Origin of the sequence: Bacillus sp. YKCMOAS1 (assembly GCF_030268125.1) — a bacterium.
GTDB classification, from domain to species: Bacteria; Bacillota; Bacilli; order Bacillales; family Bacillaceae; genus Bacillus; species Bacillus safensis.
Genome location: NZ_BSEI01000006.1, coordinates 1 through 57,477, shown reverse-complemented (window position 1 = coordinate 57,477; position 57,477 = coordinate 1). Strand labels below are relative to the sequence as shown.

59 protein-coding genes, 1 pseudogene and 3 CRISPR repeat arrays (1 of these 63 only partly in view) are annotated in these 57,477 nt (G+C 41.5%); of the genes and pseudogenes, 44 read left to right on the top strand and 16 right to left on the bottom strand.

Features of this window, described 5'->3' with window-relative positions:
• The 6 genes from QSJ46_RS16855 to QSJ46_RS16830 all read left to right on the top strand — a co-directional run.
• Window positions 1–405: the 3' portion of a DUF6884 domain-containing protein gene (locus QSJ46_RS16855; RefSeq protein WP_041087307.1), read on the top strand. 60 nt of this gene lie to the left of the window's left edge; the window shows 405 of its 465 coding nt (coding positions 61–465); its start codon lies beyond the left edge, outside the window; it ends in the stop codon at window positions 403–405.
• A gap of 152 nt (window positions 406–557) precedes the next feature.
• A complete protein-coding gene (locus tag QSJ46_RS16850; protein WP_041087393.1) occupies window positions 558–1,187 on the top strand; it encodes a rhamnogalacturonan acetylesterase in 630 nt (209 codons plus the stop codon).
• A gap of 152 nt (window positions 1,188–1,339) precedes the next feature.
• The gene (locus tag QSJ46_RS16845) at window positions 1,340–2,380 is read left to right on the top strand and encodes an NAD(P)/FAD-dependent oxidoreductase (protein WP_024425818.1); all 1,041 of its coding nucleotides are present in this window, start codon (window positions 1,340–1,342) and stop codon (window positions 2,378–2,380) included.
• Window positions 2,381–2,449: 69 nt separating this feature from the next.
• The gene (locus tag QSJ46_RS16840; RefSeq protein ID WP_269773022.1) at window positions 2,450–4,054 is read left to right on the top strand and encodes an AraC family transcriptional regulator; all 1,605 of its coding nucleotides are present in this window, start codon (window positions 2,450–2,452) and stop codon (window positions 4,052–4,054) included.
• Between the two features lie 110 nt (window positions 4,055–4,164).
• The gene (locus QSJ46_RS16835; protein ID WP_048240082.1) at window positions 4,165–5,091 is read left to right on the top strand and encodes an ABC transporter substrate-binding protein; all 927 of its coding nucleotides are present in this window, start codon (window positions 4,165–4,167) and stop codon (window positions 5,089–5,091) included.
• A gap of 12 nt (window positions 5,092–5,103) precedes the next feature.
• Window positions 5,104–6,819 carry an ABC transporter ATP-binding protein gene (locus QSJ46_RS16830; RefSeq protein ID WP_285605054.1) on the top strand — a complete coding sequence of 572 codons (1,716 nt, stop codon included), beginning with the start codon at window positions 5,104–5,106 and terminating at the stop codon, window positions 6,817–6,819.
• 62 nt (window positions 6,820–6,881) lie between these two features.
• Here QSJ46_RS16830 and QSJ46_RS16825 read toward each other — a convergent pair whose 3' ends face one another.
• Window positions 6,882–7,208: a YnfA family protein gene (locus QSJ46_RS16825; RefSeq protein ID WP_024425817.1), complete on the bottom strand. Its 327-nt coding sequence runs from the start codon at window positions 7,206–7,208 to the stop codon at window positions 6,882–6,884.
• A gap of 357 nt (window positions 7,209–7,565) precedes the next feature.
• On the opposite strand from QSJ46_RS16825, the gene QSJ46_RS16820 reads away from it, so the two are divergent.
• From QSJ46_RS16820 to QSJ46_RS16795, 6 genes are all read left to right on the top strand, one after another.
• The gene (locus tag QSJ46_RS16820) at window positions 7,566–8,132 is read left to right on the top strand and encodes an RNA polymerase sigma factor (RefSeq protein WP_039177235.1); all 567 of its coding nucleotides are present in this window, start codon (window positions 7,566–7,568) and stop codon (window positions 8,130–8,132) included.
• Window positions 8,129–8,875, top strand: coding sequence for an anti-sigma factor (locus tag QSJ46_RS16815; RefSeq protein ID WP_285605053.1), 747 nt, complete (start codon window positions 8,129–8,131; stop codon window positions 8,873–8,875). The genes QSJ46_RS16820 and QSJ46_RS16815 overlap by 4 nt, the downstream gene beginning before the upstream one ends.
• A gap of 99 nt (window positions 8,876–8,974) precedes the next feature.
• A complete protein-coding gene (locus tag QSJ46_RS16810) occupies window positions 8,975–9,478 on the top strand; it encodes a hypothetical protein (RefSeq protein WP_285605052.1) in 504 nt (167 codons plus the stop codon).
• 90 nt (window positions 9,479–9,568) lie between these two features.
• Window positions 9,569–10,594: a zinc-binding alcohol dehydrogenase family protein gene (locus tag QSJ46_RS16805; protein ID WP_269773026.1), complete on the top strand. Its 1,026-nt coding sequence runs from the start codon at window positions 9,569–9,571 to the stop codon at window positions 10,592–10,594.
• Window positions 10,591–11,118: a YfiT family bacillithiol transferase gene (locus tag QSJ46_RS16800; protein WP_285605051.1), complete on the top strand. Its 528-nt coding sequence runs from the start codon at window positions 10,591–10,593 to the stop codon at window positions 11,116–11,118. Before QSJ46_RS16805 ends, QSJ46_RS16800 begins: the two co-directional genes overlap by 4 nt.
• A 12-nt stretch (window positions 11,119–11,130) precedes the next feature.
• Window positions 11,131–11,418, top strand: a complete 288-nt coding sequence (locus tag QSJ46_RS16795; protein ID WP_047202056.1) for a hypothetical protein — start codon at window positions 11,131–11,133, stop codon at window positions 11,416–11,418.
• A gap of 24 nt (window positions 11,419–11,442) precedes the next feature.
• Here QSJ46_RS16795 and QSJ46_RS16790 read toward each other — a convergent pair whose 3' ends face one another.
• Window positions 11,443–11,922, bottom strand: coding sequence for a MarR family transcriptional regulator (locus tag QSJ46_RS16790; RefSeq protein WP_047202057.1), 480 nt, complete (start codon window positions 11,920–11,922; stop codon window positions 11,443–11,445).
• A gap of 169 nt (window positions 11,923–12,091) precedes the next feature.
• Between QSJ46_RS16790 and mprF the strand changes: the two genes are divergently transcribed.
• The 3 genes from mprF (at window position 12,092) to QSJ46_RS16775 (ending at window position 16,104) form a co-directional block, all read left to right on the top strand.
• Entirely contained in the window at window positions 12,092–14,662 is a 2,571-nt protein-coding gene (gene mprF, locus QSJ46_RS16785; protein WP_285605050.1) for a bifunctional lysylphosphatidylglycerol flippase/synthetase MprF, read from the top strand.
• A 92-nt stretch (window positions 14,663–14,754) separates the two neighbouring features.
• The gene (locus QSJ46_RS16780) at window positions 14,755–15,303 is read left to right on the top strand and encodes a thioredoxin family protein (RefSeq protein WP_024425227.1); all 549 of its coding nucleotides are present in this window, start codon (window positions 14,755–14,757) and stop codon (window positions 15,301–15,303) included.
• 333 nt (window positions 15,304–15,636) lie between these two features.
• Window positions 15,637–16,104: a thiol-disulfide oxidoreductase DCC family protein gene (locus QSJ46_RS16775; protein WP_285605049.1), complete on the top strand. Its 468-nt coding sequence runs from the start codon at window positions 15,637–15,639 to the stop codon at window positions 16,102–16,104.
• 37 nt (window positions 16,105–16,141) lie between these two features.
• Here the strand turns inward: QSJ46_RS16775 and QSJ46_RS16770 are convergent, their stop codons facing one another.
• Window positions 16,142–17,398, bottom strand: a complete 1,257-nt coding sequence (locus QSJ46_RS16770) for a transcriptional regulator (RefSeq protein ID WP_285605048.1) — start codon at window positions 17,396–17,398, stop codon at window positions 16,142–16,144.
• A gap of 274 nt (window positions 17,399–17,672) precedes the next feature.
• Between QSJ46_RS16770 and QSJ46_RS16765 the strand changes: the two genes are divergently transcribed.
• Window positions 17,673–18,260, top strand: a complete 588-nt coding sequence (locus tag QSJ46_RS16765) for a nitroreductase family protein (RefSeq protein WP_285605047.1) — start codon at window positions 17,673–17,675, stop codon at window positions 18,258–18,260.
• Window positions 18,261–18,298: 38 nt separating this feature from the next.
• Here the strand turns inward: QSJ46_RS16765 and QSJ46_RS16760 are convergent, their stop codons facing one another.
• From QSJ46_RS16760 to QSJ46_RS16750, 3 genes are all read right to left on the bottom strand, one after another.
• Complete coding sequence (locus QSJ46_RS16760) at window positions 18,299–18,454, bottom strand: YfhD family protein (RefSeq protein WP_048240070.1); 156 nt, start codon at window positions 18,452–18,454, stop codon at window positions 18,299–18,301.
• 61 nt (window positions 18,455–18,515) lie between these two features.
• Window positions 18,516–18,626 carry a YfhE family protein gene (locus QSJ46_RS16755; protein WP_017358836.1) on the bottom strand — a complete coding sequence of 37 codons (111 nt, stop codon included), beginning with the start codon at window positions 18,624–18,626 and terminating at the stop codon, window positions 18,516–18,518.
• A 52-nt stretch (window positions 18,627–18,678) separates the two neighbouring features.
• The gene (locus tag QSJ46_RS16750) at window positions 18,679–19,575 is read right to left on the bottom strand and encodes a TIGR01777 family oxidoreductase (protein ID WP_285605046.1); all 897 of its coding nucleotides are present in this window, start codon (window positions 19,573–19,575) and stop codon (window positions 18,679–18,681) included.
• A 94-nt stretch (window positions 19,576–19,669) separates the two neighbouring features.
• Here QSJ46_RS16750 and recX point away from each other — a divergent pair, with 94 nt between their 5' ends.
• A complete protein-coding gene (gene recX / locus QSJ46_RS16745) occupies window positions 19,670–20,461 on the top strand; it encodes a recombination regulator RecX (RefSeq protein WP_024425808.1) in 792 nt (263 codons plus the stop codon).
• Window positions 20,462–20,464: 3 nt separating this feature from the next.
• Window positions 20,465–20,779, top strand: coding sequence for a YfhH family protein (locus tag QSJ46_RS16740; protein ID WP_047202061.1), 315 nt, complete (start codon window positions 20,465–20,467; stop codon window positions 20,777–20,779).
• Between the two features lie 23 nt (window positions 20,780–20,802).
• Here QSJ46_RS16740 and QSJ46_RS16735 read toward each other — a convergent pair whose 3' ends face one another.
• Together QSJ46_RS16735 and QSJ46_RS16730 are read right to left on the bottom strand one after the other, a co-directional pair.
• Window positions 20,803–20,976 carry a YpzG family protein gene (locus QSJ46_RS16735; protein ID WP_008360604.1) on the bottom strand — a complete coding sequence of 58 codons (174 nt, stop codon included), beginning with the start codon at window positions 20,974–20,976 and terminating at the stop codon, window positions 20,803–20,805.
• Window positions 20,977–21,001: 25 nt separating this feature from the next.
• Entirely contained in the window at window positions 21,002–21,151 is a 150-nt protein-coding gene (locus QSJ46_RS16730; protein ID WP_003217849.1) for a small, acid-soluble spore protein K, read from the bottom strand.
• A 116-nt stretch (window positions 21,152–21,267) separates the two neighbouring features.
• Between QSJ46_RS16730 and QSJ46_RS16725 the strand changes: the two genes are divergently transcribed.
• From QSJ46_RS16725 to QSJ46_RS16715, 3 genes are all read left to right on the top strand, one after another.
• The gene (locus tag QSJ46_RS16725) at window positions 21,268–21,540 is read left to right on the top strand and encodes a YfhJ family protein (protein ID WP_024425219.1); all 273 of its coding nucleotides are present in this window, start codon (window positions 21,268–21,270) and stop codon (window positions 21,538–21,540) included.
• Window positions 21,541–21,839: 299 nt separating this feature from the next.
• Window positions 21,840–22,823: a glycosyltransferase family 2 protein gene (locus QSJ46_RS16720; RefSeq protein WP_024425218.1), complete on the top strand. Its 984-nt coding sequence runs from the start codon at window positions 21,840–21,842 to the stop codon at window positions 22,821–22,823.
• A gap of 87 nt (window positions 22,824–22,910) precedes the next feature.
• Window positions 22,911–25,505 (top strand): YfhO family protein, encoded by a 2,595-nt coding sequence (locus tag QSJ46_RS16715; RefSeq protein ID WP_285605045.1) that lies wholly within the window; start codon window positions 22,911–22,913, stop codon window positions 25,503–25,505.
• A gap of 62 nt (window positions 25,506–25,567) precedes the next feature.
• Here QSJ46_RS16715 and QSJ46_RS16710 read toward each other — a convergent pair whose 3' ends face one another.
• The 3 genes from QSJ46_RS16710 to QSJ46_RS16700 form a co-directional block, all read right to left on the bottom strand.
• Window positions 25,568–25,987 (bottom strand): regulatory YrvL family protein, encoded by a 420-nt coding sequence (locus QSJ46_RS16710; protein ID WP_106025898.1) that lies wholly within the window; start codon window positions 25,985–25,987, stop codon window positions 25,568–25,570.
• 69 nt (window positions 25,988–26,056) lie between these two features.
• Entirely contained in the window at window positions 26,057–27,220 is a 1,164-nt protein-coding gene (locus QSJ46_RS16705) for an oxalate decarboxylase family bicupin (protein ID WP_285605044.1), read from the bottom strand.
• A 95-nt stretch (window positions 27,221–27,315) separates the two neighbouring features.
• Window positions 27,316–27,480 carry a YvrJ family protein gene (locus QSJ46_RS16700; RefSeq protein ID WP_073204399.1) on the bottom strand — a complete coding sequence of 55 codons (165 nt, stop codon included), beginning with the start codon at window positions 27,478–27,480 and terminating at the stop codon, window positions 27,316–27,318.
• Window positions 27,481–27,646: 166 nt separating this feature from the next.
• Here QSJ46_RS16700 and QSJ46_RS16695 point away from each other — a divergent pair, with 166 nt between their 5' ends.
• The 9 genes from QSJ46_RS16695 to cmr6 all read left to right on the top strand — a co-directional run bounded on the left by QSJ46_RS16695 (window position 27,647) and on the right by cmr6 (window position 38,239).
• A complete protein-coding gene (locus QSJ46_RS16695; RefSeq protein WP_039177282.1) occupies window positions 27,647–28,249 on the top strand; it encodes a sigma-70 family RNA polymerase sigma factor in 603 nt (200 codons plus the stop codon).
• Window positions 28,197–28,418 carry a sigma-O factor regulator RsoA gene (gene rsoA / locus QSJ46_RS16690; protein ID WP_029707333.1) on the top strand — a complete coding sequence of 74 codons (222 nt, stop codon included), beginning with the start codon at window positions 28,197–28,199 and terminating at the stop codon, window positions 28,416–28,418. Before QSJ46_RS16695 ends, rsoA begins: the two co-directional genes overlap by 53 nt.
• A gap of 181 nt (window positions 28,419–28,599) precedes the next feature.
• A CRISPR array of direct repeats spans window positions 28,600–29,953; the repeat unit is 32 nt; unit sequence GTCGCACTCTACATGAGTGCGTGGATTGAAAT.
• Between the two features lie 349 nt (window positions 29,954–30,302).
• Window positions 30,303–30,801: a CRISPR direct-repeat array (repeat unit 32 nt; unit sequence GTCGCACTCTACATGAGTGCGTGGATTGAAAT).
• Window positions 30,802–31,073: 272 nt separating this feature from the next.
• Window positions 31,074–31,889 (top strand): DUF6602 domain-containing protein, encoded by an 816-nt coding sequence (locus QSJ46_RS16685; protein ID WP_285605043.1) that lies wholly within the window; start codon window positions 31,074–31,076, stop codon window positions 31,887–31,889.
• Window positions 31,890–31,904: 15 nt separating this feature from the next.
• On the top strand, window positions 31,905–33,212 hold the full coding sequence (gene cmr1 / locus QSJ46_RS16680; RefSeq protein ID WP_285605042.1) for a type III-B CRISPR module RAMP protein Cmr1: 1,308 nt from the start codon (window positions 31,905–31,907) through the stop codon (window positions 33,210–33,212).
• Window positions 33,182–34,993 (top strand): type III-B CRISPR-associated protein Cas10/Cmr2, encoded by a 1,812-nt coding sequence (cas10, locus tag QSJ46_RS16675; RefSeq protein ID WP_285605041.1) that lies wholly within the window; start codon window positions 33,182–33,184, stop codon window positions 34,991–34,993. Before cmr1 ends, cas10 begins: the two co-directional genes overlap by 31 nt.
• The gene (gene cmr3, locus QSJ46_RS16670; protein ID WP_285605040.1) at window positions 34,986–36,218 is read left to right on the top strand and encodes a type III-B CRISPR module-associated protein Cmr3; all 1,233 of its coding nucleotides are present in this window, start codon (window positions 34,986–34,988) and stop codon (window positions 36,216–36,218) included. The genes cas10 and cmr3 overlap by 8 nt, the downstream gene beginning before the upstream one ends.
• Window positions 36,219–36,231: 13 nt before the next feature.
• A complete protein-coding gene (gene cmr4, locus QSJ46_RS16665; protein ID WP_285605039.1) occupies window positions 36,232–37,101 on the top strand; it encodes a type III-B CRISPR module RAMP protein Cmr4 in 870 nt (289 codons plus the stop codon).
• On the top strand, window positions 37,098–37,466 hold the full coding sequence (cmr5, locus tag QSJ46_RS16660; RefSeq protein ID WP_047204185.1) for a type III-B CRISPR module-associated protein Cmr5: 369 nt from the start codon (window positions 37,098–37,100) through the stop codon (window positions 37,464–37,466). Before cmr4 ends, cmr5 begins: the two co-directional genes overlap by 4 nt.
• On the top strand, window positions 37,463–38,239 hold the full coding sequence (gene cmr6 / locus QSJ46_RS16655; protein ID WP_247544710.1) for a type III-B CRISPR module RAMP protein Cmr6: 777 nt from the start codon (window positions 37,463–37,465) through the stop codon (window positions 38,237–38,239). The genes cmr5 and cmr6 overlap by 4 nt, the downstream gene beginning before the upstream one ends.
• 697 nt (window positions 38,240–38,936) lie before the next feature.
• Window positions 38,937–39,696: a CRISPR direct-repeat array (repeat unit 32 nt; unit sequence GTCGCACTCTACATGAGTGCGTGGATTGAAAT).
• A gap of 136 nt (window positions 39,697–39,832) precedes the next feature.
• Here cmr6 and QSJ46_RS16650 read toward each other — a convergent pair.
• Window positions 39,833–40,813 (bottom strand): metal-dependent hydrolase, encoded by a 981-nt coding sequence (locus tag QSJ46_RS16650; RefSeq protein ID WP_285605038.1) that lies wholly within the window; start codon window positions 40,811–40,813, stop codon window positions 39,833–39,835.
• Window positions 40,814–41,004: 191 nt separating this feature from the next.
• Here QSJ46_RS16650 and mutY point away from each other — a divergent pair, with 191 nt between their 5' ends.
• On the top strand, window positions 41,005–42,105 hold the full coding sequence (gene mutY / locus QSJ46_RS16645) for an A/G-specific adenine glycosylase (protein WP_106025906.1): 1,101 nt from the start codon (window positions 41,005–41,007) through the stop codon (window positions 42,103–42,105).
• On the opposite strand, the gene QSJ46_RS16640 is transcribed toward mutY, so the two are convergent.
• A complete protein-coding gene (locus QSJ46_RS16640) occupies window positions 42,092–42,316 on the bottom strand; it encodes a hypothetical protein (protein ID WP_003217808.1) in 225 nt (74 codons plus the stop codon). The genes mutY and QSJ46_RS16640 overlap by 14 nt on opposite strands.
• Before the next feature lie 81 nt (window positions 42,317–42,397).
• Between QSJ46_RS16640 and fabL the strand changes: the two genes are divergently transcribed.
• The 10 genes and pseudogenes from fabL (at window position 42,398) to QSJ46_RS16590 (ending at window position 51,945) form a co-directional block, all read left to right on the top strand.
• Window positions 42,398–43,150 (top strand): enoyl-[acyl-carrier-protein] reductase FabL, encoded by a 753-nt coding sequence (fabL, locus tag QSJ46_RS16635; protein WP_024425211.1) that lies wholly within the window; start codon window positions 42,398–42,400, stop codon window positions 43,148–43,150.
• A 75-nt stretch (window positions 43,151–43,225) separates the two neighbouring features.
• A pseudogene (locus QSJ46_RS16630) lies at window positions 43,226–43,375 on the top strand (gamma-type small acid-soluble spore protein); the annotation flags it as partial.
• Window positions 43,376–43,549: 174 nt separating this feature from the next.
• Entirely contained in the window at window positions 43,550–43,810 is a 261-nt protein-coding gene (locus QSJ46_RS16625) for a YgaB family protein (protein WP_039177303.1), read from the top strand.
• Window positions 43,811–43,957: 147 nt separating this feature from the next.
• Window positions 43,958–44,488: a nucleoside tri-diphosphate phosphatase gene (gene ntdP, locus QSJ46_RS16620; protein ID WP_024425209.1), complete on the top strand. Its 531-nt coding sequence runs from the start codon at window positions 43,958–43,960 to the stop codon at window positions 44,486–44,488.
• Between the two features lie 95 nt (window positions 44,489–44,583).
• Window positions 44,584–46,326: an ABC transporter ATP-binding protein gene (locus tag QSJ46_RS16615; RefSeq protein ID WP_099663068.1), complete on the top strand. Its 1,743-nt coding sequence runs from the start codon at window positions 44,584–44,586 to the stop codon at window positions 46,324–46,326.
• A 112-nt stretch (window positions 46,327–46,438) separates the two neighbouring features.
• On the top strand, window positions 46,439–47,461 hold the full coding sequence (locus QSJ46_RS16610) for an ABC transporter ATP-binding protein (RefSeq protein ID WP_106025907.1): 1,023 nt from the start codon (window positions 46,439–46,441) through the stop codon (window positions 47,459–47,461).
• Window positions 47,430–48,407, top strand: a complete 978-nt coding sequence (locus QSJ46_RS16605) for an ABC transporter ATP-binding protein (protein ID WP_081258403.1) — start codon at window positions 47,430–47,432, stop codon at window positions 48,405–48,407. The genes QSJ46_RS16610 and QSJ46_RS16605 overlap by 32 nt, the downstream gene beginning before the upstream one ends.
• The gene (locus tag QSJ46_RS16600; protein ID WP_285605037.1) at window positions 48,382–49,968 is read left to right on the top strand and encodes an ABC transporter substrate-binding protein; all 1,587 of its coding nucleotides are present in this window, start codon (window positions 48,382–48,384) and stop codon (window positions 49,966–49,968) included. Before QSJ46_RS16605 ends, QSJ46_RS16600 begins: the two co-directional genes overlap by 26 nt.
• A gap of 61 nt (window positions 49,969–50,029) precedes the next feature.
• Window positions 50,030–51,031 (top strand): ABC transporter permease, encoded by a 1,002-nt coding sequence (locus QSJ46_RS16595; protein WP_041087395.1) that lies wholly within the window; start codon window positions 50,030–50,032, stop codon window positions 51,029–51,031.
• 17 nt (window positions 51,032–51,048) lie between these two features.
• A complete protein-coding gene (locus tag QSJ46_RS16590; RefSeq protein ID WP_048240058.1) occupies window positions 51,049–51,945 on the top strand; it encodes an ABC transporter permease in 897 nt (298 codons plus the stop codon).
• A gap of 44 nt (window positions 51,946–51,989) precedes the next feature.
• Here QSJ46_RS16590 and QSJ46_RS16585 read toward each other — a convergent pair whose 3' ends face one another.
• Together QSJ46_RS16585 and QSJ46_RS16580 are read right to left on the bottom strand one after the other, a co-directional pair.
• On the bottom strand, window positions 51,990–53,063 hold the full coding sequence (locus QSJ46_RS16585) for an FUSC family protein (RefSeq protein ID WP_024425203.1): 1,074 nt from the start codon (window positions 53,061–53,063) through the stop codon (window positions 51,990–51,992).
• 247 nt (window positions 53,064–53,310) lie between these two features.
• Window positions 53,311–54,606: a glutamate-1-semialdehyde 2,1-aminomutase gene (locus QSJ46_RS16580; protein ID WP_285605036.1), complete on the bottom strand. Its 1,296-nt coding sequence runs from the start codon at window positions 54,604–54,606 to the stop codon at window positions 53,311–53,313.
• A 129-nt stretch (window positions 54,607–54,735) separates the two neighbouring features.
• On the opposite strand from QSJ46_RS16580, the gene bcp reads away from it, so the two are divergent.
• Together bcp and perR are read left to right on the top strand one after the other, a co-directional pair.
• Window positions 54,736–55,203 (top strand): thioredoxin-dependent thiol peroxidase, encoded by a 468-nt coding sequence (gene bcp / locus QSJ46_RS16575; protein WP_285605035.1) that lies wholly within the window; start codon window positions 54,736–54,738, stop codon window positions 55,201–55,203.
• Window positions 55,204–55,360: 157 nt separating this feature from the next.
• Window positions 55,361–55,798, top strand: a complete 438-nt coding sequence (perR, locus tag QSJ46_RS16570) for a peroxide-responsive transcriptional repressor PerR (protein ID WP_003217782.1) — start codon at window positions 55,361–55,363, stop codon at window positions 55,796–55,798.
• A 36-nt stretch (window positions 55,799–55,834) separates the two neighbouring features.
• On the opposite strand, the gene QSJ46_RS16565 is transcribed toward perR, so the two are convergent.
• A complete protein-coding gene (locus QSJ46_RS16565; RefSeq protein ID WP_047203845.1) occupies window positions 55,835–56,182 on the bottom strand; it encodes a YgzB family protein in 348 nt (115 codons plus the stop codon).
• Between the two features lie 188 nt (window positions 56,183–56,370).
• On the opposite strand from QSJ46_RS16565, the gene QSJ46_RS16560 reads away from it, so the two are divergent.
• Complete coding sequence (locus tag QSJ46_RS16560) at window positions 56,371–57,249, top strand: nucleotidyltransferase-like protein (RefSeq protein WP_047203844.1); 879 nt, start codon at window positions 56,371–56,373, stop codon at window positions 57,247–57,249.
• Window positions 57,250–57,477: the final 228 nt, after the last annotated feature.

The window sequence follows — 57,477 nt, the reverse complement described above, 5'->3', positions numbered from 1 at the left end:
GCAGGAAGCCAGCCAGCGAACCTTGTTTATTTAAGTCCCCTGCATCAGCGTACGAAAAGCTATGCTCAAACGTTCTTTTCAGACTGGATGATCTTATCAGCGAAGCACGGATTCTTAAAGGCAGATGATATCATACATGAAAATTATGATGTGGCTTTTGGTATACCGCATGCTAAGCAGATCACACGAGAAGAACTGAGCCAGCAATTTCATCAAAAAAACCTTTTCGCATATGATGAACTGGTGGTACTAGGTGGGAAGAAATATCGAAAAGTGATCGACCCTTTATTACATCCTCATCAAAAAGCGAATTACCCGCTGGCTCCATATAAAGGAATTGGCTATATGCTTCAGGCGTTACATCAAGCAGTGGAATCAAAAATAGAACTTCCGCCGCATATTTAACACATTCACATCTACTGGTAAGCAGGGTTTTGATCATTAAAAAGAGAATAATTGAAATAGCGATGCTGATTGTTTCATATCTTTTCAGCAGCCACTAGGATACCCGTATCGCTCGGGTGAAGTGGCTCAATGAAAAAGGGAGGCGTATGAACATGACAACCATCTATTTAGCTGGTGATTCGACCGTTTCATCTTATCCAGATCGTCCTGTTCAAGGAGGATGGGGAGAGTTTTTACACCGCTATACAGCGCACGGCGTTCACGTCGAGAATCGTGCCATTGGTGGAAGAAGCTCAAAAACATTCATTGAAGAAGGACGCCTTGATGACATATTGGCTGACATTCAGCCAGGAGACTGGCTTTTCACACAAATGGGGCACAATGATGCTTCTAAGGAGAAGCCCGAGCGCCATACAGATCCTTTCACGACGTATAAAAGCTACCTGTCTCAATATATTCATGGAGCAAGAGCAAAAGGGGCAACACCACTTTTACTCACCCCAGTCGGCCGTTTTCATGAAAAAGACGGAGAATATATCAATGATTTTCCTGATTACTGTGCCGCTATGAAAGAATTAGCCGATGAAGAAGAAGTTCTTCTCGTCGATTTAAATACTGCAAGTCTTCAGTTTTATCAAATTTCCGGCATAGAGAAAACGACCTCTTACTTTATGCTGTCAACAGGAATTGAGGATCGCACGCACTTTACAAAAGAAGGCGCAGATGCGATTGCAAGACTTGTTTCTCTTGAATTAAAAGACCTTGGTTTAACCATCGTGTGATGAATGACAGGACGAGTGAGCGCTCGTCCTGTTCTTTTTTGCAGAAAGCTATTGATTCCCTTCACTAGAGTAGACTACAATAGATACATATGATAATGAGAATCAATATCACTGATAAATAGATCATTCGATGGAAAACTGGAGGGACTCAAATGACAGATCAGCTTGAATTGTTTGACGTCACCATTATTGGCGGCGGGCCAGCAGGCATGTACACCGCTTTTTATAGTGGGATGCGGGACTTAAAGACGAAGGTACTTGAGTACAACGAAAGCCTTGGCGGGAAAATCCTTCTGTATCCTGAAAAGGTCATTTGGGATGTCGGCGGTTTGCCGCCAACAAGAGGAGAACAGCTGATACAGCAGCTGGAAACTCAGGCGAAAACATTTGAACCAGAGATTGCACTGAATCAAAAAATCACGTCATTCGAGCGAGATGAACATAATCATATCCTGCTGACGGCTGAAAATGGTGATCGTCATTTGACAAAGACCCTCATATTAGCGATGGGTCACGGCATTCCAGTTCAGCGGAAACTTGAAATTGAGCATGCAGACCGCTATGAAGTGACAAACCTTTATTACACTGTCCAGGAGCTCAAGACATTTGCAGGGAAGCGGGTTGTGATTTCTGGAGGCGGCGACTCAGCGGTTGACTGGGCCAATGCTCTTGCTCCAATTGCTGAAAGTGTCACCGTTGTGCATCGCCGTGACATGTTTGGCGGACATGAGAAAAACGTCGCCAATATGAAGGCAACTTGCAAACGAATTTTAACCCCGCATGAACTAACAGAGCTGCATGGTCAAGGTGACAAAATTGATGCCGTCACCATTCAAAACATAGAGACAGGTGAAAAAGAACGAATCGAAACAGATGCTGTGATCGTTAATCACGGGATGAAAGGCGATTTAAGCGTGCTATCAGAATGGGGTCTCAAGCAAGGTGAATGGGGACTGATCGAGGTTAATGAAAAAATGGAAACCAATTTACCGGGCGTCTATGCGGTAGGCGACTTGTGTACACATAAAAGCAAGGTCCGCTTAATTGCTGGTACGTTTGTTGATGGAGTCAATGCGCTGAATAGCGCAAAGCTTTACATCGAACCAGAAGCCGAAAAAGTGGCATACGTTTCCTCTCATAATGAACGCTTTAAGGAGAAAAACAAAGAATTACAAACAGCTGGAGCTCGCTGATGAATATCCAGTCAAACATTGAAGTGCTAAAATTTTAGCACTTTTTTTATATGGAAGGAGAAAGAGAAAATGACAACCCGTACTCATACCATTCTGCGCATGAAAGAAAGTAAAGAGCGATCTCTTTCTGTCAAACAAACAGTCTCCTGGCATACATCTTTCCCTATGTTCTTGACATGCGACGGATCTGTGAGAATTGAAATGGAAGGATTGCAATATCAGCTAAACGCAAAAGACAGTATGTTGATCCGCTCAGGTATCAACGTAATGCTCCAATCTTTATCCAACGAACAGGTGGCGATTTATACGATCACATTTGATCAGTTTATCCTGACAAATGATGCGCAAAATGAATTGGTTTTTAAGATGAGTTATGATGATCTGCCGGATAATGGAGCAATGGTCAAAGGCTCTGCCGTGCTGTTTTCTTACATCAAACAAATGAAGGTGAGTCAGTGCATCCGAGAACAGGAGAAAAGGCTGGAGGACATCATGCACATTTTTCACCGTCAATCCAAGCCATACGCTGAGAAGGTGCATTATTCAATTGAAATGATTTTGCAGTATATGGCGCAGCATTATGAAAAAAAGCTTACGAGAAAAGACTTAGCCCATAAGATGGGTTTTCATGAGAGTTATTTTTCGACCTTTTTCAAACAAAGTATGGGACTGAGTGTGAGTGACTATATTGCACAAATTCGAATAGATGAAGCAAAAAAACGGCTTCTGCAAACAGATGATCAAATTCAAATGATTGCGCGGCAAGTGGGCTATACAGACAGTTTATATTTCAGCAGGAAATTCAGGCAGAAAACAGGAAGGTCCCCTAGTCAGTTCCGAAACAATCGAAGACCAGAGCGAATTGCTGCTTTTCAATTTGTCGGGTTATTGGGCGCCCTAGGCATTCGCCCTGTCTGTATTGACCAAGATACCTTTCTCCATTCAGATATACTCAAAGATCAGCTGGCCGGTACGCTGGTCATAGATGAACATACGCCTGATGACGTATTCAAATCACTTCAACTAGATTTAATCATTATTCCTAACTATTTTTATTCGAAGCCTGCGTTGATCAAACGGTTGGAGCGAATTGCCCCTGTCCTTGTTCTGCCATATGCCGGTGGTCATGTTGTAAAAGAGGTCTTATCTACAGGGCGCCTGTTAGGAAGAGAGAAAGAGGCAGTTGATTGGGTGAAACGCTTCGAACATCTGAGTCAAAAGGCAAGAAATGATCTATCTTCCTTTAGGGAAAAAGGAGAGACAGTCGCGATTTATGAAATGAGAGGACATGACAAAGTGTACATGTGGTCCTATGATGCTAGAGGTGCCTTCTACCTTTACGAAACGCTTGACTTAAAGCCTCCGAAGACGATTCTAGAAGAAGTTCTTCTCCCCAATCAACATACAGTCATTTCTTTAGAAAGGTTAAGAGAATACGAGGCGGATCACATGTTTTTTATTGTAGGTGTTGAACATGGGTGGTATGAACAAATGGATCAGCGGATGGAGGAAAGCGATGTTCTTCGTCAATTGTCCGCTGTGAAAAATGGAACCTTCTACCCATTAAAGCTAGAGGATTTTCGATTTGATGAAGGGGAGCGGGCTCTTCATTTGATTGACCGTTTTGTCTCCCGATTGACTGTGGCAGCCAATCCAACAATTGTCCATATGTAAGTTGCGAGAATCCTCCATAGACCACTTCGTATGAGGTTGGTAGAATACATGAGACTAGTAATTGATAACTATTCTCATTTGTATCTAGGAAATGAAGGAGGAATACTCATATGAAAAAGACATATTGGATATGTGCTGTCATCTTCATGCTGGTATTGTCAGCCTGTGGAAAAAAAGAAGAAGCCAAAACGGCAGAAACAGAGCAGCAAACGAAAACCATTGAGACTGTTAAAGGAAAAATCGACATTCCAGCAAACCCAAAACGCGTTCTCATAGATGGATATTTAGGCAGTGCAATTGCATTGGATGTTCACCCTGTAGGTGCAACGACTCAAGATTTAAAGAATGTACATTTAAAGGACAAGATCAAAGGAATCGAGGATATCAGTGACGAGCGTTCAGCTGAAAAAGCACTCAGCTTAAAGCCTGATCTAATTATCACCGCAGTACAGGATGAAAAAGTCTATGATGTGTATAAAAAAATAGCGCCAACACTCGTATATCCTTACAATTCATTCAAAGACGCACATGAAGAAATCACAACCTTGGCGAAGGTGTTAAACAAAGAAGAGGAAGGCAAGGCGTTTCTCGCCTCCTTTGACCAACGAATCGAAGCAGCTCGAAAAAAAGTAAAATCTGTATTAAAAGAGAATGAAACAGTTTCCATCATGGGCGCATTTAAAAATGATGTGTTTGTGTATGGGAACGGAATTTACCGAGGTGGACAAGCACTATATCAACAATTGAAAGTAAATCCGCCAAAAGAGGTCAAAGATACAATTTTAAACAGTAAAACAGGCTATGAGGTACTTTCCTATGAAACCCTTCCGAAATATGCAGGAGATTATATATTCATTGATGAATCCAATGGCGGGACATTTGATAAAAATAATTCCATCTGGAAGAGTTTAAAAGCTGTCAAAAAGGAACAGACCTATCAACTAGATGCAGAATTCTTTTGGCCTTATGATCCCATTGCAGTCATGAATCAAGCTGAAAAGTTTGCTGATTTATTGACAGATTTATCTCATCATTAGGAGGTCTGTCAATTGTTCAAACGTTTTTTTTCATACTACAAACCCTATATGGGGCTGTTTATATTAGATTTTTCCTGTGCGGTACTAGCGGCGTTACTCGAACTTTCCTTTCCGCTAGCCATCAGTAAAGTGATGGACGATTTACTGCCAAATGGTAATTGGGAAGCCATTTGGTTCTGGGGCAGTTTGCTGCTCATTTTATATGTCATCAGTTCCACCATGCATTACGTTGTGACTTATTTTGGCCATAAGCTGGGGATCAATATTGAGACCGATATGAGGAATCAACTATTCTCTCATGTACAGAGAATGTCCTTCCGTTTCTTTGACCAAAAGAAAACAGGCAAGCTCGTTTCCCGTATGACCAATGATTTAATGGATATTGGAGAGATGGCACATCACGGTCCAGAGGATTTATTTATCGCCATCATGACATTAACGGGCGCGTTTGGCCTCATGCTATCGATTAACTGGCAGCTTGCGGTTCTCACATTTATTGTTGTTCCATTCCTGATCGGATTATCTGTCTACTTTACGAAAAAAATGTCTGCTGCTTTTGATAAAATGTTTTCAAGCATTGGACAATTTCATTCACGTGTGGAAAACAATATTAGCGGCATTCGTGTGGTGAAAGCATTCGGGAATGAGTCACATGAAATGGATCGGTTTATCGAGCATAACGAGCAGTTTAGAAAAACAAAACTGACCACATATCAAATGATGGCACTGCATACAGCAGTGAGTCATTTACTCATTAAAAGTGTCACCGTATTTGGGCTCGTGTGCGGTGCATGGTTTGTGCTGCAAAAAAATATGACATATGGTGAATTTGTTTCATTCGTCCTATTAACAGGTATTTTCTTAGGACCCATTCAACAAATCAATGCAGTCATTGAAATGTATCCAAAAGGTGCAGCTGGCTTTAAACGATTCGCATCACTGATCGATCAAACACCAGATGAAAAGGATGATGAGGATGCAATCGAAGTCCATCAGTTAAAAGGGAATATCACTTTTGAGCATGTATCATTTCAATATGAACCAAACAAACCTGTGCTGCATGACATCAATCTTGAGGTCAAACAAGGAGAGAAAATTGCCATCGTCGGTCCATCTGGTGCCGGGAAATCGACCCTTTGCAATCTGCTTCCCCGTTTTTATGAATGGCAGGAGGGGAGCATTACAATTGATGGCATAGCAACGCGAAAGATGACACTTGCATCGCTGCGCGCACAAATTGGTGTCGTGCAGCAGGAGATTTATTTATTCCATGGGACGATACGTGAAAACATCCTATACGGCAAACTGAATGCATCTGAAGAAGAAATTTGGCAGGCAGTAGAGAAGGCTCAGTTGACGGACTTAGTCAATAGTTTGCCAAAAGGACTTGATACGATGATCGGTGAGCGCGGGATGATGTTATCTGGAGGACAAAAACAGCGTATCTCCATAGCACGTATTTTCTTGAAAAATCCGCCTATTTTCATTTTAGATGAGGCGACCTCTTCGCTTGATACTGAGACAGAGTCTTTTATCCAAGCATCATTAGAAGAGCTGGCTGAAGGACGAACGACCTTTATCATTGCCCATCGTTTAGCGACAATTCAGTATGCCGACCGCATTATTGTTCTCACAAAAGAAGGCGTAAAAGAGCAAGGAAAACATGAAGAGTTACTCAAAATAGATGGTCTGTACCGTCGTTTATACGAAACACAATTTAGAATGTAAGGTTCGAAAAGAAGACAAAGGGCTAAAATAAACATCATTTTAGCCCTTTTTGATGTTAGAAATTAACTGCGCGGCGCAAATAACATCACACTGACTCCAGCCAAACAGATCAAAGCACCCATCCAGTCATATAGATCAGGTGTTTTTCGATCGACCCACCAGCCCCAGAATACAGCAAGAATGACAAAAACACCGCCATAGGCAGCATAAACCCGTCCGAAAGTCGGGAACTGCTGAAAGGTCGGAATGACGCCATATGCGACTAGGATAAGGCTGCCGGCGATCCCGAAGCTGACAGGCTTTGCTTCACGGAGCCAAAGCCACACCAAATAGCCGCCACCAATTTCTGCTAAACCTGCTAATAAAAAAAGAACTATCGTCACCATCATATATGGACACTCCAATTTCTCCAATTTACACCCTATTATGACATGCGGAAAGAATGCGTTCTACCTCAATTGAATGGAGAGGGAGACGAGATTTTTGCTAAAATCAGCTGATTAGAGAGTGGTCACACATGGATTCTTGACTTTTGTATCATGAGTGATCCAAATGGTCTGTTATGTCGTAAAGTAATTACATTCTCATGAGGAGCACACTTCCTTTTTCAGCGCTCTTTTTTTCTCCTTGAAAAAAGAGTAAAGTACAAGGTAGGCTTATTTCAGTAAATCGAGTGATAAGCAATACGTGAAGGATTTCATGATGGATGCGCATGCTCTTTCTCATGAAAAAGGAAGGAGATGACCATGGACACACTGAAAGATTTTGAGCTGTATCACAAGATCAAATATGATCGTCACAAGCCCTCGCTTGAAGTGCTGTACGATCGCTATGAACGTGTATTATATTCGTTTATTTATAAAATGACTGGGAACCGTGAGCTCGCGGAGGAAGTGCTTCAAGAGGTCTTTATCAAGCTCTGGCGTGGCATAGGAGAATATCATACGGATAAAGGGAAATTCTCTTCGTGGTTATTCATGATGTCACGCAACACGGCCATCGATCTCTTAAGAAAGCACCGGAATGAAACAGCTTTGGAAGATGAGCATATTGAATATTTAGCCGATCATCAAGAAGATGTATCAAAAGAAGTGGAATGGAAAGAGGAAAAACAGATCATACGTGAAGCAGTATCTACATTGTCAAAAGAACAGCAAACCATCATAGAAGATGTCTATTTTAAAGGGATGACACAAAAGAGCATCGCGGAAAAGCTGGGCATCCCTATTGGTACGGTAAAGGGAAGGGTTCGATTGTCTTTGAAGCATTTGCGATCGAAACTGTCTCGCGGAGGAAAGGAGGAAGAGGCATGACTCAGTGTAAACATCAAGTGATTGATTATTTCAACGGGCATTTACAAGGAGAAGAAAAAACGCAATTTGAAGAGCACATCAAGCACTGCCCAGCTTGCAAAGAAGAGCTTGAAGAATTGACAGCGCTCATGTCTGACATTCCACTTCTAGCCGAAGACCAAACACCTCCGGCAGGGATGAAAGACCGTATTTTATCCCAGGTGTTTGAAGAAGAGACAGTCGAAGAAAACAATAGCGATAGAATAGAGCTCAAGGCTTCACCTGAACCAAACGAAATCAAACCGCTGCAAAAGAAACGAAACCAGTGGCTCTTACCGCTCGTTGCCGCACTGCTTCTAATTTCAGCAGCTGGAAATGTGTATTTCTTATCGAATGGAAAACAGCAGGCGGAAGAACCTGTCAGGGTTGTTGCCACAAAATCACTGGCTTCTGCCACATCACCAAAAACGACAGGTGCTTTTTCAGTGATAGAGCATAACGGCAAAAAAGAACTTGTTGTGAGTGCAGACGGCTTAAAGGGTCAACTTGATTCATCTGCTGTTTATCAAGTGTGGCTCATTAAAGGAGATCAGCCGGTGCCAGCCGGTGCTTTTAAAACAGATTACAAAGGGGAAGGAACCGTCACCTATGCGTTATCTGAAAAAGAAGCAAACGAATCATGGGATACCGTGGCTGTTACCCTGGAACCAAAAAAGGATAACAAGCTTCCGCAAGGTCCAGTCGTACTAAGCGCTGCTTTTTAAGTTTGATTCATCAAGGATGCCTTTTTAGGGGTATCCTTTTTTTATAGGTTTGGGAAACTTTTCGGCAAATGAAACGTAGTACATATGGAGGTGAAACAGATGAAAACATCTATAGAAAAAGTCCTATTTCTTTTATCAGTCAGACACGCATTGATTGCCTGTTATTTTTTAGTCTTTCCGTTCGTTGCACAAGTCCTTTATACCCCATCACCTTTATTGATCGTCCTCATCGCTCTTTTTATGATTCATAACCTAACAGAAAGTATTATTTGGTTCTACAAATCGAGAAGGATCAGAAAGCACCAGTCTGGTGATTTAACAAAACGCGGGCATGTCTTTAGCCAGCTCGTGCAAAGAGTTGAACAGCTCCTCATCGTCGGTTTTGTGATTCTTTTGATCAATGAATGGATACAGGGAAGAGTAGATCTAACTACTCTCTCATTCACTCTATTTCTATTGATCATCATTTTCCTTCAGCACATTCAGTTTTACTACGTTCAGCTATTTTTTAAATCCAACAGCTGGTTCACTTATGTTCCTTCTTTGCAAAAGGCACGTCTTTCATACATGGCGAGAGAGCGAAAGGCCCTGAAGAGGTCATAAATGTGCCATCACTCGTTTGACCCAGCCATAAACATCAGAAAATTATGATAAAATGTGGAAAGAAAGAATGGAGAAAGGGAGTGCGAGCGAGTGAAAGCAGTTGGACTATTGGAGTATTTACCGATTGAACATGAGCAAAGCCTGATGGATCAAGAGGTTGAAAAGCCTAAAGCGTCTGGCAGGGATGTACTGGTGAAGATAGAGGCTGTGTCCGTAAATCCAGTTGATACAAAGGTGAGATCACCGAAGGATCAGAAGGAAGAAAAACTGAAAATTCTTGGCTATGATGCAAGCGGTACGGTTGTTGAAGTGGGCGAAGCGTGTACATTATTTCAGCCAGGCGATCACGTTTACTATGCGGGAGATATTACGCGTCAAGGCTCGAATAGTGAATACCAGCTTGTGGATGAGCGTATTGTGGCGAAAAAGCCAGCTAATCTATCCTTTGCAGAAGCAGCCGCGATGCCCCTTACAACAATTACGGCTTATGAGGCTTTATTTGACCGGATGCATATGAAGCGGAATGCAGAAGGCTCAACCTTGCTGATCATTGGTGGTGCAGGCGGGGTTGGTTCAATTGCCATTCAACTAGCCAAATTAGCGAAGGCAACTGTGATCGCAACCGCATCAAGACCAGAAACAAAAGAGTGGTGTCTGTCATTAGGTGCCGATCATATCATTGATCATCATCAGCCGCTTCTCGCGCAGCTCAAGGAAAAAGGAATCGGTGAAGTGGATTTTATTTTATGCTTAAATGATACAGATGGACATTTCAAAGGCATGGCAGAAGCCATCAAACCGCAAGGCACGATCTGTACCATTGTCGAGAACAAGCACAACCTAGACGTTCAATTACTCAAAAATAAAAGTGCGGCATTTGTATGGGAATTCATGTTCACACGTCCTATGTATGAAACAGCGGACATGATCAAACAGCATGAGCTTTTGACAGAGGCGAGTGAGTTATTTGAGCAGGGGAAAATAACGCATACCTTAACAAAAGTTCTCAGTCCGATCAATGCTGCTAACTTGAAGCAGGCACATCAAACACTTGAACAAGGAAAGATGATTGGAAAATTTGTGCTTGAAGGATTTGAGAGAGGAGAGAACGTATGACATCATTACAATATCCGATTGGCTTATATGAACCGGTAGAAACAAAAACGAAAGCACAGCTTGAAGCATGGATTGATGAGCTGGCTGCAATCCCTGAAGAGTATGAAGCGGTGACCGTACGGTTGACAGATGCACAGCTTGATACTCCTTATCGGCCGGGAGGATGGACTGTTCGTCAGCTCATTCACCACGTAGCAGACAGCCATCTAAATGCATACTTACGATTCAAACTTGCTCTCACAGAAGATACACCGGACATACGTCCATATGATCAGGAGGGATTTGCCTCACTTCCTGACAGCAAGGCGCCCATCAGTTTATCCCTGCCTTTGATCAGCAGTCTGCATCGCAGGTGGGTCACTTTACTGCGGGGAATGTCAGAGGAAGACTTCAGCGCGTCTTATTATCACCCTGCCGATCAACAAACAGTGTCCTTATATGATGCAACGGGAATGTACGTCTGGCATTCAAAGCATCACCTTGCCCATATCACGGAATTAATCAAAAGAAATCAGTGGAAGTAAAGGAGTAAACGCATGTCTGGAAGAAGAATTGTCGGCGCCATGTTTATCTGTATGGCGGCATTGTTTTATATAGCGAAATATGTTCTTTTTGAGATTCATTTTTTTAGAACGAGCTTTGATGATGAGGTCAGTAAATTTCAGCTTCTTGAAGAAGTGCTTCCTGGCGGTACGTGGATCAGTATCCTTTTTCTCATCATCGGCTTAGCCTATCTTTTATGGGATGACAGGGAAGTGATTCGTAAAATTCTTTTCACCCCAGATCGACAAGTAGAAGAAACAAAAAAGACGGACCCCAAGTGACCGTCTTTTTTCTTTTTTACTTTTTTAGCCGCGTTCAGGACGCAGTGCTTTTTCTAAGATAGCAAGGCCTTCATTGACTTTTTCTTTTTCCTCGTCATTGAGCCGTTGCAGGGAATGTTTGATTTTTTCGTGTCCTTTTTGATAAATACTTCTGAAAATATTTTTCGCTTCCTCTGTCAGCTCTACGACAATGATTCTCCGGTCACGCTCAGAGTGCTTTCGCACGACAAAGTTAGACTGTTCTAACCGGTCAAGCAGACCTGTCATATTGGACAAAGAAGCGCCCATTTTTTCAGCGATTTCGGATACTTTGAGAGAGCCATGGTTATTGAGAAGCATGAGTACCTTCATTTGAGGCATACTCATATCAAGCTTCATCCATTCAGAAACATCTCCAAGACCTGCAGCTGTGAGCACTTTCATATAAAGAACCCATGTCTTTTTTTCCTCTGGAGATAGAATCTCTTCTTTTAATACGGTGGTGTCATGAATATTATATTCCACGCTTGTTCACTTCCTTTAAGCGGCTCTTTTTCTTTATATTACTGATTTTCACTTCTAATTGAAAGGTTCGTCAAGCTTTTGAATGTTAAACTGCATGAATCAAGTGGTATTTGTTGTATAATAATGTTCAGTTGAAATAATTGAAGCAACCTAGAAAGTTGGGAAAAACATGTGGAACAAAAAAACGGGTATGACGATCTTAAAAATGCTTTTTCCGATCGTGATTATCCTTGTCTTGATCTTTGTCGCGAAGCAGGAGCTAAGCGGACTTTCCATTAAAAAGACGTTTTATATTATTGACAGCTTGAACCGAATGGACTTGTTTATTCTTGTCTTTCTTGGACTTGTTGCGGTCTTATCGATGTCCTTATATGATTTTATTTTACGAAAAAGCCTAAATATGCCGATCAGCGGCTGGAAAACGATTCGCATTTCCTGGATTGCAAACTCCTTTAACAGTGTTCTTGGATTTGGCGGTCTATCAGGAGCAGGGCTTAGAACGCTTCTCTATAAGGAGTACATAACAGATACGAAAAAACTGCTGAAAGGCATTGCCCTATTGACTTCCTCTGTCCTTTTGGGCTTATCTATTTTCAGTGATCTGATCTTGGTCAGGGTGCTTCCTGTTGAAAGTATTATCAGCCAGGAGCCGTGGCTATGGGCATTTGTCATTATCTTTGCCTGTATTGTACCGATATATATCGTCATGGCATCCATTCGAAAAAGCTCGATTGAGAGCGGTGAAAATGGGCTAAAGCATCCAATTTACGCTTATATCGGTGCATCGTTTTTAGAATGGCTGGCAGCTGGACTTGTCATGTACATGGCTGTTGTCTCTATGGGGATGAATGTCGATGTCCGAATTGTCTTAGGTGTATTTGCGATTGCATCAATTGGCGGTTTAATCAGTATGGTTCCGGGCGGATTTGGTTCGTTTGACCTCATCTTTTTACTGAGCATGCAGTACATTGGTTTTGATAAAGAGATGGTGCTGACGGCGCTCGTCTTGTACCGCTTCGTGTACTCAATCTTCCCGTTTATCCTAGGGCTTTGTCTAGCTGCTTACGATTTAACGGGCACGACGCTTAGACGTCTTGAAGGCAATCCGAAAATGGCACCTGCCATTGAAACAACGAACGTCTTAATTATTTTGCACCGTGCTTTATTAATTCGGTTATTGTACGGGTCTTTATCGATCTTAACCTTTGGAAGCGGCTTGCTCATCATGGCGTCTGTTGTGCTTCCAGTCGATCGATTAGGTGTGATTACCAGCATCCCGCGCTTTCTGTTATCAGGATTTAATGGTCTTTCTTTAATGTTCGGAATCATTCTCATGATTTTGTCCATTGAAGTGTATAAAAGAACGAAAAGATCGTACGTGCTGACAATGATCTCCTTAGCAGGCGGTTTTGTGTTTACTTTGTTAAAGGGGTTTAACCTCAGTCTGATCTTTATTTTGCCAGTCATCATGGCTGTGTTTTTCTCTCTTCGAAATCAATTTGTGAAGCAGCAGGCACCTTATTCTTTGAACCAGTTTGTGGCGGCTGCTGCTGGATATTTACTCGTGCTCTTTAACTATAATGTCATTGGCAACTTTATTTGGACAAAAATCGGGCATTTCTTGAGTAAGGATTACTTGGTGCATAATGAACGGCATATCACGATGACAAGCATGATTGCTCTCATCGGTGTCCCGCTTTTCTTCTTCATTAGTAAATTGATCTTTAATAAGAAAGCATTTCCGATTGGAGAAAAAGCAGATGAGGAAAAATTAAAAACGTTTTTAGAAGAAAAAGGCGGAAATGCCCTCAGTCATCTTGGCTTTTTAGGCGACAAAAAACTATTTTTCTCAAGTGATGGAGAAGCGATGCTTCAGTTTGGACGAATTGGCCGCTGCGTCATTGTGCTCGGAGATCCATCTGGACGTGAGGCGTCTTATCCGCTTGTACTTGAAGAATTTTTACAGGAGACAGAAAAAGCCGGCTACCGCGTTGCTTTTTATCAAGTAGAACGAGAAGGAATGGCTCTCTATCATGACTTAGGCTTTCACTTCTTTAAGCTTGGGGAAGAAGCCATGGTCGATTTAGAAACGTTTTCTCTGTCAGGTAAGAAAAAATCAAACTTACGAGCTGTGGCGAATAAGTTTGAGCGAGAAGGCTACACCTTTGAAATGCTGGAACCTCCCTTTTCAGATGAGTTGATCTCAACCTTAAAACAGATATCTGACAGCTGGCTTGGAAAGAAAAAAGAAAAAGGATTTTCGCTCGGTTATTTTCAAGAAGACTATCTTCAAAAGGCACCGATTGCGATTCTAAAGGATGAACAAGGGCAGATCATTTCCTTTGTATCATTGATGCCGATGTATCAAGAAGGGGAGATTTCCATCGATTTAATGCGTCATATGCATGATGCACCAAACGGGATGATGGATGCGCTGTTTATCCACCTGTTTCAATGGGCGAAAGAAAAAGGCTACAAATCGTTTAACATGGGAATGGCACCTTTATCGAATGTAGGGACGTTCCATCAGTCCTTTCTCACGGAGCGTTTGGCAAGTGTCATTTTCAACAATGTCAGATATATGTACAGTTTCAGCGGCTTACGGTCGTTTAAACAGAAATATAAGCCTGAATGGCGCGGGAAATATTTAGCGTATAAAAAGAATACGTCACTGCCTGTCACAATGGTGCTTGTCACCAAGCTGATCGGGATGGACCCCAATCGAAAGCGGCGTCCATAAACCAAAAGACCTTTACCTTTCACTAGGTGAAGGTTTTTTTAGACAAAAGAATAGCAAAAGTGGTAAAGTTGAAGGGTAAGGGGGATGTTCATATGACATTAAATGAATGGTTTACAAAGGGATTAGCTGAACGTACATATGTACACAATATGGAGAAAAACCGGGAAAATCTGCTCACGGTGTACAACCAGTACGCAATTCATCAAAAAGAAAAAGAGCTGCTGCAAAAGCTGCAAAAGAAAAAACTCAGAGCGCTTGTCATCACTGCGGATTGGTGCGGAGATGCGATGGTCAATGTACCGATTTTCATGCGTATTGCAAATGAAGCACTCATTGATGCGCGCTATTTCATTCGGGATGAGCATCTAGACCTGATGGATCAGTATTTAACGAACGGGACCGCAAGATCGATTCCGATTATCGTCATCATTGATCAGGACGGGAATGAAGTGGGGAAATGGGGACCTCGCTCAGCAGAAGCACAGCGCTTTGTGGACGAGAAAAAACCGGACAAAGATGCACCTGATTATGAAGAAGCTTTTCAAGTATTTGCGAAAGAAGCCGCACATCACTATACGACAGACCGTTACTTATGGAAAGATATTGAGAAAGAAATTGTAGAAGTTTTGGCAAAAATATAAACCAAAAGACTACTTCGCCGCAATGGGAAGTAGTCTTTTTTTATCTTGTTTTTGCGTTTTACCTACAAAACCACCGCATAAAGGTGTAGAAAACCGCAGAATTCTATCAAAAACCGCAGAAAACCGCAAAGCACCACGATTTTCCCAACCACTTTTAGTTGAAAAACCTCATATATGCCATGAAATCAATGATTTTGCCCTTATCCAAAGGCTCATATAACGCACAAGGGTTGGCTTTTTCCCAATACAAGAGGCCCAGCAACTATAGTAATCTAGTTGTAATCTCCTTTGAACGAACTAAAAAAATGACAGAAAAGGACAGGCGATCAATTTATGAAAAAAATCATTTATCTCGATCAAGAAAAAAAGAAGCTCGCTGAATCGAAAAAAAGAGAACAGCGTTCCATCAAATCACTGAGACTGCTTGTGTTTTATGATGGACAAAGTCCTTCATGTGCAAAAATGATTGATTTGTTAAAATCACTCGATTGGAAAAATCGGATTCACTTTGAATCCTTTAGACATTCGCAGCTGCTCAGGCTGAATAAAATCAGTGAAGAGAAGGCGGAAAAACGAATCGTGTCTATTTCCCTAGCCAAAAATCAAAAGAATTCAGGGATCTATACTTGGCTGCGTATGGCTTGCCATATCCCTGCATTATGGGGAACGGTCCCATTCATCGTGCTCAGCATCTGGCTTGGCTTTGGACAGCATGCGTACGATTTCTTAGCAAAAAGACGGTATATTCATTCTGTCAAACGGGTGAACCATCATGATACAGATCAACAAGAGACCATTTAATAAATAGAAAAAAGCATGACCTTCGATCGGCAGAAGGTCATGCTTTTTTGTAGTAGGGAAGATATACCGCTAAATGATCAAGAAGCTTCTTTGTATAGGACTGATACGCCTGCTGATCAAGCTCAGCACCTGCATAGGTAAGCAAGGTTCTAAGCGCAAACAAATATTCACTGTGCAGCTCATTGTGTTCAAAGTAAGGAAGGGCTGCTTCGACCAAATATGTTTTTAAATCAAGAGGATTTTCCTCAATCATCAATTTATAGATTTTGATCATATATAAACAGTTTGGCTGAATACGAGGCTGTTTTAACAGCTCGTGTATGTAGGGAAGTGCTTTTTTGCGGTCATATTCAGCATATAGTGTCGCAATTTCATATAGCGTTTCACAGTAACGGTCTTCTATCTGTTCTTGATTAAAGTAATTGAGTGAATCTAGTAAATAAGGCACAGCTGAAGAAAAATCACCTTCACGTTTTAAGAGCACCCCGTAATAAAAATACGCGGACATTTTAATATAGGCATCAGGGTGAAGGGACGTGTGCAAAATCACTTCCTTTATATATTTCTTCGCAGTTTGATAGGCTTTTAGTTCAAGTGAGATCACGCCGTGAATGAGTGTACAGTGAATAATCCGCTTGAAATTGTTTTTTTGTCTATATAAATCCATCGCTTGATGTGTCGCTTCAAGCGCATCGCCCAGCTGTCCCATGTTTCCAAGTGCTTTTGCATAGTGATAATACAAATCACTTTGTTCAACTGAAGCGTAGGAAAAACAGCTTTCAAGCTTTTTCAGCCCATCCTCAAGCTGACCAATTTTAATTTGATGAATGCCGTCTAGATATTCAAAAATTTCTTTTTCTGTTTCAATAAAGGTTTTTTCGAATTTTTTGAGCACGCGGTGTGTTTTTAAGGCAAGCGGCTGTTTATCCGTTAATAAATAAAATTGAAATAAGGACAAATGATACTGAATGCCTAAATCCAGTGAAAAGAACTGCTCCTCGTGCTGAATGATCATTTCTGCATTTTGTTCAGCCTGATCGAGAGCATAGAAGTACATATTCATTTGAAACTCATCCAAAAGTGACAGCAGATGACGTGCCTTTTGTGACAGCTTTTCTTGGCTGATGCCAAGCCGTTCAAGCAGCAGATTGATCGTGTCTTGATTGGCCTCCTTTGAGCCATTTTCAATTTTACTTAAATGAGAGACAGAACAAATTCCGTCTGCCAATTCAGATTGGGTCATATTTTGTTTATAACGGTAGAGTTTAATGATTTGTCCAATATTGATTTTCATTCCATCCAGAAGCCTCCCTTCCAATCATGGTTGAAAGCCTTTTGACAAAAAAACTGAATCAGACAAAATGGGAATACTTGAAAAACATTTCATCATCTTGGCTTTTTTATCAAAATTTGTTTAAAACGTAATATGATTGTAACATTACTTGAAAAAGTCAAACAACTATTTAGCAGCGGGGAGGAGAGATACTTGATTTGCAACTGCACGCGATGATGTTTATAATGTGAATGAGAATCAATTTCAATTAAGGTTGATTGAAAGGATGACATATATGCCAGAAACGAAACAACAAACAGAAGCGTTAACGGTTCGAGACGCTGTCAGATATAGACGATCGATTCGCAAATTCAAAGACACACCGGTGACGATTGAACAGCTCCAGCCACTATTAGAGGATGCAGTCTATGCACCAAACCATAAAATCACGGAGCCGTGGCGCTTTTTATATGCGGTGACGGATGAAGCCAAAGCCACTTTTGTAGAGCGCTTCATTGCTTTCTTTCAGCGCAACAACCCAGATGCAAAAGAAGAAAAGATCAATCAATACAGAGATTACTTTTCTAAGGTCCCAGCGCTTTTACTTGTCGTAATAAAAGAAGACGAGAACCCTGTGGTGAGAAATGATGATTTTGCCGCCGTGAGCGCGCTCATTCAAAATCTCCAGCTGCTTGCATGGGATCAAGGAATCGGTATGGTATGGAAGAGCGGACGTATTTTATACGATAAAGGCTTTCAACAAGACATGGGATTAAAGGAAAACGAACGGTTCGCTGCGATCCTTCATATAGGTTATCCAGAAGAGGTGCCAGAGGAAAAATCACGCCAGAAAGCATCAAGTCTTCTTACTGAAATCAAATAAAAGAAAAGCAGACCGCTGAATAAGGTCTGCTTTTTTACTTATTGTTTTTTGGCGCGCTGATCGGCTGCTTTCATACGTGCCATTGCTTTTAAATCATTCGGATCTGCAAGTTCTTTGGAAAATTCAACATATTCGCCATCCGTCTCTTGTGCTGCGAGCTCTTGGTTGGATTTTTTGTGTTGGTCTTTTTTCAAAGTCTTTCCCTCCTTTACAAGATCACTTTAGTTATGTGCTTGTTGGAGGGGAATATCCGTCTTATTTGTTTCTTTTTTCTGCTGCTCTTTCCGCTTTTTTGAATTCCTGCTGATACAGGACTTCCTGGGTTTTCTTCAGCTTCGAAGTTGGCTGGTGTTCTTTTTTCTTCATCAAAATCGCCCCCTCATATCATTTCTAATAGGATGGGTGTTTTTGACAACATTTATTCCTTAGAATGCAAAATCGCTTCTTTTAGTTCAGGGTGCAAAAAGTCATAAGAAGAGAGCAGTGCCTTTTTCGGAAGAGCACGCTGGCCTTCTAAAACAAGTAATGACATTTCGCCAAGTACCGTTTTCATCGCAAAAGATGGGACCTTCAGCCAATGAGGACGGTGAAGGACAGAGGCGATGGTTTGTCCGAGCTGCTTCATTTGAACAGGATTCGGAGACGTGACATTAAGTGGTCCTGAAATGTCGTCGTTTTGAATGGCATAATGAATGAGGTGTGCCACATCCTCGACATGTACCCATGAAACCCATTGTGTGCCAGAGCCCATGGTCCCGCCGGCAAACAGCTTATATGGCAGTGCCATCAGTGGCAGTGTCCCTTTTTCTCCTAACACGACGCCAAAGCGTGTGTAGACCGTACGAATGCCGAGTGCTTCAATCTTTTGCCCCTCAGCCTCCCAAAGTTTTGATGTATGACTTAAGAAATCAGTATCCGCAGGAGGTGATTCCTCTGTAAAATCTCCTGTTGGAGATGTGCCATAAATTCCGACAGCACTTGCTTGAATCAGCACAGAAGGTTTTGATTCCTGCGCTTCTATAATGCGTCTTACCTCTTGTGTTGATTTGAGACGGCTGGAGAGGATGCCTTCTTTTGCCTTGTCTGTCCAGCGTGTGAAAATGGATTTTCCAGCAAGGTTAATCCATACATCGATGGCAGGCAATTCATGCTCAGGCGCAGAACCTTCGGTCAGCCACTGCACATAATGTAAATGATTTTGTTCGGATTCCTTTGGATTTCTTGTTAAAATATATAGATGATGTCCCTCAGCAGCGAGCACTTTTGTAACATGCTGGCCGATAAAACCGGTTCCTCCGGTAATGGCGATATTCAATTGACATCTCTCCTCTCATATACATACCTATATCTTTCACGATTTTGAATCAGAAGAAACATCCTGACTGTTTTGGAAAAGGAGTGATCACAGGATGCCCTATATTACAAAAATTTCTGCTCAGAAAAACAATACAGAGCGGGTCAACATCTTTCTTGATGAAAAGTACGCCTTTAGTGTTGATTTAGATGTGCTCGTCCAGCACGATTTGAAAAAAGGCAAAGAGCTGGACGAAGCAGATATCATTGAGATTCAATTCGGTGATTCGGTGAAAAAAGGATTTCAGCAGGCCGTTGATTATTTATCCTACCGTATGAGATCAGTGAAAGAAGTCACCGATTATTTAACGAAAAAAGAAATCCCGGCACCTGCTATTAGTGAAATTATACACAAATTAAAGCATTATAAGTATGTAAATGATCTTGAATTTGCAGAAGCCTATGTCAGCACCCACCGCAAAACGAACAGCAAAGGACCGTCCGTCCTAAAAAAAGAATTGAAGCTCAAAGGTATAGACGATGACACGATTGAGCAGGCGCTATCGCAATACCCTGATGACTTACAGCTCGAGGAAGCTGTAAAGCAGGTTCTCAAGCTTGTCAAAAAAGAAAAAAATCGTTCTGCAAAAGAGATCGAGCAGCGCATCAAGCTGCAGCTGCAGCGAAAGGGATTTTCGTTTGAGATCATTGATAAAGCCCTTCAAGAAGCCTATGATGGACAAGAAGAGGAAAAGGAAGAAGAAGCCCTCCTTTATATGCTGGAGAAGGCAAAACGCAAGGTAGGGTATGACGGATCATTTGAAAAGAAGATGAAAGTGAAGCAATTTTTATTCAGAAAAGGCTTTGATCTCGATACAATTGATCACGTTTTAGACAAAGGGGAATGACAGATGGAAAAACGCTATAGTGAGATGACAGAATACGAATTGAAGCAGGAAATTGCCGCCCTTTCTGAAAAAGCACGAAAGGCTGAGCAGCTTGGCATTGTAAATGAATACGCAGTTTTAGAACGGAAAATCGATATGGCGAAAGCCTATTTATTAGATCCAGCCTTGATTCAAACGAAAACAACTTATCAAATCAAAGACACAGAAGAAGAGTTTTATGTGGAATATTTAAATGGCGTGTTTGCATGGGGATACAGAGTATCGGCCCCAAATAAGGAAGATGCTCTGCCGATTTCAATGCTGACGCAAAAGGACTGATCCAAAGAGATCAGTCCTTTTCTTTACTTCGAACGTTGTTTACGGACGTTGTTCTGAAGTACGATGTCGTGCTGCGTTTGCTGCGTTTCTCCGTTGACCTGAGAGGCAGAATGCTTTGCATTTGCCCATGGTTGAGGGTAAGCGGTTGTCCTTAATTGAACAAAGTCTGCCATATACGATTTCCCATTTGAACTCATATCTCAAGCACTCCCTTTGGAAAAATTAGCGTTTCCCTGATGCCCTCATACGTTCCTGTGGACGTGTATTCGTTTCACCATTCGGCCGTTTAGACGCATAAGCATCTGTAGCGCCTGGTTCGCCTTCAAACTTGTGATTTACCTGATTTGGAAAGCCTTTTGCTTTATTACGCATATCGATTCCCTCCAAACAATACAAATCATTTGCGTCTTTTGAAGACGTAAGGGTAGTATATGAAAAAAGAAGTTTTTTTAAAAAGGCACTTTCTGCTAGATGAAGGAGGAACAGGCATGGAACAATACTTTGAACGACTAACAGAACAACTCATGGAAAAAAACAATATGCTGACATATGACGAAGCACGTACATGGGTAGAGCTGCTTTGGAGTGATTTTGAAACGACTTATGCAAAGGCTGGCCGCAAGTATAAAGGACAGGAAACAACAGAACGAATTGTCCAAGAGTGGATCGAGAGCTATGGCGCGCAGCTTCATTTATTTCAAAATAAACAATCAAAGGCAAACGAGCATCTGCAACAAAACAATCGAGGGCTGCTTCACTAAAAGGTTGCCCTTTCACTTCCATTCATCTTTTTCAATAAATAGGAAAATATACAAATGAACAAATAACTTTATGAAACAATACCCAGTCTGTGATCGAAATTACAGGCTTTTTACAATGATTAAACTTAAAATTACATTAAATTCATCCTGTTGAAAATCAATGGAAATAAAACTCTGATATAATGAAACGATTAGAGATACATGTAATTTATGGATAATAAAAAAGGGTTTCGTTTTCTGACAAAAAAGGAATAATGAACATATCAGACTATGTGAAAAAAGTGAAGAGAAGGTGCGATATGGAACGGGAACTGCTCTCTGTGATAATTCCTTCTTACAATGAAGGTGAAAACATCAGACGAATCTTTGAGGCACTCGAGGAAGAGTTTCGCGATTTTCATTATGACTTTGAAATCATATTTGTAAATGATGGAAGCAAAGACAACACGCTTCAATACATGAGAGAGCTCTCTCGCAAAAGTGCAAAAGTTAAATATATATCCTTTTCACGTAACTTTGGAAAGGAAGCCGCTATTTTGGCAGGTCTTGAACATGCAAAAGGAGCAGCTGCGATTATTATGGACGCCGATCTGCAGCACCCGACGTATTTAATTCAGGACTTTGTCAGAGGGTATGAAGAAGGCTATCATCAAGTCATTGCCAAACGGAATCGGAAAGGTGACAGCAAGCTGCGCTCTTACCTGTCATCCATGTACTATAAGGTGATGAACAAGGTAGTAGAAGTGGACTTGCGTGATGGCGTCGGGGATTTCCGTTTAATTTCACGCCAAGCCATCGATGCACTGCTTCAGCTGAAAGAGGGAAATCGTTTTTCGAAAGGGCTTTTTTGCTGGATTGGGTTTGAAGAAAAGGTCATCTATTATGAAAATGTAGAAAGACAGCATGGTGATACAAAATGGTCACTGAAGAAATTATTTAACTATGGCATAGATGGCGTCATTTCTTTTAACAACCGCCCGCTGCGAATTTGTTTTTATACTGGCATACTGATCTTATTTCTCTCATTGATTTACATCGTGGCCACCTTTATTCAAATCGTCAGAACGGGCATTATGGTGCCGGGTTATTTTACTTTAATATCAGCTGTGCTGTTCCTCGGAGGTGTCCAGCTTTTGAGTCTAGGCGTGATTGGAGAATATATTGGCCGTATCTATTATGAAACGAAAAAGAGGCCGCATTATTTAATCCAGGAATCAAATGTGATGGAACAAGAGACAAGCTCAAAGGAACAAGACCGAGTGTTAACACAGTTATTTAAATAACGTGGAGTCAAATAACCGGCAAGCACGAATCGCTTGCTGGGTTGTTTTGTTTCAAAGAACAGCGGATCTTTTGTGGAAAGGATTTAGATGATGAAACGTAGATGGATAATCATAGGAATGTGCCTCATTCTCGCTTTATTAGGACACTCCTTTTTCTTATATGAATATACGCAAGGCCGGTATATGACAGGAGATGGAGACGGCATCTCACAAATGCTCCCATTTAAAAAGCTGCTTTACGATGAATACGTCAAAGGAAACTTCTTTTATTCCTATCAATTCGGTCTAGGCGGCGGTACATATACGCAATTAGGTTATTATTTCACAACGTCGACTGTTTTTATGGTCACAGTTGCTGTCGTCTGGTTGATGAATGCGCTTCATCTTATTCAATCAACGGACATTCATTTCTGGGCAAATGCCGTCATTTGGCTGAGTGTGATGAAGTTGACGCTTATTCTTTTCATCGCTTACCGTGTGCTTCTTTCAATGGTTCAGCATAGGCTGAGCGCATTAACAGGAGCCACAATCTACGGACTGTCTATTGTGTATTTTCGGCATCAAACATTTTGGGAGTTTTTCACCGACAGCATGATGTGGCTCCCGCTGCTTGTGCTTGGGGTTGAACGGATTTTCAAAACAGGTAAGCCGGCTTGGTTTATTGCGGCGTGCAGCCTGATGCTCATCAACAATTTTTACTTTGCTTATATTCATTTTATCTTTTTAGCGATCTATCTTGTCTTCAGATATATCATCAAGCTTCGAAGTGAGGAGAATGGGTGGAAGGTGTTCTGGACGCTGGCGGTCTCTACGCTGTTATCCTTTGGAATCAGTGCTGCCTTTTTTGTTCCGTCTGTCTATGGCTTTCTTAATAATATAAGACCGCCATATGATCAATCTATACCTTGGTTTGATCTGCATGATCATCTGCTGTTTACAAGCAGGGTGTATTTATTACCTGTGATCTTTCTCATTTGTATGTTCCTCGTTCCGCTTTACCGGAACAGGTGGTTTTTCATGTTTACATCAATCAGCCTTCTGCTCATTGTTTTTCACTACAGTCCAAAGATGGCGAGCGTGTTTAATGGTTTTTCAGCACCGCAGTACAGGTTTGAATACATTCTTGCCTTTACAGTTGGAGCGGCCGTAGCCATCATCATCAAGCATTTCTCACAAATCGAGTGGAAGTGGAAAAAGCGTGCGGTCTTAGGCGCTTGGATCGTGTTTCTTCTCGCAGTGATCTTATCAGAACGAGCAAAGGGAAATATGGATGTTGTTGTATTTACAGCCATAGGACTGCTTGTGATCAGCGTGTTTTTCCTTGTGATTCATGCGGAAAAACGCCAGCACCTTCGTCTCTTTTCAGCTGTGCTCATCGTTGTCAGCTTACTGACAGCAGGCGTGTATCAGCAGGGCTACTTATCTGAAAGAAGCAATATTAAGAGCGTATCAGATACGTATCTGAATAGTGAGGCATATGCTGGACATGAGCAAATGAAGCTCATCCAGCAAATTAAAAGCCGCTCCTCAAAAGATCCGCTTGCCCGGATTGATTGGATGAATGGCGTGCGCAACAATACCCCGTTATTTGAAGGCTTTCAAGGCATGAGCGCGTATTCAAGTATATTGAATCAGCATTTGCTCAATTTCTACTGGAATGACCTGCAAATCGATATGGGACGTGAAAGTGTCAGCCGTTATGCAACAATGGGGGACAGGGTGAATTTATACAGCCTGACCTACGGAAAGTATTATATGAGAGACAATACGATGCCTTACTCACCGCCAGCTTATTTTAAGCCAATATTGGAAAGCGAGCATTATAAAGTGTATGAAAATACACGGCCGCTGCCATTTGCAAGAACAACAAGCACCGTTTATTCGGAAGAATCCTTAAAGGATGCCTCAGCACTTGATAGGGAGCATGCGATGCTTCAAGGTGTGATTTTAGACAAAAAAGGAAACGCTGAAATTGAGCACGCGCCAGATCGAGTCAAGGATACAAAGATTCATACGGAACAAGCCGTATACGAACATGGCGTGCTTGATGTATACGGAGAAACAGGCGGCCTGAATATCACGCTGCCAGATGATATGGCCAGCGCTGGAGATGTGTATGTGAGCTTTTATGTGAAGCGGACAGACCGGAACGAAGGATTTCAGTTATCCGTTGACAACTACGTCACCTCACGAAAAAGCAATACATCCATCTACAAAACAGGCGTCAATGAAGTGACGATTCGAGTCCCTGCGGAAAAAATCCTTTCCATTCGAGTACCAAAAGGGACGTATGAACTCGATCAACTGAAGCTGTACCAAGAGCCTTACCGCATTCTAGAAAAAGCATATGAAAAAGAAAAACAGGACAATGGCAGCCAGCAAGTAAAGCTCGAAAACAACCGCTTTACGATTTCATATGATAACAAGCGCGGCGATGATTATATGATCTTGCCAGTACCGTATGAAAAAGGCTGGGAGCTCACGGTAAACGGAAAGCAGACCGATATTGAACAAGCCAATTACGCCTTTATCGGTTTTCCAATAGAAAAAGGCAAAAACGAGATTGTGCTAACCTACTATCCGCCTTATATCAGAATTCTCGCGTTGATTTCACTTGTCAGTTTGATTGGTGCGATCCTATATGCACGAAGAAAACACAAGAAACACCACTTTTCATCATAAGTGGTGTTTTTTTATCTTCCAAGGGCTGATCGAGAATGATATCCATCATATGAAGCAAATCACTAAGCTTCTTTCTCAAAAGAAAACGTCGCATAATCAAACAAAAAATGAAACAGCCAAAGGCTTAGAGCAAAGAGGATTTCCTCAGAAGTAGACAGTAAAATGCCGCCTACCAATTCATCTGATAAATAGACAGCCCCCCAAATAAACAAGAGATGAATTGAAATGGCATAGAAAACGACGGAGCGTTTTTTGGAACGGCACTTTTTAACAACCCTCATGAGCACATGCTCCACATGTTCAAAGGATATCCCCAGTACCACATAGATGCCCATAAATAAAAGCATCGATAAAATCGATTGATAAAAAGCACCTGTTAAATGAAAGAACAGCACACAGAACAACAAAAATATGTAACAGACAGCAGACGCCGCCATGAGCCATTTCAGCCCTTGCCATAAAGCGTGAACAGATTGCTGCATAGTTGAACAAACACTCCCTTACATGAAGATACCTGCAAAAAGGACAGCCTTTTTGCAGGAAGTCATACGTTAATCCTCTTTTTTAGGTGCAGCGATCACAGGATGTTTTTCAGTATCAAGCAGTTCTAAGAGATCTTCGCCTTGATCTAAATGATCAAGAACAAGCTGTTTCGGTGTGACCGCAAGCCACTGATTAAGTGAGATATCTGCATAATGATCGCTCTTAAAGATTTCTAAGAAATAAAGCGGTTCGTCGCCTGTATTCTCTACATAATGCCCCATCGCAAATGGGACATATCCAACGTCTCCCGCCTGATAGTTGAAGGTTCTCGCATGTCCATCAGAAGCAAATACCGTCATTCGTGCCTTTCCAGAAATGAAATATTGCCATTCATCCGTATTTGGATGCCAATGCAGCTCACGAATGGCACCTGGATCAACCTTCACAAGAGCGGATGCAATCGTTTTAGACGCTTTGAAATTGGTAGAGTCCGCAATCCACACTTGTCCGCCGCTTGACGTAATCGGTTCCTGTTTTAACAGCTCATATTTAAAGGAATTCGGGACTTCTCCTTGCTCTATTTTTACCTTGTCACATTCAAGCGAACCAGGAATTCCTTTTTGGAAAATATACTTTTCTTTCTCTGGCAGCTTGTCAAACTGCTCTTTTGTCATACCGAAGTTCTTAAGCACGACTTCCTCTGGCGTATGGGCAAGCCAATCGGTTACTTGGAACGTACTATTTTCTGAGAATGACCCATCATCAAACACAAGCAAGAATTCAGCTCCCGGTTCAAGTGCTTGGATAGAGTGAGGCAGGCCAGATGGGAAGTACCACAAATCACCCTCTGTTACATCCTCTGTAAAATTGCGCCCCTCTGCATCAACCGATGTAATCCGGGCTTCCCCATAAATCATGTACGCCCATTCCGCTTCCTTATGCCAGTGAAGCTCACGAATCGCACCAGGCTTTAGCCGCATATTGACAGATGCAAGACTTTTAGAGATCGGCAGTTCGCGGACTGTTACCTCGCGGGCGTAGCCGCCTTTTTCTAAACGATTGTGTGTATCAGAAAAAGAATATTTCAGGTTGGAGACCGTTCCATGATCGGTTTCTGGTGGCGTGAGCATATCTGGATTTTGTCTGTCCCGCTCGAGATTACGTGGAATTTTGACCGTTGCTCCTTTTTCTCCTCGAATCGGCTGTGGTATTCCATTTTGCTTTTCACTCATGATAAAATCCCCTTTCAACATCGTATTGTGTGAGGTGACTAAAAGGCCTTTCATTTCGCCCTCGTTTTCATAAGGTGAAACGAATCAAGCAGATGTCAATCTGATTCATCATTTTTTTGAGCAGCGACTAATCGTTGGATGAGCTTGCTTAATTCATCAAACTTTCGTTCAAAGCGTGTCAGCAAGTAAACCGTCAAAATGGCAGGGAAGCCAGCCTGACCGAGCTGCTTCAACCATTCCTCTGAAAAAAAGGTCTCCATTTGTCTCACCCCCCAGCGGATACTCGTCTTCTATATAAGTGGTATGAAAGAAGAAAAAGGAAAGCAGAGGGGGATAAAATGAACCATTAGACCCGTTTCACGAAGTTTACTTTTTTTAACTTTTGTCCACTTAATGCTAGTAGAGGGAACAAAGGGGAGGATGCACATGGATTATCGGCTGTTATTGAAAGCAAAATGGAAGGAAATCATTGATCACCCGCTCATTCAGCAGTTTTTAAGCAACCCGAAAAACGAGCAGCTGCTCCGGCAAGTCATGGAAGAGCCAAACGAGGAAAATGCCAAAAAACTAGATTCCGAGTTCAAACAGTTCTATCAGAAAATCCGCATCATCAAGTATATCTCCACAATGATACGCATCTTTTCAGTCGACTTTGACAAACGAGTAAAAAAGAAACAGCAGCGTTTTCCGCTCATACTCGACCATCCTGATACGCAAGAAGTGAAAGACCCTGTTCAAACAGATACGTATGAAGCCGTGCTCTTCAATCAGCAAGACTTAGGAGAACATCTGCAAGATCAAACATTGTACAAGGCCTACCAGCAGCTCACAGAAAAACAAAAAATGGTTCTAACCCAAATCTATGTCGAAGGTCAAACAATGAAAGAAATAGCCGATCAGTTAGGCGAAACAAGACAAAACATCTCAAACATTCACAAAAAAGCACTCAACAAACTAAAAGAAGAAACAGGGGGAGATGTCCGTGCACGAAGACAAAATGACCAATGGAGAAATGGAAGAACTCATTGAAACCTTCACACCCATGATCAAAAAGAAACTACAAAACACGGCATATCAAGAAAGAGAAGACCTCGAACAAGAACTCTATATCAAACTCATCGAAAAAATAGACCGGCTGATTTACCAAGAAGGACCTGGATTTTGGGAGTTTATTGTGGAATATATGACGAAGTTGTAAGAGAGGCTCTTGGTGCGAATGTCAGGTGAACATAAAATCCCCGGGACATTCGCACCTTTTTATTCGACAAAATTGAGAAAAAATGTATATTTTATAAAGGGGAAAACAAAATTCTTTATTGAAAGTTGTGGATTTTGCCTATCATTTCCTAAAAAATGTTACAATTAGGGTGGAAATCGCAGTCGCACTCTATATGAGTGCGTGGATTGAAATATGAATTAATTACTCGTCACAGCGAGTATAAACGTCGCACTCTATATGAGTGCGTGGATTGAAATATCCAAGAATACATCCAACGAAGGGCAGTCATTAGGTCGCACTCTATATGAGTGCGTGGATTGAAATACATGATATTGTAGGGATTCAAAATCATGTTGACAGTCGCACTCTATATGAGTGCGTGGATTGAAATAAATAGCGCATGACATGATCAACATAATTAGGGTCGTCGCACTCTATATGAGTGCGTGGATTGAAATCACAACAAAGAAAGTAAATTCACCCAAGGTTATGTCGCACTCTATATGAGTGCGTGGATTGAAATAAGATATTCAAGATTCGTTAATATATTCACAATTGGTCGCACTCTACATGAGTGCGTGGATTGAAATGCTTTTATCTCGACCTCAACAGGGAACGGTAAAGTGTCGCACTCTACATGAGTGCGTGGATTGAAATCGTCAACCGCTGAAAGAGGCAAAGGCACGCCATCGTCGCACTCTACATGAGTGCGTGGATTGAAATAATGATGGAAATGCAAGCGGTTCTTCGAGAGCTTGTCGCACTCTATATGAGTGCGTGGATTGAAATTAATCTAGTACGCATTGCAGATAGTTGACTGTGTCGCACTCTACATGAGTGCGTGGATTGAAATTGATCTGTTTGAGTGTTTGAATAAACTGATAAAGTCGCACTCTACATGAGTGCGTGGATTGAAATACACTGAATGACCGTGATCCTGTTGGATTGATCCTGTCGCACTCTACATGAGTGCGTGGATTGAAATGTATTCACTAATAAGCACGTCTCCAGCAAAGTATGTCGCACTCTACATGAGTGCGTGGATTGAAATAAGTTATGGTATACGCCGTCACGAGTTGCCGCCGTCGCACTCTACATGAGTGCGTGGATTGAAATAATCATGAAAGAATATCAGTTAAGCAGGGTGAGTAGCCGCACTCTACATGAGTGCGTGGATTGAAATCGTATGAACAATGGTGCTCCCCTATCCACTCAACAAGTCGCACTCTACATGAGTGCGTGGATTGAAATATGCCCCATGCTGTCAATTGTTCCTTGTCCGTCAGTCGCACTCTACATGAGTGCGTGGATTGAAATAATTTATCTTTATTGGCCGTAAAGATTCCACTGCGTCGCACTCTATATGAGTGCGTGGATTGAAATGAAACACAGATGAGCAAAGTTAAAGCTATTTCAGTCGCACTCTATATGAGTGCGTGGATTGAAAATTCGAATAGCTTTCCAGAGATAACAAGTCTCCCTGTCGCGCTCTATATGAGTGTGAGGAATAAAATTCTTGTCAGAAGGTAGTTTGAAAGATATATTGACAATTGCGCTTGATATAGGTGTGAAAAACATAACTCTGTCTCACCAATTTTATTAATGAATTCAAAGCTGTTGATGAAACAGCGAAATAAGAAATAAGTATGATTATCATCAGTAATAGTTTTTAATTAAATAGGATTAAGAAATATTCGGTGCGAATGTGAGGTGAACATAAAATCCCCGGTGCATTCGCACCTTTTTATTCGACAAAAATGAGAAAAAATGTATATTTATGAAGGGAAAACAAAATCCTATATTGAAATTTGTGGATTTTGACTATTATTTCCTAAAAAATGTTACAATTAGGGCGAAAATCGCAGTCGCACTCTACATGAGTGCGTGGATTGAAATAAACCTGAGAAGGTAGTCAACGAAGGTAGTCAGTGTCGCACTCTACATGAGTGCGTGGATTGAAATCTCGACTAGATTCCATGCTTTTTTGTACCAGACAAGTCGCACTCTACATGAGTGCGTGGATTGAAATTAGAAATGAAATGGCACAATTGATTGATGTCGAAGGTGTCGCACTCTACATGAGTGCGTGGATTGAAATTTGTGGATCTAGCTGGAGTCGTCAATACCATTACGTCGCACTCTACATGAGTGCGTGGATTGAAATTTGTTGTGCAGAAGCATCAGAAACAAAGAAAAACGGTCGCACTCTACATGAGTGCGTGGATTGAAATTCTAAGTATCTTATGTTTTCCCTACATTTGTCAGTCGCACTCTACATGAGTGCGTGGATTGAAATTCGCCTTATCAGTTGATTAGAAAAATGACTGTCGGTCGCACTCTATATGAGTGCGTGATTTTAAATGATTGTGTCTTAAACGGTATGACATTCTCAAAGATCATGATTCTTACAACACCCTCTTTCAGATACAAAAGCCATCAAAATAGACTGTTCATTTGTAAAGTGAAAACATGACTCATTGCAGTCATGTTTTTTTTCTTCTTTTTCCTAAATAAACCTTAAAAAATCTCAAAATAAGTCGAAATGAAAAGTAGTCATTTAGATTCAAATATTATCCATTCGTAATGAATGATGAAGGAGGAAATGGATTGGGTGAGACGGAGCGAACCGGTAAAGTGGAGCAGCTGATCTTAGAGAATTATCAAAGATTAAACAGCATGATATCAGAAGAAGTAGACTTTGCTTCTAATCATGGTGGGCTGACAGGGGATTCTAGAGAAGTGATGTGGATGGAGTTTTTTCGGAAAATCATTCCTAAAAAATATTCATTAGCACAAGGTGTCATCATTATTGACTCAGATGGAAATCATTCTAACGAAGTCGATATTGCCGTATTTGATGAGCAGTATACGCCGTATGTGTTTCAACACAATTCTTTGAAGTTTATACCGATTGAGGCGGTTGCGGTTGCTATTGAATGTAAAAGCTCTAATTTGAAAGAAAAAGGTTTAGAAGAATGGTCTAAAAAAATAAAACAGCTAACACCAAAAACAACAGGAATTGCTAGAACGGCCACAGGTTACTTTACTAGTGAAAGTAACACACAAAAGAGGACGCGTCCTTTACTCATTTTAGCAAGTAACTTTAAAAGAGAAGAGGACCAAACAATTTCAAATAAAGCAGCTGAATTAGCGGCGTCTTTTGATTTTATGCTCATGAAAAAAAGCAATGAATTTCAATTAAAAGTACCTAATGAACATGAACATCTAAGATGGTGGTCAAACGAATTAAATTGTTTCAAACAAGAAAAACGATCTAAGGAAGAAGAAAAATTTTTAGATGAAAACAAACTCAGCGATTTACGTATTGATGGATGCGATCTGTTGACACTAAATTTTCAATTAAATCAATTGCTGATGCTCATTAACAATCCCATGTTTTTCCCTCACTATGCATATGCCAAGCTGTTTCAGAAACAGATAACAAAGTGAAGAAAGGAGAGCGACATGACAAGGGAATCTAGAAAACCCAAAACGAATTGGCATGATGTGAAACATGCGATTGACACGAAAATTCATGAAGACCAAAGACTTTTTAAAGAGCCGCTCACTATTCATTTGGTTACGCCAATGTTTGGGGGAGGGCCCCAATCAAACTCAATTGATCAAGACAGACCGATTCGTGAAAGTGCAATTCGTGGACATCTTCGTTTCTGGTGGCGTGCAACTCGAGGAGCTGCCTGCAAGAATGCGAATGAATTATCTAAACGAGAAGCAGAGATATTTGGTCATACAGAACAAGCGAGCCAGATTCAAGTGGTAACCCATTATGAAAAAGACGAAGTGAAAAGAAATTCAAAAGTATTTTTTAAAAAGAAAAAGCATCCTTTTCCACGGTATGTTCTTTCAAATATGAAAGATGAAACACCATACCTCATGAAGGCGCAATTTTCTTTAAATATCCGGTTATCTAAAAAAACAACCGATTTTGAGTTAATCAAAAAAGAAGTTGGAGCAGCATTATGGGCTTGGATCAACTTCGGTGGACTTGGTTCAAGAACGAGACGTGGATGTGGCAGTTTATATTGCAAGCAATTTTCACCATACAACAAGAGGACAAAAAGCCAATTGGAAAAATGGTTTGAGCAAAAGCTTTTAGAATATGACATCCAATTGCCAGCATCAAGTCGGGAATGGCCGACGCTTAGTCGTGAATTCAAAGTACAGGCATTTCCATTATCTATGATCTCAAGCTGGCGATCCGTCATTCAGACATATGAAACATTTCGAAGAAGATCTAACCCGGACAAAAAAAGGGGAAGAAGTTGCTGGCCGGAAGCAGATACTATTCGTCTGTTAACAGGTAAGGCTAAATCAGGTCATCACATCCCTTATCCAAAAGAGAAACCATTTAAATATCAAGCATTTCCTAGAGCTCAATTTGGTTTGCCAATTCAGTTCCGATTTGCTCCTAAAGATAGTGGGAAAGATCCAGATCCTGTAACGCTCCTACCTAAAGGAAAGGATCGCTTAGCTTCACCACTCATCTTAAAACCATTGGCTATTAATCAAAAGGAATCAGTGGGCATGGTGATGGTGCTGCAGCAACCAAAGATCGAAGCTTTATCGCTTTTAGGGGACAGAAAGCCTTTGCCCGATGTGACAGATGAACAAAGTATCTACCCAACAGCCACCTACTCAAACAACCCATTACAAGACGAGAGTGGCCGGACGCACTCATCGGCGATTCAAGCCTTTTTACATAGCAAGGAGGTGCAAACATTTTGTCAGAAGAATCACAAAAACAAACATTAATGCTATTTTCTGTAGGGCCTGTTCAAGAATTCATTGCGCAAGCAAGGCGGACGCGTGATTTATGGTTTGGCTCTTTTCTTCTATCTGAATTAAGTAAAGCAGGTGCGAAGAAATTTCAGGAACTGGGTGGAACGCTTATTTTCCCTGTGTTCAACGAATCCTCTGCAGAATCAAACAACGCACCAAATAAAATACTGGGGGAAATCTCACACGAACAGCCTTCAACCATTGCAAGACAAGTAAAAAAAGCAGTATATGACAAGTGGAAGGAATACGCAGACTTTGTAAGAGGGAAAGTTGATCCTTATATTCAAAAAGGCACATGGAATCGACAAGTAGATGATTTATTGGAATTTTATGCTGTGTGGACTGAGATGCAAACTCAAGAGGAAGCGGCTAATGCGTCCGCAAGTCCATATCATTTGGCTCTTCAAGAAGTTGAAGGTTTAATGGCTGCAAGGAAGACTTTAAGAGATTTTAAACAAAATGAGCCAGGGGCGTTATTCGGTGAACCAAAATCATCACTTGACGGTGGACGAGAGTCTGTTTTTCAAAAGCAAAAAACACCACAGCAAGTGGCGCAACTAGCGAAATTGGGAATTGGTGAACATGAATCATTAGATGCGATTTCAGTGATCAAACGATTGTCCTTACATAAGCATCCGAGCAAGACATTTCCATCTGTCTGCGATAAAGCTTTTGCTCCCTATCAAAACATGTTGGAACAAAATGAACAGATGAAGAAAGCAGCCACACAATATGTGAAAGATGTAGAAACGTATCTTGAGAATATGAATCTGACAGTAGCTCCTCTTGATTTGAGTGAGGCATCGCTTTTTTATGAAAGAAGAATAGAAGATTTTCTTGAACAACGAGGACTTGTTGGAATAGCACAAACAGAAGCAAAAAATAACATCACACAGCTGCTTGAAAAATATTTCAAAGGTGAATACAGCAAGCATCACGGCCAGCCGATCAAACCACCAGTACCTTCACCTTACTATGCCTTTCTCATGGCGGATGGAGATAAGATGGGCAGCCAACTGCGAAATATACAGCATGTAGAAAGCCATATTGCATTTTCTAAAACACTCTCAACTTTTGCTTCAAAGGCTCGTGGGATTATTTCCGAATGTGAAGGTACATTGATCTACGGCGGTGGAGATGATGTCATGGCTTATGTACCGGTGCACCAATGCTTAGAAGCAGCTGGGAAATTACAAAGTGAATTTGTTTCAACGATGAAGGCTCATCAACATAGTGAGACACCTCCTTCGATTTCAATTGGAATCGCCATCGTCCATATGCTTGAGCCTCTCGAAGAAGTAAGAAGCATGGCACGTCAGGCTGAACAATTTGCAAAACAAGAGCGAAATTCATTAGCGATTCATTTCCAAAAGCGAGGCGGAGGAGACACAATGAATATCTCAGTCTCATTTCAAATAGATCCAGTGGCCTCTATCCAAGAGATGACGACGTGGTTAAAACAGTCTTATTTCACGAATGGCTTTGCATATGGCTTACGAGAGTTGTATCAAACATACGAACAGTCTTCTTTTAGAAAACAGCCGGAAATTTTAGATGAACTCATTCCACTAGAGATAAGACGTCTTGCATTCAAAAAGAAAACGGAAGCAAAAACAGAGCAAGAAACGAAAGAGTGGATCGATCAATTGATTGCGAAGTATATACCGAAGAAGAATACATTAGAAGAATTACATACAATCGCTGAATGTATGATCATTGCTCTTCAACTGGAGGAGGTAAGTGGACATGCCTGAAAGATGGTTTCACATTCAACCGCTTGATCCGCTGCTTATTCGTGATGCACGCCCATTTCAAAGTGTACCAGGTATACGGGCGCGTTCACTAAACGATGTTCCGCCAAGTGTGGTCGCAGGAACACTTCGTACAGCTCTAGCAAAGAAACGACAATCAATCAAACACACGACGCCACTTTCTTATTATTCAAAATCTCTTGTGCGAGGTCCTTTATATCGCTGGCATGATCATTTATATGTGCCAATGCCTAATGACCTTGAGTTATTCGATGATGAGTATGGGATGAATCAATTGAGACCAAAGCCAATGATGTCGGAAGGACAGGGCTTTTTTGGTACAGGAAAAACAGGCCGTTTTAGTGAGGCATTATGGCCGCCAATTGGAGCTGGTGCTCGTAAAAAAATGAAATCGCCGCCTGCTTTTGTATCACTAAAGTGGATGGTGAACTGGCTGACAGACGCAGTGGATGAGAGTCAGGTGAAGGAAGCCTTGACTGAATACCAACACATGCAGAAGGAAAATCATTCTTTCAAAAAGGAAACACCACCGGCATTTATTCCAGCATTACAGCGTCAGGAACGAACACAAATTGAAGTGGAAACTGGCAGTAAAAAGGCAAAAGATCAGCATCTATTTTCAACAGAATCGCTCATATTCCCAGATGACTTTAAACTGGAGGCAGGAATAGAGTTATCTACTGAAGAGCCAGAAGAATTAAAGCCTTTCTCAGGCATTCACCCGATAGGTGGTGAACGGAGGTTGGCTCATATAGAAGACCGGCCGCATGTATACCAACAAGATTGGACATGTCCAGATATGATTAAAGAATCGCTTAAGAACAAGCCGTATGTTCGCATGATATTGGCGACACCTGCTTATTTCAGTAAAGGATGGCAGCCCGGATGGCTGGATGAACAGCTCATGTCAAAACCACTATTTGATACAAATGTACGACTCAAATTGGTTTGGGCCTCTGTTCCACATTGGCAGCCTATCTCTGGATGGAGTTTAGCAAATAAAGACAAAGGGCGTGAAAAAGCAATACGCCGCTTAGTCCCCGCAGGTAGCGTATACTTCTTTACAGTAGAAGAAGGAGATCCAGCAGAACTGGCTGAAAAAATGTGGCTTCAATCAGTATCCGATCGTAACCGGCGCAAAGAAGCGTTTGATCGTGAAGATGGCTGCGGGTTAGCACTTTGGGGAACATGGAAACCGAATGAATAAGAGGAGTGAGAACATGGAAGCAAGCCGTTGGTTTTGGATACATTGTTTATCCCCCCTTCATATTGGAGCGGGTGAAGGAGTTGGCGTGATTGATATGCCTATTCAACGAGAAAAAGTAACAGAATGGCCGATTATACCTGGAAGCAGTATCAAAGGCGTGCAGCGTGAGCATTATCGCGCGAAAGGACAAGACACATTCGTACAAAAAGTATTTGGTACACAAGGAGATCAAGATGGAAGCGCAGGAGCAGTCGTCATGACAGATGGCCGGTTATTTTCATTCCCGGTGGCGAGTAGATACGGTACATTTGGATATGTGGCAAGTCCACTCATATTGAAAAGATTAGCCCGCGATGCAAAAGCATTAGGCGTATCGCTGGATATCCCTGATCTCATAGAAGAATCAAGCACGCTAGTCACCATGAATTCTAAATTAGTAGAGAATGACGAATTATATCTAGGTGAATTTCAAGGGGCTGCGAAAAAATCTCCACAACTAACCGATTTTGCTGAACAGATGGCCAAACTTTTATTCGACGATAAACAATCACAAACTCTTTGGATAGAACGATTTGTGATTGTAAGTGATGACGTTTTTCAATACATTGTCACCATGAATTCTGAAGTGACACCTCGTATTAGAATTGATCATGAAACCCAAACAGTTAGTAAAGGAGCTCTCTGGTATGAAGAGTATGTACCAGCAGAAGCCATATTTTATGGGCTCATGTGGTGTGATCGTGTTGATGGAAGCAATGATTTATCTGTTAGACACCAACTTTTAAATCAACTAGAAAAACAGATGTATCTTCAATTAGGTGGAAACACAATCGTAGGTAAAGGAAGAGTATCCTGGCGTATGACAGGAGGGGAGGGATCATGAAACTCATTCAACATCATTATGCTGAAAAAGCGTATCAACATGTGATGAATGCTAAAACGAATGAGGAGAATTTCTCAAATCAATATGGACAACTCTGTCACAGATTCGCCTCAATGATCTTAACAAATGGATTAAGGCTCACCATTACATTTTTTGAAGCAAAATCAAAAAAAGGAAATGCTTATCAACAATTCGTTCAGGATATAAAAGAAACACTAGATATACAAGGAGATTGGTCAGCTTCTAATCGAAATTACTTAATCAAATCAAGACAAGCTTTAAGTGCATCTGTTTGGTTCAAAAGATATGCGGAATCTATTTTAAAGGTGGAACAAGGGGCGGAAAATGTGGAGGACATCCAATGAATCTGTCATTAACCTTAAACAAAAGCAAATGGGAGATTGGTGGTTCTACATTGTCGGACATCATAAATGACAGTGCGGAGAAGCAGTCATTTTATGAAAATGTGATTCGTCTACATCGAAAACAGTGGGGGGAAAATCGCTTTTTGTATGAAAGATTTGTGGAGCAATATTATACCGATATGAACCCCACATGCCTAGTCAAGTCCATATCGCCGTTAGTCATTGGACATGGAGGAGAGGGTGTACTTGAAACGGGATTGTTATTACACCCGATATACGGCATTCCTTATTTACCAGGAACAGCTTTAAAAGGCGTAGCCTCTCATTATGCCCATTCTGTATTAGGTGAAAACTTTGAAGAACTAAAACAAGGTGGTAGTGATTACAACACATTGTTTGGAACAAACGAACGTGCCGGAATCATCGAATTTCATGATGCGCTCATGATGCCAGAGACGGTAGGAGAAGCATTCAAAGTGGATGTGATGACACCACATCATTCAGACTACAACAGCGTCAAGCTAGATAAGATGAACAAAGGGGGAAGTGTTCCAGCCCCTCGAGACGATGACTCACCAACACCGATTCATTTCTTAACGGTGGTCAACGGCCGCTTTCAACTTCTATTGAAAACAAAAAAGAATCTATCAGAAGATGCGGAATGGCTCGAACTCGCCAAAACCATCTTACTAGGAGCTTTAGAACACGAAGGAATCGGTGCTAAAACAAATGCAGGTTATGGAAGACTTAAAATGGACGACGTCATTTCATAAGACTAAGTGCGAATGTGAGGTGAACATAAAATCCCTGGAACATTCGCACCGTTTCATTCGACAAAAATGAGAAAAAATGTATATTTTTCAGGGGTGAAAACTTAATTCCTATATAGAAACTTAAGGGGTTTGACGATCATTCCCTAAAAAATGTTATAATTAGGGCGAAAATCGCAGTCGCACTCTACATGAGTGCGTGGATTGAAATTGCGCTTAACTCATGTTTAACCGCTCCTATTTTTTCGTCGCACTCTACATGAGTGCGTGGATTGAAATTTAGCGCTTTCTACGTCACATTTTCTAATTGCTGTCGCACTCTACATGAGTGCGTGGGTTGAAATCTGAAGCGTCGCTGACTTTTTTGGTCAAAATAGGTCGCACTCTACGTGAGTGGGTGGATTAATAATTGCGAAAACATAACCCTGCCTCCTGCCTCAGTAGTCATGAATCTAAGTGAATTCAATTGTTGCTGAAATATAAAGAAGTATGATTAACAAGTTTCAATAGATTTCATACTAAGAAAAAGTCGGTGCGAATGTGAGGTGAACATAAAATCCCTGGAACATTCGCACCGTTTTATTCGACAAAAATGAGAAAAAATGTATATTTTTTAGGGGTGAAAACAAAATTCTATATAGAAACTTAAGGATTTTGACGATCATTCCCTAAAAAATGTTATAATTAGGGCGGAAATCGCAGTCGCACTCTACATGAGTGCGTGGATTGAAATATCTTAGCTCAAAAATTAATGATGAAGCATGACGTCGCACTCTACATGAGTGCGTGGATTGAAATGATTATCTCTTGCCAAATAAACAAAGTATACTAGTCGCACTCTACATGAGTGCGTGGATTGAAATAATTAATTCATCCTTTGTTTAAATAAGACCTCCTAGTCGCACTCTACATGAGTGCGTGGATTGAAATTGGTATAGTAACAAGTGCTAATGAATATTTGGAGTCGCACTCTACATGAGTGCGTGGATTGAAATATCAATTTTTTTATAACCAACTACTTCGGCCAACAGTCGCACTCTACATGAGTGCGTGGATTGAAATCCACTCTTTCTGCTTTTCTATGAAGTCGTTCGGTTGTCGCACTCTACATGAGTGCGTGGATTGAAATTCATTCGCTGTAATTGCAGCCGCAGCAGTGTTAGCGTGTCGCACTCTACATGAGTGCGTGGATTGAAATTCGATTCCTTTTTATCAATCGCAGGCAATTCACGTCGCACTCTACATGAGTGCGTGGATTGAAATATGAACCTTGCAAAAGAAAAAGGCATTAAAGGGGTCGCACTCTACATGAGTGCGTGGATTGAAATATTTATATTCATAGCTCCAATTCGTTCCATAATTGTCGCACTCTACATGAGTGCGTGGATTGAAATTCGTTTGGATGGACGAAAAGGACAGGTTCAAATAGTCGCACTCAACATGAGTGCATGGATTGAAATGGTGAATGGTGGGAAAAGACAGGAAAGCCTGGTATCGCACTCAACATAAGTGCATAGTTCACAGTTTCTGCGAATTACATAAATTCAAATATCTATCCACCTAAATCCAAGCTCTACACAACAAAAAAAGACTCGCTCACACAGAGCCGAGTCTTAATTTTTTTTGCAGTTTTTCTTCACTGAAAATCCAGCCGGTATAGGAATTTTTGATTTGGTGGTCCATGTCGATATGGCAGATCGCGACAAAAGGATAATGACCTTTGCTGCGGTAGCGTAAATCAATGAACCGTATCTCATAATGATCCTTGTATTTATCCACTTCCCACCGGTAGACAGGGGAGAAGGAGAGAAAGGCTGAAATATTTTCATCTTGCTTAGCAATTTTCATAATTTCAGTATCAGGGACCGGCACTCGGTTAAAGGTGTCTAAAATGACGACTTCTCCATTCATGCTGCGCCCAACATGGAAAGAGGATTTACATTTCACGGCAATGCGCCATTGTCTGAACTTCATTGTAGGCGAAATGATAATCTCTTCAATTTCATCGAATCGTGCACGCAGTTGACGTTTAATTTGTAGCTGCATAATGACCCTGACGATATAGTAACAGAAAATCACCGCATACAGCGTAATAAACGTATAGCCGGGATGTCCGCCAATCGCCCAAACGACTATGGCGACAAGGTGTGTAAAAAAGATAAACGGATCAAACGTATTAATGATCCCTAGCGCTACCCACTTCTTCGAAAATGGACGAATGGCCTGCGTACCGTATGCGTTGAAAATATCAACAAACACATGAAGCACAACAGCTAATAGTGTCCATAACCAAAGGTGAAGTAAATTCGCCCCCGGCACAAATGGAAAAATCACAGCCGGAATCAGCAATGACCAAAACAGTACAGCCGGAATGGAATGTGTAAATCCTCGGTGATTTCTTATATAAACCGCATTATTTTTTAGTTTTAGCACAGTATCAATGTCTGGTGCTTGGGAGCCGGCGATGGTCGCGATCATCACGGCGTGTGCCATGTGTGGATCTGCGCTGACGGCTGGATCTAAAAGTGCAAGTCCCCCAAGAGAAATGCCCATTACTACATGAGTACCAGTGTCCAATTGATTACCTCCTAGTTGTCATGCTTAGGAACAATCATACAAAGTATACGTCTCCAATCAAGACTATGTGCAAAATCACTTTTGCTTTATCCCGATTTAATGTAACATGTTAACGTATCTACAAACAGTATACAACAAATAAGGTTCTATTCAGAACGTTAGCCCTCGGTCCAATGAGAAGGAGTATAGATATGAAAGACATTCAAGAAAAGCTGGACCGCAAAGATATTGCGGGCTTTCAGCATGATTTAATTGATTGGTATGAAAAAGAACAACGAACATTGCCATGGCGTGAAAATCAAGATCCATACCGCGTCTGGGTATCAGAAGTGATGCTTCAGCAAACGAGAGTGGATACAGTCATTCCGTATTTCAACCGGTTTATGGAGCAATTCCCTACGGTGAAGGATCTCGCTTTAGCTGATGAAGAAAAGGTCATGAAAGCATGGGAAGGTCTTGGCTACTACTCAAGAGTGCGTAATTTACAGGCAGCTGTGAAAGAAGTATATGAATCCTACGGGGGTGTTGTCCCTAATACGAAAGAGCAATTTTCAAAGCTCAAAGGTGTAGGCCCGTATACGAGCGGCGCAGTGCTGAGTATCGCCTATAACAAGCCGTATCCTGCGGTAGACGGCAACGTGATGAGGGTCATTTCTCGTATTTTGTCCGTATGGGATGATATTGCAAAACCAAAAACGAGAAATATTTTCGAATTTGCGGTCGATCAGCTCATTTCCCGGGAAAAGCCGTCAGAATTCAATCAAGGGCTGATGGAGCTTGGTGCGCTCATTTGCACTCCAACTTCCCCTGCCTGCCTCATTTGCCCTGTGAACATGCATTGTTCGGCACTCGAGGAAGGCGTTCAGCATGAGCTCCCAGTGAAAAGCAAAAAGAAAAAGCCGACTGCAAAATCAATGGCAGCAGCGGTGTTATTTGATGACGCAGGCAACCTATATATTCATAAGCGGCCAAGTACAGGCCTCCTTGCGAATTTATGGGAATTCCCTAACATGGAAACCATGAAGGGAAGAAAAACGGAAAAAGAGCAGCTGATTGATTTCTTAAAAGAGGAGGCGGGTGTACAAGCGGAGCTTGGTGATTTAGAAGGCACCATTCAGCATGTATTTACCCACCTCATCTGGAATATTTCTGTTTTCTTTGGACGAGTTACCTCTGTATCTGATGACATGATGCTGAAAAAAGTCACAACAGAAGAATTTGAGGCGTATGCTTTGCCAGTCTCACACCAAAAAATTTGGAAACTGGCACTTGAGCAGCCTAGTCGTATTTAACCGTTGTACCGTGGGTATAATCAGCTTCATTTCGGTGCAGACCCCCGCGGTCTTCGATTTCAGAAATGATTTCTCGATACTTAGATTGCCCTTCTTCGTTCAAATAAGGTAAAATTTGTTGGAAAGCATGATGAAAGTAAGCAAGCTCAGTATCTTTCCATTGATCCTTGGACATCATGCCAAGCTGGCTTAAATCGCGTCCGACATACATGAATGTAACCTCCTAATAGGAACTTTCCTATTAGTGTGAAGCGAATGAACGAAAACTATTCAAATCAGGAGATGAACCATAATGAGTCAACGTAAATGTGCATTAATTACAGGAAGCAGCAGAGGAGTAGGGAAAGAAGTGGCCCTTCGCCTCGCTGAAAAAGGATATGACATTGTCATTAACTATGCGAGAAGCAAAAAAGCCGCACTTGAAACAGCGGAAGAAATTGAAGCGATGGGCGTTAAAACATTGGTTGTTAAAGCCAATGTTGGCCAGCCTGAGAAAATCAAAGACATGTTTCAGCAAATTGACGAAACCTTTGGCCGTTTAGATGTATTTGTGAACAACGCGGCATCAGGGGTTCAGCGTCCAATTATGGACCTTGAAGAAAATCATTGGGATTGGACGATGAATATCAATGCGAAAGCTTTGTTATTCTGCGGACAAGAAGCGGCGAAACTAATGGAGAAAAACGGGGGCGGACATATCGTCAGTATTAGCTCTCTTGGCTCTATCCGCTACCTTGAAAATTACACAGTAGTCGGTGTATCAAAAGCAGCACTAGAAGCTTTAACACGTTACCTTTCAGTGGAGCTTTCACAAAAAAATATCGTCGTCAACGCTGTATCAGGCGGCGCGATCGATACAGATGCACTTAAGCACTTCCCGAACCGTGAAGAGCTTTTAGAAGATGCGAAGAAAAACACACCTGCCGGCCGAATGGTGGAAATTAAAGACATGGTCGACAGCGTGGAATTCCTTGTATCAGGCAAAGCAGACATGATTAGAGGCCAGACGATTATTGTCGATGGCGGACGTTCTTTGCTTGTTTAAAAAATTCATGAATAGGATGTACACCTTCTGCACAAATTAATGTGCGTGGAGGTGATAATGATGGATCAACAACAAAACAAAACAAACGCACAACAAGTGAAGAAACAAAACCAAGCTGCTGCACAAGGTGGTCAATACGGCACTGAATTTGCTAGCGAGACTGACGCACAGCATGTAAAAAAATACAACCAAAAAGCTGAGCAAAACAAACAACAAAACAGCTAATCACTGAAACAAAGGAAAGCACTTCATATACGAATGAAGTGCTTTTCTTTTTGCCTCGCACCACCATCCGACAAAACCTGTAAAACCTCTACATAAACAGTCAAAGGATTTCCTCCTTCTTTCAAGAAATGGTATACATACAAAAAGTGGATTAGATGAAAAGGGAGGAGTTAGATGTCTGATTTCGATCAGCTTGTAAAAGAACAAATGCAGCTCATGGATCAGCTGCTCGACGTGCAGGGAGAACTCGATCTATGCTTAGAAACAGAAAAACAATTGCTGCAGGATGAAAAAAAAGAAGAGTGGCATAGGCTTTGTGATCAGATCAAACAGAAACGTGAGGAACTGCAAAAAGTGCAAACCTTATTTACAAAACAGACAGAAGAGGTCATCAATTCATATAAACAGATGGAAAAGAGTTCTAGCGTGATGTAAATCAGTGTGCCGTTCAATTGGGTTGAATGGCTTTTTCATTTCATTTTTTAATGATGTAACGGTATAATATAATAGAGACATGTTTAGTTGGGAAATTAGGTCTTTGGACTGTTAGGTTTGTTTGTTATAGAAAGTAGGGGAGAAAATATGGGCTATCCCAAGGAAGGAGAAACCATCCAAATTCAAAGCTATAAACATAATGGCTTGATCCACAGGATTTGGAATGAAACCACCATTCTGAAAGCAACGGAATTGTGTATCATTGGTGCAAACGACCGTACAATGGTGACTGAATCCGACGGCCGTACTTGGATGACGAGAGAACCGGCTATTTGCTATTTCCATGCAAAACAATGGTTTAATGTAATTGGGATGCTTAGAGATGATGGGGTATATTACTACTGCAACATCAGCTCTCCTTTTGCGACAGATGATGAGGCAATTAAGTATATTGATTACGATTTAGACGTCAAAGTCTTTCCAGACATGACGTACAATATTTTGGATGAGGACGAATATGCAGATCATAAGAGGCAGATGAATTATCCAAAAGAAATCGATAGTATCTTAAGAGAGCATCTAAATACATTACTGCATTGGATTCACCAGCGGAAAGGTCCGTTTGCTCCTGAATTTGTGGATATGTGGTATGAACGTTTTTTACATTATACAAAATAAGCAAGAGCATCAAAAAACCTGTTTGGCTTTTTAGGCTAACAGGTTTTTGACTGCGTACGGATAAGAGGCACTGATAGATTGGGAAGGAGATTTACATGGGGGTCATTAAACGCTACATGGCTTTTGTAACACCGTATAAAAAACAGATTGCATTGACAATGGTCATCGGGATGATTAAATTCTCGATTCCGTTAACATTGCCTCTGCTTTTAAAGTATGTCATTGATGATGTCATTCAAGGCTCGGGGTCGCCTGAAGAAAAGACATCAACTCTACTGATCATAATGGGAATCATGCTCGTATTATTTTTAGTGATGAGGCCGCCTGTTGAATACTATAGACAATACTACGCGCAGTGGACAGGCAGTAAAGTATTGTTTGATATTCGGGAGAAGCTGTTCTCGCATATTCAAAAGCTAAGTCTTCGTTATTATGCCAACACGAGAACAGGAGAAATTATTTCAAGAGTGATCAACGATGTGGAGCAGACAAAGGAATTTGTTATCACAGGTCTCATGAACATTTGGCTGGATATGATGACTGTACTGATCGTGATCGCCATTATGTGTACACTGGATCTGAAGCTCACGATCGTGTCTGTCATTATTTTTCCACTATACGCGTTTGCAGTAAAGTATTTTTACGGACGGCTGCGCAAGCTGACAAAAGAGCGGTCACAGGCGCTGGCTGAAGTGCAAGGACACCTGCATGAGCGGGTACAAGGAATGCCGGTCATTCGCAGCTTTGCGATTGAAGAATATGAACAAGAGAATTTTCATGATGAAAACAAAAATTTCTTAAACAAAGCAATCAACCATACGAATTGGAACGCCAAAACATTTGCTGTCGTCAATACCATCACCGACATTGCGCCGCTGTTAATCATTGCATTTGCGGGCTACACAGTAATTAACGGATCGCTGTCGATCGGGACCATGATCGCCTTTGTCGGCTATATTGACCGGATGTACAATCCGATTCGCCGTCTCATTAACTCATCTACGACGTTAACCCAGTCCGTTGCGTCAATGGATCGGATCTTTGAGTTTATTGATGAGCCATATGAGGTCACAGACCGGCCGAATGCAAAAGAAGCCAATCATTTAAAAGGAGAGGTCGAGTTTAAAAATGTGTCGTTTCGTTATGAACACACGCAGGAAGAGATTCTGCACAATATCTCCTTAAAAGTAGAAAAAGGACAAACGGTTGCCCTTGTAGGAATGAGTGGCGGAGGAAAATCGACACTCGTCAGCTTAATTCCAAGGTTTTATGATGTCACAAACGGGTCACTTGAAATTGACGGCATTGATATAAAAGAGTACAAAGCAAGAAGTCTTCGAAATCAAGTCGGAATGGTGCTGCAGGATACATTCCTATTCAGTGACACGATTAAAGAAAATATTGCGGTTGGTGACCCTGAAGCACCTTTTGAAAAAATCGTGTCGGCTGCAAAAGCGGCAAATGCGCATGATTTTATTATGTCTCTTCCTGAAGGATATGACACGAAAGTAGGAGAACGGGGCGTAAAGCTGTCAGGCGGACAAAAACAGCGGATTTCGATTGCAAGGGTATTTCTAAAAAATCCACCGCTGTTGATTTTAGATGAAGCAACGTCTGCACTTGATTTAGAAAGTGAGCATTACATTCAAGAAGCGATGCAAAAGCTGGCGAAGGATCGCACAACTTTTATTGTCGCACACCGCTTATCAACCATTACACACGCTGACCAAATTGTGGTCATGGAACAAGGCGAAATAGTGGAAAAAGGAACACACGAAGAATTAATGAACCAAGACAGTCACTATCGTCATTTATTTACCATTCAAACATTAAATTAGTAGAAGCCTATCCGATTCTAGCGGATAGGCTTTTTTATGCTTGTCAAAAACATGACATATTTCCCAGCTTGTCTCAATACAATTTTAAAAAGTATGACGGGGTGGTGAATATGTGAAAGAACAAGACGTGCTGCTAGATGTCAAACAGCTGTCCATTGCGTTTCAGCAGAAAAAGCAAAAAGTGCCCATCGTCCATCACATATCGTTCTCGATACAAAAAGGGGAAACGTTAGGAATTGTGGGCGAATCTGGCTGCGGGAAAAGCATCACAAGCATGTCATTGATGGGTCTGAATCAGCAAACCGATACAACGGGCGAGGTTCATTTCGAAGGGCAAAATCTGCTGTCACTTTCAGAGAAACAGTGGCGAGAGATAAGAGGAAATGACATTTCGATGATTTTCCAAGAGCCCATGACTTCTCTGAATCCATTAATGACCATCGGCAAACAAATGACGGAAGCCCTTTTCACACATCAATCAATCGGTCAAAAAGAAGCAAAAGCGAAGGCGATTGATCTGCTTCAAACAGTTGGGTTGAAGCAAGCAGAATCGCTGCTGAAAAAATATCCACATGAATTATCAGGCGGTATGCGCCAGCGTGTGATGATTGCAATGGCAATGCTTTGTCACCCAAAACTCATGATCGCTGATGAACCGACAACTGCACTTGATGTCACCATCCAAGCGCAAATCCTTCGTCTACTCAAAAAGCTGAACGAAGAGATGGACACAGCTATTTTATTTATAACCCACGATCTAGGCGTCGTGCGGCAAATATGCCAGCGAGTCATGATTATGTATGCCGGTCGAATTGTAGAAGAAGGAACCGTTGACCGTATTTTTCAAAAACCTCTGCATCCCTACACGAAAGGTCTTTTCGCCTCAGTTCCATCGTTTAAAGAGAAAAAAGAAAAACTCATCTCTATTGCAGGTCATGTGCCTAAGCCAGGTGCCATCCGGTCCGGCTGTCAATTTGCACCACGCTGCCCATATCAAATGGCGCAATGTCTTGAAAAAGATCCAGCCTTACAATCTATTGAACAGAATCACCGCGTGGCATGTTTTCTAATGGAAGGAGGAGAAGACACTGAGTCACCCACTTTTGCAAGTGAATCAGCTGACAAAACGGTATGACACAGCTGCTTTTTTTTCTAAACATAAACAATTGACTTTGGCTTTAAATCAAGTCTCCTTTCACGTGAAGGAAGGAGAAACGCTTGGCATTGTTGGTGAATCAGGCTGCGGGAAATCAACACTTGGCAAAAGCTTGATGAGATTGACTGAACCGACGTCAGGCTCTATTCAATTAAAAGGGCAGGAGATCACCCTTCTGAAAGAACGAGACATGCGTTCCTTAAGAAAAGATATTCAAATGATCTTTCAAGATCCTTATGCTTCTTTAAATCCGAGAATGAAAATCAAAGATATTTTAGAGGAACCGCTGATTGTTCATCATCATGGGACGAAAGCAGAAAGACGGAAACGGGTTAAAGAGATGCTGCACATTGTTGGATTTGATCCTTCCTACGGGGAACGTTATGCGCACCAATTCAGCGGCGGACAAAGGCAGCGTATTGGCATTGCTAGAGCGCTCATTACGCACCCAAGTCTTGTCATTGCCGATGAACCAGTTTCGGCTTTAGATGTATCCGTTCAAGCGCAAATTTTGAATTTGATGCTTGAATTACAAAAGACGCTTTCTCTGACGTATCTATTTATTTCTCACGACCTTGGGGTTGTCAGATATATGAGCGACCGGATCGCCGTCATGTATGCTGGGCGCATTGTCGAGATGGGGCCTGCCGAAGAGGTGTTTCACAGCCCGCTTCATCCCTATACGTCGCTGCTTCTGAAATCCATTCCACATATGGATCACGTACTAGAGTCGCAAGATGTGGCAGCAGAAGAGACCACAATGGCGGAACGCGGCGGCTGTCCTTTCTACAAAAGGTGTCCAAAAAGATGGGAGAAATGCCTGAAAGCCGTTCCTGCTTTGCATGAGAAGGAATCGGGACATGCGGCTGCATGTTATTTATATCAAAAGGAGGAACACAATGAAGAAGACATGGTTATTCAGTAGTTTCATTTTTGTGCTGGTACTGGCGCTCTTTTTAGGGGGATGCTCGTCTTCACCGACATCGGAAGAAAAGGCAACAAAAGATACCCTCGTATTTGGCAGAGGGGGAGATTCCACTTCACTAGATCCAATCACAACGACAGAAGGTGAAACCTTCAAGGTCACAGAGAATATATTTGAAAAGCTTTTGAATTACGGTGAGAAAGATATAACCATCCATCCTGGCCTCGCAACAGAATGGGATGTTGCAAAGGACGGAAAATCATACACGTTCTACTTAAGAGAAGGTGTGAAATTTCACGATGGCACAGATTTTAACGCAGAAGCAGTGAAATTCAACTTTGACCGCTGGATGAATGGAGACGCAGAAAAGTTCCCTTACTATGGCATGTTTGGCGGCTATAAAAAAGATAAAGGGCATGTCATTAAAGACATCATCGTCAAAGGCGAGCATGAAATTGAATTTCAGCTAAAGCGCCCGCAGGCGACATTCCTTAAAAACATCGCTATGTCACCATTTGGCATTGCCAGTCCAGCGGCTGTTGAAAAAAGCGGTGATTCATTTAGAGAAAATCCGGTGGGGACAGGACCATTCAAGTTTAAAGAGTGGAAGCAAAACGACCGTATCGTGTTAGAAAAGAATGAGGATTATTGGCAGAAGGATAAACCAAAGCTGAATCAAATCATCTTTCGCTCCATTCCAGAAAACTCTGCTCGTTTAAATGCCCTTAAAACAGGCGAGATCGACTTAATGGATGGCGTGAATCCGTCAGATTTAGATGGCATTAAAACCGACAAAGCACTCCAGCTCATTGAAAGACCATCGATGAACGTAGGCTATATCGGTCTGACCGTCACAAGAAAGCCGCTTGATAACAAGCTCGTTCGTCAGGCACTCAATTATGCGGTTGATAAAGAATCGATTATTGAGTCATTTTATGGCGGACTTGCTGAGCCAGCAAAAAATCCATTGCCGCCAGCTTTAGAAGGCTACAATGATGACATTGAGCCATATCCGTATGATCCAGAAAAAGCGAAAGAACTATTAAAAGAAGCGGGCTTCCCTGACGGCTTTCGCATCAAGCTTTGGGCAATGCCTGTACCACGTCCATACATGCCAGATGGGATGAAGGTAGCAGAAGTCATTCAGTCAAATTTTGAAAAAGTCGGCGTCAAAGCAGAAATTGTGACATATGACTGGGCGACCTATTTAGATAAAGCAAGTAAAGGGGAAGCAGATGTGTTCTTATTAGGCTGGACAGGGGACAATGGCGATCCAGATAATTTCATTTACACACTGCTGGACAAAGATAGCATTGGCGGTAACAACTATACATTCTTCGAAAACGATAAAATGCATGACATTCTCATTGAAGCGCAAACAGACACAGATCAAAAGAAACGAAATGAGCTGTATAAAAAAGCGCAGGAAATCATTCATGACGAAGCGCCTTGGATTCCATTGGTGCATTCAATCCCAATGCTTGCTGCATCTAATGATTTAAAAGGCTACCAGCCGCATCCAACTGGTTCAGAGGCTTTGACTGACGTGTATTTCGAATAAGCAAATAAGGGAGATCTTGTATCTCCCTTATTCAAACAAAGATGAAGGCGGTGAAAGCTGTTTGTTTGCTTATTGTATGAAGCGGGCAGGAATGCTCATCCCAGTACTGATCGGAATGACATTGGTCGTGTTTTCAATTATTCGTTTTATACCTGGAAATCCAGCGCAGGTCATCTTAGGACAGCGGGCAACGAAAGAGGCAGTAGAACAATTAACGATCCAGCTCGGTTTAGATCAGCCATGGTACGTTCAATACGGTCATTATATGCTTGGCCTTTTAAAAGGGGATTTAGGGACTTCTATTCGAACAGGAGCGGCTATTGCCCAGGAAATGAAGCCTTACTTATTTGCGACGTTAGAATTGACCTTTTTTGCCATGGTGCTGGCGATTGTCGTGGGAGTGAATGCCGGAATCATTAGTGCTTGGTTTAAGCATTCTTTCTTTGATTATGCCGCGATGTTTATTGCACTTATCGGAGTGTCCATGCCGATTTTCTGGTTAGGCTTAATGGGGCAGTGGCTGTTCTCGATCGAATTAGGTATTTTGCCGACAACGGGCCGAGAAGACGTAAGGAATCCAGTCGAATCGATTACGTATATTCATACGCTGGACACGCTTTTGCAAGGCCGGTTTGATCAATTCGCTGACAGTATCAAGCATTTGATCTTACCAAGTACAGCACTCGCGACAATCCCTGCAGCGATTATTGCGAGAATTACAAGGGCAAGTATGCTGGAAGTGCTTCATTCAGATTTTATTCGAACAGCAAAAGCAAAAGGGGTACGTTCATTGTTCATCATTTATCAGCATGGTCTGAAAAATGCGCTCATTCCGATCTTGACGATTATTGGTCTTCAGACAGGCCTCTTACTTGGTGGAGCGATTTTAACAGAAACCATTTTTGCTTGGCCGGGAATTGGCCGGTATATATATGACGCCATCAGTTATCGTGATTACCCAGTCATTCAAACAGGCATTCTCGTCGTTGCGCTCATATTTGTCCTGATCAATTTCATTGTGGACATCTTGTATGCGGTTATTGATCCAAGGATTAAATATTAGGGAAGGAGAGTGACAATATGGAAGCACAAAAAGAGCTTGACCCACCTCAGCCAAAAGATGAACGCCCTCAATCATTGATTCTTGAATCAATGAAACAGTTCTTTCAGCATAAGCTGGCGGTCATTGGCAGTGTGATTGTCTTTTTATTTCTCATCCTAGCGATCTTTGCACCGCTCATTGCTCCTTATGGAATCAATGAACAATCACTTGGTGAGCGATTTAGTGCCCCCTCAGCTGCACACTGGTTTGGTACAGATGATTTCGGTAGAGATATCTTTTCAAGAGTTGTGCATGGAGCACGGATTTCCTTATGGGTCGGTTTCTTCTCGGTTCTCGGGTCTGTCATTTTAGGCACACTGCTTGGATTGATAGCTGGCTATGGCGGAAGAGTGCTAGATGCTGTGATCTCGAGATTGTTTGATATTTTACTTGCTTTTCCTAGCATTCTCTTAGCGATTGCTATTGTCTCCATCCTAGGCCCCTCCTTACAAAATGCCCTTATTGCCATTGCGATTATTAATGTCCCAACTTTTGGACGGCTCGTTCGTTCAAAAGTGCTGAGTATTAAACAAGAAGAATACGTGCTGGCAGCAAAGGCGGTTGGGATGTCACACCGCCGCATCGTGCTGCGCCACATTCTGCCAAATAGTATGGTGCCGGTCATCGTACAGGCGACGCTAGCGATCGGAACGGCAATTATTGAGGCAGCGGCTTTAGGCTTTTTAGGATTGGGTGCACAGGCGCCAAGTCCAGAATGGGGAAAAATGCTCGCCGACGCGAGACCTTATCTCGTTCAAGCCCCTTGGACATTATTCTTCCCAGGGATAGCAATCATGCTGACGGTTCTAGGCTTTAACCTGATGGGAGATGGATTAAGAGATACACTAGATCCTAAAATGAAGAAAATAAAATAAAATAAAATAAAATAAGACCGATTCTAGGAATCGGTCTTTTCTGTTTATGCTTCTTTTTCCTCTGTCTCAATCTCACTATCTTTTGGGTGATACGTCTGGAAGCTTGTAATCAATGTATCTAAATGCTCTAATTCATCACGGTATTCGATGATGCTGGACATGACATTCAGCATATTGTAATCGAGCAGGTCATTTTCTTGGTTTTGCTGATGCTGAATAAATGATTTCGTTAACGTCTCAAGGCGAAGAGAGCATTCATTTTGAAATTCATCATCCTGCGGCTTCATTTTTCCGACGAATTTCATCAAGGTGCGCTCATGCCAATACAGTAAATAATCAATTTCATCCGTTAAGCTTTCCCTGAAATGCTCAGGCATCAAATGAATTTCATTTTCTAATTTATGAAGCTTTTTCAGCAAATACAACGCGCGATTTGATGTCATAATGGCCTGCCTGAACAAAACAAGCTTTCTTGATTTGACATAGGTTGTTTTCTTTAAATAGCTTCGTTCCTCTTTGTATAACAAGTAAATGTGATCTAATTTGATCATGCGTTCTTTTATTTGATCGATGTCATCCTTTAAAGTGGAATGATCAGTAGACTGTCTGGAGGTCAGACGGATCCATTTTAAAATCTCCTCCGTATTTTCCATAATGTGATGAACAAGCTTTGTTTCATACTTTGGCGGCAGGAAGATTAAATTCACTAAAAAGGAAGAAAGAACTCCTAACACCACAGTAGCTGTTCGAATTAAGGCAAAGGAAAGGAAATGATCCCCTGCACTTTCTAAAATCGCGATGACGGTTACAAGTGCAATCGGAATGGTGTGTTCAATCTTCAGTTTTAAATTAATGGCGATGACCATGACGGCCGTTAAACCGATAATGACTGGTCCTGTGCCAAAAAGCAGACCGAACGTAATGGCAAGTGCTGCTCCAATAATATTGGCTTGCACTTGATCAACAATGGTTAAAAAAGATCGATAAATAGATGGCTGGATAGCAAATACAGCTGCAATTCCGGCGAAGACGGGCGTTGGCAACCCAAGCCATGTTGCCAGGTAAAGCGCGAGTACAATGGCAATACCAGTTTTTAAAATACGGGCTCCAAGTTTCATTGGTTTTGTCCCTGCATTCCTTTCTTTTCGATAATAGATGATCACTCGTCATTTATCATTCATATTTTGATGAAACAACTAAGTAATATACAGCGGTCTTCCGAAATATTCAAGTGATTTTTGAAAGTTCATGAAAACATCAAAAGAAGGTATTGAGAAGAAATGTAACAGATTCGCACGCTTTTGACAAACAAGAGCTGGTCAATAAAAAAACAGGCGCATGTTTTTACGCCTGTTTTGGACTTCATTATGATTGTTTCAGCTGTGCAAACGCATGATCTACTGCTTGCAGCGTCTCAGAAATATCTTTTTCAGTATGTGCGATCGTTAAGAACCAAGCCTCATATTTAGAAGGAGCGAGGTTAATGCCTTGCGCGAGCATTAATTTGAAGAAACGGGCAAACATTTCGCCATCCGTATTTTCAGCCTGCTCGTAGTTCACAATCGTTTCTGTTGTGAAATAAATTGTGAGAGCGCCTTTTAAGCGATTCACTGTAATATCTACTTGATGCTTTTTGGCATGGGCTAAAATGCCTTCTTCTAATATAGCGCCAAGCTGATCAAGACGTTCGTAAACGCCGTCTTCTTTTAAAACTTCCAAGCAGGCAATACCTGAAAGAATGGATGCAGGATTTCCTGCCATTGTGCCAGCTTGATAGGCTGGTCCAAGCGGAGCAACTTGTTCCATAATTTCTTTTTTACCGCCGTAAGCACCGATAGGAAGTCCGCCGCCAATAATTTTTCCTAATGCAGTAAGGTCAGGTTTTACTTGAAGCAAGTCCTGTGCACCGCCATACATAAAGCGGAAAGCGGTAATGACTTCATCATAAATTACCAGTGCGCCTTTTTCATGTGTGAGGTCATTGACCTGCTGCAGGAAACCGTCCTTAGGTTCCACGATGCCGAAGTTCCCGACAATTGGCTCGACAAGGACAGCAGCTACTTCATCGCCCCAGCGATCTAATGCTTCTTTATAGCTGTCAATATCATTAAATGGAACGGTAATGACTTCATTGGCGATACTCTTTGGTACACCCGCAGAATCAGGTGTTCCTAAAGTGGAAGGACCAGAGCCAGCTGCCACTAGCACAAGATCAGAGTGGCCATGATAGCATCCGGCAAACTTAATGATTTTTGTTCTGCCTGTATATGCGCGTGCCACTCGAATAGTTGTCATCACTGCTTCGGTACCTGAATTGACAAAACGAACTTTGTCCAAAGCAGGCATGGCTTCCTTCAGCATTTTAGCAAAAGTGACTTCATGCTTCGTTGGTGTTCCGTAAAGGACACCTGTTTCAGCCGCTTTCGTGATGGCTTTTGTAATATGCGGGTGGGCGTGTCCTGTAATAATTGGACCGTATGCTGCTAGATAGTCGATATAGCGGTTTCCGTCAACATCCCAAAAATAAGCGCCTTCTCCTCTTTCCATCGCAACGGGTGAACCGCCGCCTACTGCCTTATATGAACGAGACGGGCTGTTGACACCTCCAACAATGTGCTCCAGCGCCTCTTGATGTAATTTTTCTGATTCTGTGAATTTCATAATTAGCCTCCTATCTCAACGTATCACGTCGTCTATCATTATTTTAACATGCCGATGCAAGCGTCCTTAGTTGAATATCCTCTCAAAATTGGATAGGCTAATTAAAAAATAGGTTGGAGGGATTGTGTCATGACAATCGAAGTAGGGCAGCAAGTACCTGACATTGAATTAACCGGTGACAATGGGGAGAAAGTAAAGCTTTCTGATTTTAAAGGAAAACATATTGTTCTTTATTTCTATCCAAAAGATATGACACCAGGCTGTACAACAGAAGCATGTGATTTCCGCGACCGCCATCAAAGCTTTGCAGAACTAGATGCTGTCATTATCGGCGTAAGCCCAGACAGTCAGGACAAGCACCGAAAGTTTAAAGAAAAACATGATTTGCCGTTCCTGCTTCTTGTAGACGATGAACAGAAATTGTCTGAAGCCTTTGGCGTATGGAAGCTGAAAAAGAACTTTGGCAAAGAATATATGGGAATCGAGCGTTCAACGTTTCTTATTAATAAAGAAGGCACGCTTGTGAAAGAATGGCGAAAAGTAAAGGTAAAAGACCACGTAGAGGAAGCGCTTGAGGAATTGAAAGCTCACGCTTAATATCCTAACAGGATGAGATCGGCAGTCATGCCGGTCTTTTTTGTAAAGAAGAATAGGTAAAAAAGAGGATTGTAATTGACAAAGTTTCGGCTCTGGGGGTACACTATTTATAAAGATTATAATATAAGAATATTTTTGAAGAGAGGTGCATGATGAAATGGCTGCTCACGAACTAAAAGACGCTTTAGATGCTCTAAAAGAAACCGGTGTTCGAATTACTCCGCAGCGCCATGCCATCTTGGAGTTTCTCGTAAATTCTATGACTCACCCAACCGCAGACGATATATATAAAGCACTTGAAGGAAAATTTCCAAATATGAGTGTCGCAACGGTTTACAACAATTTACGAGTCTTCCGGGAATCTGGATTAGTAAAGGAATTAACGTATGGTGATTCCTCAAGCCGATTTGATTTTGCGACATCTGACCACTACCATGCGATTTGTGAAAACTGCGGAAAAATCGTGGACTTTCACTATCCTGGCCTTGATGAAGTTGAACAGCTTGCATCCCATGTGACGGGCTTTACAGTTAGTCATCATCGCTTGGAGATCTATGGAACTTGTCAAGAATGTGCGAAAAAAGAAAATCATTAATGAAAAAAGCTGACCGGTTAAATGGTCAGCTTATTTTTATGACTTTTTTCGATTGTAGGATTCGTCAAACTCTTTACCTTCTAATGTTGGATCAAGTGTAAGCGGCTCCCTGCAATGCATGCACATGTCCACACGCCCAAGCACTTTTGTTTCTTTCTCACAGCCTGGACAAACGACTCGTACTGCCTTCGTAGAAAGCATACCAATCCAAAAGTAAACGGCTGTACTTAATCCAATCGATAAGACGCCGAGCAGCATAAAGAAAGTAGACAGCCAGATCGATTCCTTGAAGAACACACCGATATACATGATCAGAAAGCCAACAAAAACCAAACTAAGTGCAAATGTTCTGATTTTATTAATCTTACTGGAGTATTTCGCCATCCCTAGTCCCCCTTATCTCCAATATAGCACATTTTACCTTTCCGTTTGAATTGTTATAGAGTTTTGTGAATAAATTGCTTATAATGATTCAATGATCTTTTTTCATGTATTGAAGGAATTTTGATTCTATGAGGAGAAATACATAGCATTAGAGAAGAACTTTACACCCGAGTATTGGAGGAATCACTATGGAAAATCTTCTCCGTCCTATTTATCAAGAGAGAGCAAGCCATCCAGATACATTAGCTGTGATTATAGTAGAAAGAAGACATAAAGTATCTTCTGAGACGGATAACTTTGATGCAGCACTTTTAGTCATCGTAAAAGAAGCGGAAGAGCCGGTATTTATCAAACACTATGAATCCGATCACCAAACAGCTTCTTTAAACGTTGTCACAGATGATCAACTGAAGGAATGGATTACCCTCGGTACTAACCGCCGAATCATCGATTGGATTTTGAATGGCAAAGTCCTGTTTGATCGAAATGAATATATCTTCAACTTAATTGATGAACTAAGTACATTCCCGTTTTCAAACCGCAAGCTCAAAATCGGTTTAGAATATGGCAAGCTCATTCGCAGATATATAGAAGGAAAAGCATTTTTTGAGTCAAATCAATTCCTTGATGCATATAATTCCATTGTGCATGCCCTGCATCACTTAGCACGTATTGAAGTAATTGATAAAGGCTTCCACCCAGAAGTGACCGTTTGGAACCAAGTGCGTCATATGGAGCCGGAAGTATACAAACTTTATTCAGAACTGATTGAAAGCCATGAAAGTCTGCATAAGCGTTTGGAACTTTTATTTTTAGCAAATGATTTTTTGATCCATTCAAAAGCAGAAATTGGTGCCGCTCATTTACGTCATGTCATGGAACAGAAGGATATATGGCTTTTTGGTGAGCTTCTTGCACACCCTGATCTAAAGTATTTCACGCCTGACCTTAGCGTGATGATTGATTTCTTTGTGGAAAAAGGAATTGTTCAAGTGGATCCGATTGAGACAAAAGGACAAAAAATCTATCATCGAGGATATTTTGTGAAAAAAGATATTGACGCATGAATATTATGATGGTATATTATTAAACGTCGCTAACGAGCAACTGAGTTGCTTTGAAAGAAAAGCTGACAAAAAGAAATTCTAAAAACACTTGACGCACACGGCGCTCAAATGTTATATTAAGAAAGTCGCCTCTGAGCGATAACGAACATGATCTTTGAAAACTAAACAAGACAAAACGTACCTGTTAATTCGAGTTTTTATAAAAAAATCCTATGATACTTCATAGGT

Coding starts and splice junctions, on each gene's coding strand:
- QSJ46_RS16740 (WP_047202061.1), top strand. CDS start 20,465: ATGGAAAAACGCTATAGTGAGATGACAGAATACGAATTGAAGCAGGAA.
- QSJ46_RS16705 (WP_285605044.1), bottom strand. CDS start 27,220: ATGAGTGAAAAGCAAAATGGAATACCACAGCCGATTCGAGGAGAAAAA.
- QSJ46_RS16850 (WP_041087393.1), top strand. CDS start 558: ATGACAACCATCTATTTAGCTGGTGATTCGACCGTTTCATCTTATCCA.
- ntdP (WP_024425209.1), top strand. CDS start 43,958: ATGGGCTATCCCAAGGAAGGAGAAACCATCCAAATTCAAAGCTATAAA.
- QSJ46_RS16735 (WP_008360604.1), bottom strand. CDS start 20,976: ATGAGTTCAAATGGGAAATCGTATATGGCAGACTTTGTTCAATTAAGG.
- QSJ46_RS16600 (WP_285605037.1), top strand. CDS start 48,382: ATGAAGAAGACATGGTTATTCAGTAGTTTCATTTTTGTGCTGGTACTG.
- QSJ46_RS16640 (WP_003217808.1), bottom strand. CDS start 42,316: ATGTATGTCGGACGCGATTTAAGCCAGCTTGGCATGATGTCCAAGGAT.
- QSJ46_RS16565 (WP_047203845.1), bottom strand. CDS start 56,182: ATGGCGAAATACTCCAGTAAGATTAATAAAATCAGAACATTTGCACTT.
- cmr5 (WP_047204185.1), top strand. CDS start 37,098: ATGAAACTCATTCAACATCATTATGCTGAAAAAGCGTATCAACATGTG.
- QSJ46_RS16840 (WP_269773022.1), top strand. CDS start 2,450: ATGACAACCCGTACTCATACCATTCTGCGCATGAAAGAAAGTAAAGAG.
- QSJ46_RS16720 (WP_024425218.1), top strand. CDS start 21,840: ATGGAACGGGAACTGCTCTCTGTGATAATTCCTTCTTACAATGAAGGT.
- QSJ46_RS16755 (WP_017358836.1), bottom strand. CDS start 18,626: ATGAAGAAAAAAGAACACCAGCCAACTTCGAAGCTGAAGAAAACCCAG.
- QSJ46_RS16615 (WP_099663068.1), top strand. CDS start 44,584: ATGGGGGTCATTAAACGCTACATGGCTTTTGTAACACCGTATAAAAAA.
- QSJ46_RS16780 (WP_024425227.1), top strand. CDS start 14,755: ATGACATTAAATGAATGGTTTACAAAGGGATTAGCTGAACGTACATAT.
- QSJ46_RS16845 (WP_024425818.1), top strand. CDS start 1,340: ATGACAGATCAGCTTGAATTGTTTGACGTCACCATTATTGGCGGCGGG.
- cmr6 (WP_247544710.1), top strand. CDS start 37,463: ATGAATCTGTCATTAACCTTAAACAAAAGCAAATGGGAGATTGGTGGT.
- QSJ46_RS16580 (WP_285605036.1), bottom strand. CDS start 54,606: ATGAAATTCACAGAATCAGAAAAATTACATCAAGAGGCGCTGGAGCAC.
- cmr4 (WP_285605039.1), top strand. CDS start 36,232: ATGGAAGCAAGCCGTTGGTTTTGGATACATTGTTTATCCCCCCTTCAT.
- QSJ46_RS16820 (WP_039177235.1), top strand. CDS start 7,566: ATGGACACACTGAAAGATTTTGAGCTGTATCACAAGATCAAATATGAT.
- QSJ46_RS16810 (WP_285605052.1), top strand. CDS start 8,975: ATGAAAACATCTATAGAAAAAGTCCTATTTCTTTTATCAGTCAGACAC.
- QSJ46_RS16800 (WP_285605051.1), top strand. CDS start 10,591: ATGACATCATTACAATATCCGATTGGCTTATATGAACCGGTAGAAACA.
- QSJ46_RS16795 (WP_047202056.1), top strand. CDS start 11,131: ATGTCTGGAAGAAGAATTGTCGGCGCCATGTTTATCTGTATGGCGGCA.
- QSJ46_RS16625 (WP_039177303.1), top strand. CDS start 43,550: ATGTCTGATTTCGATCAGCTTGTAAAAGAACAAATGCAGCTCATGGAT.
- QSJ46_RS16710 (WP_106025898.1), bottom strand. CDS start 25,987: ATGCAGCAATCTGTTCACGCTTTATGGCAAGGGCTGAAATGGCTCATG.
- fabL (WP_024425211.1), top strand. CDS start 42,398: ATGAGTCAACGTAAATGTGCATTAATTACAGGAAGCAGCAGAGGAGTA.
- mprF (WP_285605050.1), top strand. CDS start 12,092: ATGTGGAACAAAAAAACGGGTATGACGATCTTAAAAATGCTTTTTCCG.
- QSJ46_RS16815 (WP_285605053.1), top strand. CDS start 8,129: ATGACTCAGTGTAAACATCAAGTGATTGATTATTTCAACGGGCATTTA.
- rsoA (WP_029707333.1), top strand. CDS start 28,197: ATGTCCGTGCACGAAGACAAAATGACCAATGGAGAAATGGAAGAACTC.
- recX (WP_024425808.1), top strand. CDS start 19,670: ATGCCCTATATTACAAAAATTTCTGCTCAGAAAAACAATACAGAGCGG.
- QSJ46_RS16770 (WP_285605048.1), bottom strand. CDS start 17,398: ATGAAAATCAATATTGGACAAATCATTAAACTCTACCGTTATAAACAA.
- QSJ46_RS16775 (WP_285605049.1), top strand. CDS start 15,637: ATGAAAAAAATCATTTATCTCGATCAAGAAAAAAAGAAGCTCGCTGAA.
- QSJ46_RS16590 (WP_048240058.1), top strand. CDS start 51,049: ATGGAAGCACAAAAAGAGCTTGACCCACCTCAGCCAAAAGATGAACGC.
- cmr3 (WP_285605040.1), top strand. CDS start 34,986: ATGCCTGAAAGATGGTTTCACATTCAACCGCTTGATCCGCTGCTTATT.
- QSJ46_RS16715 (WP_285605045.1), top strand. CDS start 22,911: ATGATGAAACGTAGATGGATAATCATAGGAATGTGCCTCATTCTCGCT.
- mutY (WP_106025906.1), top strand. CDS start 41,005: ATGAAAGACATTCAAGAAAAGCTGGACCGCAAAGATATTGCGGGCTTT.
- QSJ46_RS16825 (WP_024425817.1), bottom strand. CDS start 7,208: ATGATGGTGACGATAGTTCTTTTTTTATTAGCAGGTTTAGCAGAAATT.
- QSJ46_RS16585 (WP_024425203.1), bottom strand. CDS start 53,063: ATGAAACTTGGAGCCCGTATTTTAAAAACTGGTATTGCCATTGTACTC.
- QSJ46_RS16725 (WP_024425219.1), top strand. CDS start 21,268: ATGGAACAATACTTTGAACGACTAACAGAACAACTCATGGAAAAAAAC.
- QSJ46_RS16835 (WP_048240082.1), top strand. CDS start 4,165: ATGAAAAAGACATATTGGATATGTGCTGTCATCTTCATGCTGGTATTG.
- QSJ46_RS16695 (WP_039177282.1), top strand. CDS start 27,647: ATGGATTATCGGCTGTTATTGAAAGCAAAATGGAAGGAAATCATTGAT.
- QSJ46_RS16700 (WP_073204399.1), bottom strand. CDS start 27,480: ATGGAGACCTTTTTTTCAGAGGAATGGTTGAAGCAGCTCGGTCAGGCT.
- perR (WP_003217782.1), top strand. CDS start 55,361: ATGGCTGCTCACGAACTAAAAGACGCTTTAGATGCTCTAAAAGAAACC.
- bcp (WP_285605035.1), top strand. CDS start 54,736: ATGACAATCGAAGTAGGGCAGCAAGTACCTGACATTGAATTAACCGGT.
- QSJ46_RS16560 (WP_047203844.1), top strand. CDS start 56,371: ATGGAAAATCTTCTCCGTCCTATTTATCAAGAGAGAGCAAGCCATCCA.
- cmr1 (WP_285605042.1), top strand. CDS start 31,905: ATGACAAGGGAATCTAGAAAACCCAAAACGAATTGGCATGATGTGAAA.
- QSJ46_RS16765 (WP_285605047.1), top strand. CDS start 17,673: ATGCCAGAAACGAAACAACAAACAGAAGCGTTAACGGTTCGAGACGCT.
- QSJ46_RS16730 (WP_003217849.1), bottom strand. CDS start 21,151: ATGCGTAATAAAGCAAAAGGCTTTCCAAATCAGGTAAATCACAAGTTT.